Annotated in this window: 48 protein-coding genes (1 of these 48 running past the window's edge); 25 read left to right on the top strand and 23 right to left on the bottom strand. The window is 69.3% G+C overall.

The window, feature by feature from the left end:
- The 7 genes from fxsT to PUR53_RS10330 form a co-directional block, all read left to right on the top strand.
- Positions 1–3,359, top strand: the 3' portion of a protein-coding gene (fxsT, locus tag PUR53_RS10365) for an FxSxx-COOH system tetratricopeptide repeat protein (RefSeq protein WP_329908083.1). It extends 613 nt beyond the left edge of the window; 3,359 of the gene's 3,972 nt are visible here — the last part of the coding sequence; its start codon lies beyond the left edge, outside the window; its stop codon occupies positions 3,357–3,359.
- Positions 3,360–3,450: 91 nt separating this feature from the next.
- Entirely contained in the window at positions 3,451–4,713 is a 1,263-nt protein-coding gene (locus tag PUR53_RS10360; RefSeq protein ID WP_443080281.1) for an FxsB family cyclophane-forming radical SAM/SPASM peptide maturase, read from the top strand.
- The gene (locus PUR53_RS10355; RefSeq protein WP_329908080.1) at positions 4,710–5,870 is read left to right on the top strand and encodes an aKG-HExxH-type peptide beta-hydroxylase; all 1,161 of its coding nucleotides are present in this window, start codon (positions 4,710–4,712) and stop codon (positions 5,868–5,870) included. The genes PUR53_RS10360 and PUR53_RS10355 overlap by 4 nt, the downstream gene beginning before the upstream one ends.
- Positions 5,855–6,568: an AAC(3) family N-acetyltransferase gene (locus PUR53_RS48120; RefSeq protein ID WP_443080280.1), complete on the top strand. Its 714-nt coding sequence runs from the start codon at positions 5,855–5,857 to the stop codon at positions 6,566–6,568. The genes PUR53_RS10355 and PUR53_RS48120 overlap by 16 nt, the downstream gene beginning before the upstream one ends.
- Positions 6,569–6,577: 9 nt before the next feature.
- Positions 6,578–7,159, top strand: coding sequence for a Uma2 family endonuclease (locus PUR53_RS10340; RefSeq protein ID WP_329908079.1), 582 nt, complete (start codon positions 6,578–6,580; stop codon positions 7,157–7,159).
- A 313-nt stretch (positions 7,160–7,472) separates the two neighbouring features.
- On the top strand, positions 7,473–7,748 hold the full coding sequence (locus PUR53_RS10335; protein WP_329908077.1) for a hypothetical protein: 276 nt from the start codon (positions 7,473–7,475) through the stop codon (positions 7,746–7,748).
- On the top strand, positions 7,745–8,152 hold the full coding sequence (locus PUR53_RS10330) for a PIN domain-containing protein (RefSeq protein WP_329908075.1): 408 nt from the start codon (positions 7,745–7,747) through the stop codon (positions 8,150–8,152). Before PUR53_RS10335 ends, PUR53_RS10330 begins: the two co-directional genes overlap by 4 nt.
- Before the next feature lie 319 nt (positions 8,153–8,471).
- Here PUR53_RS10330 and PUR53_RS10325 read toward each other — a convergent pair whose 3' ends face one another.
- The 6 genes from PUR53_RS10325 to ychF form a co-directional block, all read right to left on the bottom strand.
- Complete coding sequence (locus PUR53_RS10325; RefSeq protein ID WP_329908073.1) at positions 8,472–9,500, bottom strand: hypothetical protein; 1,029 nt, start codon at positions 9,498–9,500, stop codon at positions 8,472–8,474.
- On the bottom strand, positions 9,497–10,777 hold the full coding sequence (locus PUR53_RS10320) for a CHAT domain-containing protein (protein ID WP_329908072.1): 1,281 nt from the start codon (positions 10,775–10,777) through the stop codon (positions 9,497–9,499). The genes PUR53_RS10325 and PUR53_RS10320 overlap by 4 nt, the downstream gene beginning before the upstream one ends.
- Positions 10,778–10,780: 3 nt before the next feature.
- Positions 10,781–14,353 (bottom strand): type I restriction endonuclease subunit R, encoded by a 3,573-nt coding sequence (locus PUR53_RS10315; protein ID WP_329908071.1) that lies wholly within the window; start codon positions 14,351–14,353, stop codon positions 10,781–10,783.
- A complete protein-coding gene (locus tag PUR53_RS10310; RefSeq protein ID WP_329908070.1) occupies positions 14,353–15,597 on the bottom strand; it encodes a hypothetical protein in 1,245 nt (414 codons plus the stop codon). The genes PUR53_RS10315 and PUR53_RS10310 overlap by 1 nt, the downstream gene beginning before the upstream one ends.
- Complete coding sequence (locus tag PUR53_RS10305; protein WP_329908069.1) at positions 15,594–17,339, bottom strand: type I restriction-modification system subunit M; 1,746 nt, start codon at positions 17,337–17,339, stop codon at positions 15,594–15,596. Before PUR53_RS10305 ends, PUR53_RS10310 begins: the two co-directional genes overlap by 4 nt.
- A 288-nt stretch (positions 17,340–17,627) precedes the next feature.
- Positions 17,628–18,716 carry a redox-regulated ATPase YchF gene (gene ychF / locus PUR53_RS10300; protein ID WP_329898204.1) on the bottom strand — a complete coding sequence of 363 codons (1,089 nt, stop codon included), beginning with the start codon at positions 18,714–18,716 and terminating at the stop codon, positions 17,628–17,630.
- A 403-nt stretch (positions 18,717–19,119) separates the two neighbouring features.
- On the opposite strand from ychF, the gene PUR53_RS10295 reads away from it, so the two are divergent.
- Positions 19,120–19,752, top strand: coding sequence for a DUF6542 domain-containing protein (locus tag PUR53_RS10295; protein WP_329898203.1), 633 nt, complete (start codon positions 19,120–19,122; stop codon positions 19,750–19,752).
- 233 nt (positions 19,753–19,985) lie between these two features.
- Here PUR53_RS10295 and ppgK read toward each other — a convergent pair whose 3' ends face one another.
- Entirely contained in the window at positions 19,986–20,732 is a 747-nt protein-coding gene (gene ppgK, locus PUR53_RS10290; protein ID WP_329898202.1) for a polyphosphate--glucose phosphotransferase, read from the bottom strand.
- Between the two features lie 141 nt (positions 20,733–20,873).
- The gene (locus tag PUR53_RS10285; protein ID WP_329898201.1) at positions 20,874–21,884 is read right to left on the bottom strand and encodes a 4-hydroxy-3-methylbut-2-enyl diphosphate reductase; all 1,011 of its coding nucleotides are present in this window, start codon (positions 21,882–21,884) and stop codon (positions 20,874–20,876) included.
- Positions 21,885–22,210: 326 nt separating this feature from the next.
- Here PUR53_RS10285 and xseA point away from each other — a divergent pair, with 326 nt between their 5' ends.
- From xseA to PUR53_RS10270, 3 genes are all read left to right on the top strand, one after another.
- Positions 22,211–23,461, top strand: coding sequence for an exodeoxyribonuclease VII large subunit (xseA, locus tag PUR53_RS10280; RefSeq protein ID WP_329898200.1), 1,251 nt, complete (start codon positions 22,211–22,213; stop codon positions 23,459–23,461).
- A gap of 10 nt (positions 23,462–23,471) precedes the next feature.
- Positions 23,472–23,747: an exodeoxyribonuclease VII small subunit gene (locus tag PUR53_RS10275; protein ID WP_329898199.1), complete on the top strand. Its 276-nt coding sequence runs from the start codon at positions 23,472–23,474 to the stop codon at positions 23,745–23,747.
- 172 nt (positions 23,748–23,919) lie between these two features.
- On the top strand, positions 23,920–24,510 hold the full coding sequence (locus PUR53_RS10270; protein WP_329898198.1) for a malonic semialdehyde reductase: 591 nt from the start codon (positions 23,920–23,922) through the stop codon (positions 24,508–24,510).
- 73 nt (positions 24,511–24,583) lie between these two features.
- Here PUR53_RS10270 and PUR53_RS10265 read toward each other — a convergent pair whose 3' ends face one another.
- Complete coding sequence (locus PUR53_RS10265) at positions 24,584–25,102, bottom strand: DUF4245 domain-containing protein (protein WP_329898197.1); 519 nt, start codon at positions 25,100–25,102, stop codon at positions 24,584–24,586.
- A gap of 125 nt (positions 25,103–25,227) precedes the next feature.
- On the opposite strand from PUR53_RS10265, the gene glpX reads away from it, so the two are divergent.
- Positions 25,228–26,262 (top strand): class II fructose-bisphosphatase, encoded by a 1,035-nt coding sequence (gene glpX / locus PUR53_RS10260; RefSeq protein WP_329898196.1) that lies wholly within the window; start codon positions 25,228–25,230, stop codon positions 26,260–26,262.
- 73 nt (positions 26,263–26,335) lie between these two features.
- On the opposite strand, the gene PUR53_RS10255 is transcribed toward glpX, so the two are convergent.
- Positions 26,336–26,713, bottom strand: coding sequence for a WhiB family transcriptional regulator (locus PUR53_RS10255; protein WP_086758788.1), 378 nt, complete (start codon positions 26,711–26,713; stop codon positions 26,336–26,338).
- Positions 26,714–26,887: 174 nt separating this feature from the next.
- The gene (locus PUR53_RS10250) at positions 26,888–27,610 is read right to left on the bottom strand and encodes a DUF1707 SHOCT-like domain-containing protein (RefSeq protein WP_239757000.1); all 723 of its coding nucleotides are present in this window, start codon (positions 27,608–27,610) and stop codon (positions 26,888–26,890) included.
- Positions 27,611–27,792: 182 nt separating this feature from the next.
- Here PUR53_RS10250 and PUR53_RS10245 point away from each other — a divergent pair, with 182 nt between their 5' ends.
- The 4 genes from PUR53_RS10245 to PUR53_RS10230 all read left to right on the top strand — a co-directional run bounded on the left by PUR53_RS10245 (position 27,793) and on the right by PUR53_RS10230 (position 34,253).
- Positions 27,793–29,460 carry a fumarate hydratase gene (locus tag PUR53_RS10245; protein WP_329898195.1) on the top strand — a complete coding sequence of 556 codons (1,668 nt, stop codon included), beginning with the start codon at positions 27,793–27,795 and terminating at the stop codon, positions 29,458–29,460.
- Positions 29,461–29,587: 127 nt separating this feature from the next.
- The gene (locus PUR53_RS10240; RefSeq protein WP_329908068.1) at positions 29,588–30,973 is read left to right on the top strand and encodes a class II fumarate hydratase; all 1,386 of its coding nucleotides are present in this window, start codon (positions 29,588–29,590) and stop codon (positions 30,971–30,973) included.
- 114 nt (positions 30,974–31,087) lie between these two features.
- Positions 31,088–31,780, top strand: a complete 693-nt coding sequence (gene fomD, locus PUR53_RS10235; protein WP_329898193.1) for a cytidylyl-2-hydroxypropylphosphonate hydrolase — start codon at positions 31,088–31,090, stop codon at positions 31,778–31,780.
- A 343-nt stretch (positions 31,781–32,123) separates the two neighbouring features.
- Positions 32,124–34,253: an ATP-binding SpoIIE family protein phosphatase gene (locus tag PUR53_RS10230; protein ID WP_329908066.1), complete on the top strand. Its 2,130-nt coding sequence runs from the start codon at positions 32,124–32,126 to the stop codon at positions 34,251–34,253.
- A gap of 195 nt (positions 34,254–34,448) precedes the next feature.
- Here PUR53_RS10230 and PUR53_RS10225 read toward each other — a convergent pair whose 3' ends face one another.
- Positions 34,449–36,827, bottom strand: a complete 2,379-nt coding sequence (locus PUR53_RS10225) for a transglycosylase domain-containing protein (RefSeq protein WP_329898467.1) — start codon at positions 36,825–36,827, stop codon at positions 34,449–34,451.
- A 334-nt stretch (positions 36,828–37,161) separates the two neighbouring features.
- On the opposite strand from PUR53_RS10225, the gene PUR53_RS10220 reads away from it, so the two are divergent.
- From PUR53_RS10220 to PUR53_RS10180, 9 genes are all read left to right on the top strand, one after another.
- A complete protein-coding gene (locus tag PUR53_RS10220; RefSeq protein ID WP_329898191.1) occupies positions 37,162–37,686 on the top strand; it encodes a PadR family transcriptional regulator in 525 nt (174 codons plus the stop codon).
- Between the two features lie 5 nt (positions 37,687–37,691).
- On the top strand, positions 37,692–38,396 hold the full coding sequence (locus tag PUR53_RS10215; RefSeq protein WP_239760517.1) for an ABC transporter ATP-binding protein: 705 nt from the start codon (positions 37,692–37,694) through the stop codon (positions 38,394–38,396).
- Positions 38,393–40,744 carry an ABC transporter permease gene (locus PUR53_RS10210; RefSeq protein WP_329908065.1) on the top strand — a complete coding sequence of 784 codons (2,352 nt, stop codon included), beginning with the start codon at positions 38,393–38,395 and terminating at the stop codon, positions 40,742–40,744. The genes PUR53_RS10215 and PUR53_RS10210 overlap by 4 nt, the downstream gene beginning before the upstream one ends.
- 74 nt (positions 40,745–40,818) lie before the next feature.
- Complete coding sequence (locus tag PUR53_RS10205) at positions 40,819–41,361, top strand: carboxymuconolactone decarboxylase family protein (RefSeq protein WP_329898189.1); 543 nt, start codon at positions 40,819–40,821, stop codon at positions 41,359–41,361.
- Between the two features lie 186 nt (positions 41,362–41,547).
- Positions 41,548–42,342 carry a class I SAM-dependent methyltransferase gene (locus PUR53_RS10200; RefSeq protein WP_329908063.1) on the top strand — a complete coding sequence of 265 codons (795 nt, stop codon included), beginning with the start codon at positions 41,548–41,550 and terminating at the stop codon, positions 42,340–42,342.
- Between the two features lie 615 nt (positions 42,343–42,957).
- Entirely contained in the window at positions 42,958–43,731 is a 774-nt protein-coding gene (locus tag PUR53_RS10195) for an isoprenyl transferase (protein WP_329898187.1), read from the top strand.
- Between the two features lie 326 nt (positions 43,732–44,057).
- On the top strand, positions 44,058–45,383 hold the full coding sequence (locus PUR53_RS10190) for a PhoH family protein (protein WP_329898186.1): 1,326 nt from the start codon (positions 44,058–44,060) through the stop codon (positions 45,381–45,383).
- A gap of 395 nt (positions 45,384–45,778) precedes the next feature.
- Positions 45,779–46,504: a transglycosylase SLT domain-containing protein gene (locus tag PUR53_RS10185; RefSeq protein WP_329898185.1), complete on the top strand. Its 726-nt coding sequence runs from the start codon at positions 45,779–45,781 to the stop codon at positions 46,502–46,504.
- Between the two features lie 165 nt (positions 46,505–46,669).
- Entirely contained in the window at positions 46,670–48,055 is a 1,386-nt protein-coding gene (locus PUR53_RS10180) for an AI-2E family transporter (RefSeq protein ID WP_329908127.1), read from the top strand.
- On the opposite strand, the gene PUR53_RS10175 is transcribed toward PUR53_RS10180, so the two are convergent.
- From PUR53_RS10175 to PUR53_RS48115, 11 genes are all read right to left on the bottom strand, one after another.
- Positions 48,052–48,621: a dihydrofolate reductase family protein gene (locus tag PUR53_RS10175; RefSeq protein ID WP_329898183.1), complete on the bottom strand. Its 570-nt coding sequence runs from the start codon at positions 48,619–48,621 to the stop codon at positions 48,052–48,054. The two genes, PUR53_RS10180 and PUR53_RS10175, sit on opposite strands and share 4 nt — an antisense overlap.
- A gap of 719 nt (positions 48,622–49,340) precedes the next feature.
- Entirely contained in the window at positions 49,341–50,006 is a 666-nt protein-coding gene (locus PUR53_RS10170) for an OmpA family protein (protein ID WP_329908062.1), read from the bottom strand.
- A 2-nt stretch (positions 50,007–50,008) separates the two neighbouring features.
- A complete protein-coding gene (locus PUR53_RS10165) occupies positions 50,009–50,602 on the bottom strand; it encodes a hypothetical protein (RefSeq protein ID WP_329908060.1) in 594 nt (197 codons plus the stop codon).
- 15 nt (positions 50,603–50,617) lie between these two features.
- Entirely contained in the window at positions 50,618–51,235 is a 618-nt protein-coding gene (locus tag PUR53_RS10160; RefSeq protein WP_329908126.1) for a pilus assembly protein TadG-related protein, read from the bottom strand.
- Positions 51,232–51,441, bottom strand: a complete 210-nt coding sequence (locus PUR53_RS10155; RefSeq protein WP_093791705.1) for a hypothetical protein — start codon at positions 51,439–51,441, stop codon at positions 51,232–51,234. Before PUR53_RS10155 ends, PUR53_RS10160 begins: the two co-directional genes overlap by 4 nt.
- A gap of 105 nt (positions 51,442–51,546) precedes the next feature.
- Positions 51,547–52,317, bottom strand: coding sequence for a response regulator transcription factor (locus PUR53_RS10150; RefSeq protein ID WP_329898180.1), 771 nt, complete (start codon positions 52,315–52,317; stop codon positions 51,547–51,549).
- On the bottom strand, positions 52,310–53,689 hold the full coding sequence (locus PUR53_RS10145) for a sensor histidine kinase (protein WP_329908059.1): 1,380 nt from the start codon (positions 53,687–53,689) through the stop codon (positions 52,310–52,312). The genes PUR53_RS10150 and PUR53_RS10145 overlap by 8 nt, the downstream gene beginning before the upstream one ends.
- On the bottom strand, positions 53,689–54,618 hold the full coding sequence (locus PUR53_RS10140; protein ID WP_443078178.1) for a DUF5936 domain-containing protein: 930 nt from the start codon (positions 54,616–54,618) through the stop codon (positions 53,689–53,691). Before PUR53_RS10140 ends, PUR53_RS10145 begins: the two co-directional genes overlap by 1 nt.
- Positions 54,619–54,712: 94 nt before the next feature.
- On the bottom strand, positions 54,713–55,669 hold the full coding sequence (locus tag PUR53_RS10135; protein ID WP_329898177.1) for a type II secretion system F family protein: 957 nt from the start codon (positions 55,667–55,669) through the stop codon (positions 54,713–54,715).
- Between the two features lie 29 nt (positions 55,670–55,698).
- Positions 55,699–57,039, bottom strand: a complete 1,341-nt coding sequence (locus PUR53_RS10130) for a CpaF family protein (protein ID WP_329898176.1) — start codon at positions 57,037–57,039, stop codon at positions 55,699–55,701.
- Positions 57,040–57,126: 87 nt separating this feature from the next.
- Positions 57,127–57,671: TadE family protein (locus PUR53_RS48115; RefSeq protein WP_443080279.1), on the bottom strand; the 545-nt coding region annotated here is incomplete at its 5' end.

Below are 57,671 nucleotides of genomic sequence, written 5' to 3'. Positions count from 1 at the left end.
TGCTGAACCACCAGAGCATCGAAGGCGGCCTGGACGTCGCGCAGTCGGTGGCCTCGGAGGTGCGCCACCCCGTTCGCATCCTGCCCGTCCCCATGCGTGTCGAGGACGGCGAACAGGAACTGCTCGAATGGGGCCGCGACCTGGCCCGAGCCGAGTTCGGACCGTTCCTCTCCTGGCTGGGCGAATCGGAGCAGGACCAGTACTGGGGAGAGGTCGAGGTCCCCTACAAGAAGTACTACGCCTACGCCGAGATCCCGGCCACGGTCCGGGACCGGCCCTCCCAGCCGGGAAACCTGCTCGCGGCGTTCGAGCGGCTCACCTCGTGGATCACCGACGGCCGGGTGCGATCCCTCGCCCCCCATCCGGAGGACGAGCGGCAGCGGATGCGTGCCGCCTACCTCGACCCCAGGACGTCGTGGCCGCGCATCCACGTCAGCTACGCCTCGGCCGACCGGATGTGGGCGGAATGGATCGCGGCCAGGCTGGAGGTCATCGGATACCAGGTCTCGCTGCACAGCACCGCCGAACCGGACGCCGGGACGCTGCCCGAGGTCGCCCCCGTCCTGAAGGGGCGCGGACGGCTGCTCGCCCTGCTCTCCCCGGAGTACATGGCGCAGCGGCGTGCCCAGGAGGTCTGGAAGCAGTTGCGAGGTCTTGAGAGCGCCGACAGAGCACTGCTGGCGGTACGCGTCCAGGAGTTCGAGACCACTGCTCGGGCCCCCTTCCGGGGACGGTTCGCCGCCGACCTCACCCACCGCACCCCCGAGGAGGCGGAGGCCCAACTGCTGTCGGTCGTCGGCCCGGTCCGCCGCGCCCGCGTCCCGGGCAGCGTCGCGCCGGCTCCCGACGCACCCGCCCCGCCGTTTCCCGGTACCTCCCCCTCGGTACAGCGAGTTCCATCCAGGAACGTGTCCTTCACCGGCCGGGGCTTCTTGCTGGAGCGGCTGCGCAACGGCTTCACCTCCGGCAGCACGACACAGGTCCTCTACGGGCTCGGTGGAGTGGGAAAGACGCAGATCGCCCAAGAGTACGCACACCGGTTCAAAGCGGCCTATGACGTGGTCTGGTGGGTCCCCGCCGCGCAACCTGGTCTGATCCGCCCGGCCCTCGCCGATCTCGCCCCCCGTCTCGGCCTGGAGGTCGGCGAGGACGTGGGGAGCACAGCGGAGTCGGTGCTGCGGGCGTTACGACGGGGAGAGCCTTTCGACCGCTGGCTTCTGGTCTACGACAACGCCGGACGCCCCGAACAACTCGCGGCGTTCCTCCCGACGGGGCCGCCCGGTGGGCATGTCCTTCTCACATCCCGCGACCGGACCTGGGTGAACGACGCGGGACTGGTCGAGGTCGAGGTGTTCCAGCGTCAGGAGAGCACCGACCTGTTGCACCGCCTCAACACCGGACTCACGGCCTCCGACGCCGAGGAGGTGGCCAGGGAACTGGGCGACCTGCCGCTGGCCGTCGCCCAGGCCGCGGTCTGGCTCAGCGAGAGCAGTATGCCGGTGGCCACCTATCTGGCGCTGCTCAAGGACCGCCTCACCGAGGTGCTGCAGACGACCCAGTTACCGGAGCGGGACTACCCCCACTCGGCCGCGGCGACCTGGAACCTGGCGGTGGACGAACTGCGTCGGGTCAATCAGGCCGCGGCCGAGATGCTGGAGATCTGTTCCTTCTTCGGGCCCGACCCCATTCCGTTGCGGCTCCTCTACAGCAAAGCCGTCACCAAGGCGTTGACCCTGCCGTCGGGTGAGCCACGCGACGAGATGGCCGTCGCCCAACTGGTGCGTACGATCAATCGTTTCGGTCTGGCCAAGAGCGATCAGAGCAGCGCGACGCTCACGGTGCACCGGCTGGTGCAGGCGGTCATCCGCGACCAGGTCGACGACGCACGCAAACCGCAGGCACGCGGTGTGGTGCACGCCGCGCTGGTGGACGCCGACCCGGGTGACCCCGACGTCCCCGCGGACTGGGACCGCTACGCGGAACTGCTGCCCCATCTGCGGCCCAGCCTGGCCGCCGAGAGCCCGGATCCCGAAGTGCGCAAGTGGGTCACCGATTCCGTGCGTTACCTGTGGAAACGCGGCCTGCGGGCAGACGGCCAGGAGCTCGCGGAACGCACACTGGCCCGCTGGAAGACGTGCGGCATCGGGCACCCCGACGACCCACAGACCCTGATGCTCCGCATCCAGCTCGGCAACGTGCTGCGCTCCAGGGGGCGGCTGGAGAAGGCGTACGAGATCGACCGGGACACCTTCGAGCGGTTCCACCGCACCAAGGGCCCGGACTACGCGCACACGCTCGCGGCCGCCGGGAACGTCGCCGCCGACCTGCGCGCGCTGGGCCGCTACGTGGAGGCCCGGGAACTCGACCGCAAGACCCTCGACGGAGCCCTGCGGACGCTGGGGGACGACCACCCGCGCACTCTCATGTACACCAGCAACCTCGGTATGTCGGAGTACCTCGCGGGTGATCGCCGGGCGGCCCTCGATCTCCACGAACTCGCCTACCGGCAGCAGAGCGAGGCGCGCGGCCGGGACAACTTCTACTCCCTGCTGTTCGCCAGCAACTACGCCCGGGATCTGCGTGAGACGGGGAGTCTGAGGGAGGCCCTGGACCTGCTGCGCACCACCGTCCAGTGGTACGAGCAGACCCTCGGCGACAGCCACCCGGAGACGCTGAGGACCCGCCGCAACCTCGCCGTCGCCCTGCGCCGGGCCGGTGACTACGAGCAGGCGAAGAAGATCGACGAGGACATCCACTCCCGGTACGTCGAGGCGCACGGCACGGAGCACACGGACACGCTCGCCGCGGCCTGCGGTCTCGCCTGCGACCTTGCGGCGCTCGGGGAGCCACAGCGAGCACGGCAGCTGGCCGAACGGGCCATGGACCGCTACGGCGCCTACCTGGGCGCGGAACATCCCGTCACGCTGGCCTGCGCCACCAACCTCTCGGTGTACCAGCGGTTGACGGGCAGTACGGACTCCGCGCGCGAGCTGTCCCACAAGGCACTGCACCAGATGTCACGGATCGTCGGGGAGAGTCACCCGTACAGCCTCAGCTGCATGATCAATCACGCGAACGACCTCGCTCTGGCCGGCGACCTGGAAGCAGCCGTCGAGTGGGACCGGCGCGCGCGACGGTACTTCCTCGACATCCTGGGGCCCGACCACTACGACGCCATCAGCATCACCTCCAACCTGGGCCTGAGCCTGCGGGCGACCGGCCGTACCGAGGAGGCGGCGCGGTTGGCGGCGGAGGCGGCGCGAAGGGCCCAGGACAAGCTGGGCGAGACACACCCCACGACGCGGACGATACTGGCCGGAAAACGGCTCGACTCGGACATCGAACCACCGACTACCTGATCCAGTTGACCTCATCCGCCCCAAGAGCCACACGGCGCCCACGGGGTACCTATGATGGCCTCTTTCCTCCGCCGCCGTACCAGAGCGATCGATGCCGATGTCCGCCACCCACGCCCCGCCCGCCGCACCGGACAGCGGGACGGAGTCCGTGCCCTTCCGGCAGTTCCTGCTGAAGATCCACAGCCGGTGCAACCTGGCTTGTACGTACTGCTACATGTACGAGGCGGCCGACCAGAGTTGGCGGGAACGGCCCAGGAGCATGGCTCCGGCGACGGTGCGGCGGGCGGCGCGGCTGATGGCCGAACACGCCACGGAGCACGGGCTGTCCGAGGTGCATGTGGTGCTGCACGGCGGCGAGCCCCTGCTCGTCGGGGCGGAGTACCTGCAAGCGCTCCTCGGGACGGTCACGGACGCCCTGGACGGGATCGCCACGCCGCGCTTCGCCCTGCAGACCAACGGCATCCGGCTCGCCGAGGACCCGCGGCTGCTCCCCGTTCTCGACCGTCACGGGGTCCGGATCGGGGTGAGCCTGGACGGCACCCCGGCCGGGCACGACCGGCACCGACGGCGGGCCGACGGGAGAGGCAGCCACGCCGCCACCGCCCGCGCCCTCGAACTGCTGACGAGCCCTGACCACCGGCACCTGTTCGCCGGTCTGCTGTGCGTGATCGACCCCACCGCCGACCCGCTGGAGACGTACGACGCGCTCCTGCGGTTCGCTCCGCCCCGGCTGGACCTCTTACTCCCGCACGGGACCTGGCAGGCTCCGCCGCCCGGGCTCGCCGCACGGACCTCGCCGCCCTCGGCCCCACCCGCACCGGGCGCGACCCTGCGGGCCGCCCCGTACGCCGACTGGCTGTGCGCGGTCTTCGACCGCTGGTACGGCGCCCCCAGCCGGGAGACCGGCATCCGGCTGTTCGAGGAGATCATGGTGCTGCTGCTCGGCGGTGCCGCCCGCAGCGAGGTGGTCGGTCTCACCCCCATCGACCTCGTCGTCGTGGAGACCGACGGGGCGATCGAGCAGGCCGACTCGCTGAAGGTGAGCTATCCCGGGGCACCCGAGACCGGGTTGCACGTGTTCCGCGACACCTTCGCCGACGCCGCCGCGCACCCCGCCTTCCGCGCCCGGCAGCGCGGGTTGAGCGGGCTCGGCCCGGTCTGCCGCTCCTGCGCCCGCTCCCGTGTGTGCGGCGGCGGCCTGTACGCCCACAGGTACTCCCCCGAAGCCACCCCTGTCTTCTCGGCTCCCTCCGTGTACTGCGACGACCTGGCGGTACTGGTCGACCACATCGGCGCCCGGCTGCGCCGGGACGTCGCCGCACTGACCGTGCCCCGGCGGAAGGCGTCCCGATGACAGCAGCGACGGGGCAGGGGGCCGGTGTCGCACCACGCCCCGGTCAGGATCTCGTCCCGCACACCGTCCCCGCCCCCGTCTTCCGCGCCCTGGCCCGCGCCCGCGGCGGCGCGACCGCCGTGGACCTGCTGCGGAGCGGGCAACTGAGCAAACGCATGCTGATGATGCGGGCCCTGCGCCAAGCGGCGCACGGGCATCCGGAGGAGAGCGCCGCGCAAGCGGCGTACCGCCGCCTGGTGGAACTGAACCGGCGGGACCGCGTGGCCTGGCGCGAGGTCATGCTGCACCCCTACCTGGACGAGGGCCTGACCCGGTCCCTCACCTCGCTGGAGCGCGGACTGCCCACCGATCTGCGGTGGTTGGAACAACTGGCGGCGGACCCGGGCCGGCGGGCGTGGCACCGCGTCGACGCCGTCAGCGACGGCATGACACTCGAACTGCGGCTCGCCGACCGCGGCCCGTTCCGTGAGGCACACGGTCACGAACTCACCGAACCGCTCACCGCCGGGCAGGCACAGGAGTGGACACGAACGCTGCGTGCCGCCTGGGCCGTGCTCGTGCGGCGGCATCCCTGGCACGCACAGACCATCGCCGCCGGCCTGACCACCGTGGTGCCGCTGCGTCCCGAACCCGATGGCACCGAGGTGAGTTCGGCGGCCCGGCGCGCATTCGGAGCCGTCGCCGCCTCCCTGCCCGAGGACCCGGTGCTCCTCGCACTGACCCTCGTGCACGAGTTCCTGCACGTCCAACTCGGCGCGCTGCTCGACCTGTTGCCGCTGCACGGCCCTCCGACGGAGGCGCGCTACCACGCCCCGTGGCGGCCCGACCCGCGGCCCGCCGGGGCACTGCTCCAGGGGACGTACGCGCATCTGGGTGTGACGGACTTCTGGCGCGCCGAACTGGCCTCCGGGACGGGAGGCGAGCGTGCGCGACGCGAGTACGACACCTGGCGCGAGCACACCGACGCCGCCGCCGGCACGCTGCTCGACTGCGGCGAACTGCTGCCCGCGGGCGAGCGGTTCGTGACGGAGCTGCGCGAGGCCGTGCGTCGTCGGCCCGGGCCCGCGGGGGCGCTGCGCGGCAGAGCGGACCTCGTCGATGGCCTTCGCGACGGGGGCTCCGGGCCGGAGACACCGTCCTCGTGCACTCCGCCCTGAGTACCGTCGGGCCCGTCTCCAACGGCGCGCAGACCATGGTGAGCGCGCTGTCGGACGTCCTCGGGCCCAGCAGGACGCTCGTGATGTACACCCCGGCGCCTGAGGAGGCCCCCGGCCGGACGCCCGCGTCCGCCCCGTACACCGCGCCGGGCTCCGGCGTCGGCGTCGGCGTCGGTGTCCTGGCCGAGACGGTACGGGGCCGGCCCGCCGCCCTGCGCAGCGCTCATCCGCGGAGTGCCTTCACGGCGCTGGGCGCCCTGGCGGACCACATCACCTCCGGCCACTCCCCCGACTGCTCCCTGGGCGAGGAGTCCCCGCTGGGCAGACTGGAGAAGCTCGGCGCCCGGGTGCTGTTGATGGGCGTCGGTTTCGAGGCGTGCACCGCGTTCCCTGGCGAAGCACCGCGTCCCGAGCCGCTCCGCGGGCCCGCACGCGGACACCGACGTGCGGCTGGACTCCTCGCCGTTCGCAGCGGTGGGAGCCGCCTACGAGGCGACCGGGGCGGTGCGCTCCGGCCGGGTCGGTCACGCCCACTGCCGCCTGTTCGACCTCGCCGACGCGGTCGCGTTCGCCCTGGTCCTTCCCTGCCGGCGACCACGGCAGGGAAGGACCAGGGGCCCGATCCCGAAGAGCCAGGGGTAGGAGCCGCACCGCTGGATCACCAGCGCGACGCCCCTCCCGTCGGCATCAATCGCTAGGGTTGGCTCATGACCGCTCTGCCCGACTGGATGCGCCCTACGCGCGCGGAGGGCTGGTCCGCGGAGGACCTGGACCGTCTCCCCGAGGCGCCCCGCCACACCGAGCTCATCGACGGAGCACTCGTCTTCATGGTGGCGCCTCGGCGGTCCTGGCACGGCCGCCTCGTCACCGCCCTGACGACCACGCTCATGGCGCAGGCTCCCACCGGCTTCGAGGTCGAGCGTGAGATGACGATCCGCCTCGATGCCCGCAACCGCCCGGAGCCGGACCTCCTGCTGACGGACCTGCCCTACGACCCCGACCGCACCTGGTACGCCCCGGAGAACGTGAAGCTCGTCGTCGAGGCCGGGTCACCGGAATCCGCCCACCGCGACCGCACCGTGAAGCTTCGCAAGTACGCGGAGGCCGGCATCCCGCACTACTGGTGCGTCGAAGACGAGGACGGGGCACCTGTCGTCCATGTCTACGAGCTGGACGAACCGACCGGTGCCTACGCGCCCGCCGGCATCTTCCGGGGCACCCTCCAGCGCCCGGTGCCCTTCGACATCAGCCTCGACCTGGACAGGCTCACGCCGCCCCGAAGCGGATGAGAAGTCGGCTCGCAGCGTCTGCACGGGAATGAGAAGGGGCCGGACTCGTCCGAGTCCGACCCCTTCCGCCTTGCGCGCTTGCCGAAACCATCTGACGTGCGGTAACGGACTGGTCAGACGTTGAAGCGGAACTCCACCACAACCACTCTGACCTGCGGTTATGTGGGCGCATCCCAGCACCATCCCAGCACGGGATTCACTGCAAAGTACAAAAAGATCTCGAAGCGCCAAGACTACGCATCACCGCCCGCCTCGGGTACAGATCGCGCAGCGCTCCAGACGCTGTAATAGTTTCTGTACTAGACTTGTGGTCATGAAGTCACCCCGCCCCGGCGGCACGGAGAACATCTCCGTCTCGATGCCCTCGGAACTCCTCGGCGCTCTGCGCACACGTACCGGCAAGCGCGGCGTGTCCGCGTACGTGACGGCGGCCGTCCGGCATCAGCTCGCCATGGACGGCCTCGCCGAAATCGTGGCCGCCTACGAAGCCGAGCACGAGCCTCTGAACGACGCCGAAGTCCAGGCCGCGCAGAGCGAACTGTTTGGTGACGCACCGGCGCCCTACGCGTCGAACGACAGCGCCGCATGAAGGAGCCCACGGCCAGGTCCCTGGTGCTCGACTCCCAGGCGCTCTCGCTGCTGCTGCGCAACGACCGCCAGATGATCACCCGGATCGAGGCCGCTCGGCGTGTAGGCGTGCCCGTCCTCGTGTCGGCCCTGACGGTGGTGGAGGCCGTCTACGGGAAGACAGACACCGCCCGGCTGCACTGGGTGCTCTCCCGCCTTCAGGTCCAGAACGTCACCCAGGCGGACAGCCTCACCGCGGTGCAGTTGCTGAGCGACGCCGGTGGCTTGCACGGTCACAAGTACGCCATCGACGCCCTCGTCGCCGCGATGGTGCTCCGCTCGCCAGCGCCCGTCCTGGTGCTGACCTCGGACCGCGACGACTGGTCGAAACTGTGCGGCGACGGAGTACAGATCAAGGATGTCTGACCTCGGCGTTCACTCAGCTTGAATTCACCTGCTGATTGTGACTGGATCACGACATCTGGACGACGACCTTGCCCTTGGCGTGACCCTGTTCCAGGTAGGCAAGGGCGTCGGCGATCAGCTCGAATACGAGCGCTGTCTCGCCGACCCCGCGGCTGGGCCCAACGAACCCCGTGGGGTCATTTTGAAGGGCCCGGGAGGGTCAAGGTTGAGTGAGCGGTTCCACGGTCGGCTGCGCGAGGCATAGCGGATGAGCGGTGCCGGCGTACACGAGATGCGCGACGGTGCAGTCCTCTGGCGATGGGGACCTTGGACCGTCTCCTCAGCGCGAGTAGTCCGCGAGGGTGAGTAGCAGGTGTGCCGACTCAGCGCGCACGTGATCGGAATGGGCACCTGCCGGATTGAGGTGGCGCCCGCGAACATACACGTCGGAGGCGTCGATGTTGACGAAACGATGGTCGAGCGCGGAGTGCGGATACCGCTCGTCGAGTGGCAACAGGGGGGTGGTGAACATGGGCGCTGGGGCCGGGCCAATTCCGGAGTGTCCGATGCCAGGTTGCTGCTCGGCCCGCAGGTGCCAGAACCCCGTCGCCCGGTCGTGACGGGAGTAAGTGGCGACGACGGGGCCCCTCAGCGGAGCGCCGTCATGCGCCTCGCTCGGCAGGATGTTCGGAAAGAGCGAGAGGAACGCGTCCCGGCTTGCGGCCATCTGGAACAGCAGCATGCTGTCGGCGGTGAACGGGCGGGATGGTGAGTGGTCCGTCACGCTCCAGCCGAGTGTGTCATCAAGGCGGGCCTCTGCCGACCATTGGACCGCCTCGCACAGGAAGCGGCAGCCGAAGGAGTGCCCGACGAGGTGGAGGTACTGACCGTCTCGGTTAGCGAGCACGGGCGCTGCCTCAGGGTCGGCGCGCTCGGCGTCCAGATAGCCGAGGAGCCGACCCAGGATGTGGGCGGCGTGGCCTCCTCCGTCGCGTGCGCCCATAGCGTGCGCCCGGTCCCGGATCCTGCGGTAGCCGGCGGGGGTGACCAGGCTGGATGATGGCCAGCGCACGACGACACACCATGGGCTGAAGCCCTTGACTGCTAGGGCCGGATAACGGGCCGGGGCTGTCACAAAGACGTCGTGCATCAGAGCCAACAGTCGCTCGGCGGTGCGGTAGGCGGAGTCAGGCGAGGTCTGCCAACCGTGGACATAGACGAGGATGTCCGTCGCCCAGACAGGCGGGGCGAGACGCTCCGCGAAGTAATGGCGCAGCCAGGCCTCGGGCACAGGCTCACCCGTGTCAGCGTCGAGCAGCCAGCCCGTCGCATCCAGGTCAACGACCTCCACCGTGCCGACACGGTTCACGCCTCGCCTCCACTTGTCCGCTCCAGACGAGCATCCATGCCGCAGTGCAGACCGTAGGCGAACCCCAGGGGATTTCGGTATCGGGCGGCGAAGTCCCGGGCCAACTCATGAGTGATCTGGCCAGCGGTCGCCTCCCCGCGCAAGTAGCGGGTGACGAACTCGAGCGCATACTCGGCGGCAAACGCCTGTGGCATCGCGATCAGCGGCCCGAGCACGCCCTGCGCGCCGTGCTCGATGAGCATGCTCCCAAGGAACGCTCGGTCCGCACTCGCCGCGGACACCCCGGTGTAGCAGGCATTGAGTACGACAAGCGGTCGGAAACAACTGTGCCGGTGGTTTGCCCTTAGCTCACGTACGGTGTGGCCGTCGAAGGGGGTGTCGTCGGTGAGCCTGACGACCAGGGTCGGGGGTTCGGGCTGGTTCCCGACGAACTCTCCGTGGCACCAGAAGTACATCAACTGCTCGTCCAGCTCGGGCTTCCCCAGATCGCGGACGAGTTCCTCATAAGTCGTTCGCACGGTGTACTCCGTACCCGCCGCCAGTGCCTTCGCGACTTCATCCGCACGGGTGGCGCTGCCCACGCGGACGTCGTGGTTCAGGCTGACCGGGGTCCGCTCGTGGGCTGCTCCGGGCGGCCCGATCCACGCGTAAGCATCACCGGTGTGCTCGATCTGATGCCGATGACCGAGGAAGCGAGTGAAGAGAACCTCCAAGGTTGCAGGCACGGTGGAATCTTCGGTTGTACACAGCAATGGCCAGGGCAGATGTAGATCGGAGTCGAACCGTACCCGCAGCCCCTCCTGGGACAAGGCCGAACGCAGTGAGGTGCGGAACATCCTGGTCGGTTCGTCGTCACCGCGCAGCAGAGTGCTAAACAGCAGTGTTTCCCCGCTTCGAGCTAGATCGGCCACTATCCGGCGCAGCTCCTCCTCAGGTTCGGCACTGAGGTCCGCGGACGTTGCGTACGGGCGCCGTCTACTCTGTAGAGACCGACCCAGGTCGTCGACCGGCTGGAAATCAACGAACTCCGATTTCCATCGGGCACGGAGCCGGGCCGCCGCCCCATGGACCTCATCGGGCCGGGCAAGCAGGTCAACCTTATGCTCGGTGCCATGGAGTGCCGGAACGGCCGAGCCTGACATCCGCGCCCGGATCCGGCCTTCGCCGAGGACGTCGAAGCTGACGCGGAGGTCGGGCGCCTCCGTCATCAGGTGCGGCAGGAAGCGGAAGCCGTCGCTGGGGTCCTGAACAATGCAGGTGGTCAATTCACGGGGCATCGGTCAGGCCCTCCCCGTGCGTGGCCGCAGCTGTCTATTCCCCGAACCGCTGGGCTTCGTCTCCGTGATGGACAGATCGGACTCCACCTGCTGCAAGACGGTGCCTGTGTCGTGATGTACCAGGGTGAACCGGATCCGGTGTGTGCCGGGCTCCAGGGCCGTGAAGCGGAACTGTCCGGATTCGGCGTCTCCAGGGTGGTACGCCATCGTGGCTGGTGCAACCTCCGCGCCGCTCAACGGCACGGCCACGATGTCCAGCGCAGGCCGCTCACCCGGGCGGGCCCATGGATGCTGGGGCTCAGCGATCAGCTTCAGTGTCACGTGTACTGGAGTCCCCACACTGGGGTTGTCGTCCAAGAGCCTCAGATGCACTCGGCAGCGTGGCGGTGCCGAAAGCGCCGGAGCTACCACGTCAACATCAACCACGCTGCCGGCGACTGCGTAGCGGGCGACCGCTGCTTCGTAGAAGGCATCCGCGAGGGCCACGATGATCGAGTTGATCGCTGGCCCGTCGGTGAAGAAGTAGTCAGCCATCGTGTTGTGAGCGTCCTGGTTGTCTGCGACTGCCTCCGTGACGGCGGCTTGGAAGTCCTGTGACTCCAGGAACTGCTTCTTAGAGTTCACCTTGGTTTGCTGGACCAGGTTCGGGTCGGCGAGCAGCAGTTGCAAGAGGCCCTGTACAAACTCCCTGATCTGGGAAGCAGCGAACGTTTCGGCGCCGAAGAGGTCGTTCATCTTGTCTATGACGACCTGAAGCGCGACGTACTTCGGATCCTTCTTCGCTCCCGTACCGGCGGCGCTGATGCCCTTCAGCTGCCCGTCACCCACGAGTGAGATGTCGACCGGGATCGCCTTGCTGTGCTTGACCCCGACCAGCACCACGTCGGAGAGGTCTACGTCGGCCGCCCAAGCGGACTCGGCAATCACCTTCTCCAGCAGGCGCAGGAAGATCGAGAGCATCTCCATGTAGGGATCGCCGTAGTCGACGATCTGGGACATGAAGTCGTAGAGCCGTACGTAGGTGGAGACGTCCTTGCGGAACAGGTCGAGCTCCTGGAGCTTGACCTTGTCCTCCTCTTCGATGGCCCGCGCGTAGCGGCGCCGGAAGTCCTGCTGCGCCGGGCTGATTGCAGCCGAGAGAGCGTTGTTGCCCTTCCGCGTCACCCACAGTTCGGCGACCTTGCGGACATTGTCCTCGGTGTAGATCCCGGCCTGGGCAAGCTTGTTGGCCAGGTGCACGACGACATACGGGTCGGTCTCGGTCTCCAGAGTCGCGTTCTTGAAGTACGGCTCGAAGGCCGTCTTGATGTCCTCAGGCTTGTTGGCGAAGTCGATGACGAACGTCTTGCGCTTCTGCTCACCACCAGCGGTGCGGTGGGTGCGGTTGAGGCGCGAGAGCGTCTGTACCGCGGTGACCCCGGACAACCTCTTGTCGACGTACATCGCCGAGAGCAGGGGCTGGTCGAAGCCTGTCTGGAACTTATTGGCGACCAGCATGATCTTGTATGTGTCGCCCTTGAACGCGGCCGCCAGGTCAGCCCCGGCGCCAGGGTTCATGTTGGCCTCGGTGAACTCGTCGTCCTTCGACGGCTGCGGGCCCCAGTCGCTGTGCCAGGTCTCGCCCTCGGGCATGGTCACCCCGCCCGAAAAGGCGACCAGGGTTCGGTAGTTGTACGAGGCGTCCTCGGCGCGGCGCTTAGCGATGTAGGCGTCTATCGCCAGCTTGTACTTCACCGCGGACTTGCGGGAGTCGGTCACCACCATGGCCTTCGCCTTGCCTTCGAGGAGGTAGGCGACGTTGGCGTGGAAGTGCTCGACGATGATCTGCACCTTCTGGCTGACGTTCGTCGGGTGGAGCTGCACCCACCGCATCAGCCCCTTGCGGGCGGCTGCCTCCTCGACCTCGCCTCCGTCACCGGCCTCGGCCTTGCCGGCGATCTGCAGCGCGGTGTCGTAGGACTGGTAGCCCTTGAGGACGTCGAGGATGTATCCCTCCTCGATCGCCTGCTTCATCGAGTACAGGTGGAACTCGCGCGGCTTGCCGTCGGCCCCCTTGCGGCCGAACAGTTCGAGGGTCTTGTTCTTCGGCGTCGCGGTGAAGGCGAAGTAAGAGATGTTCTCCGATTCGGCACGCTCGGTCATCTCCGAGGCAAGCACCGACTCCACATCGACCTCGGCGCCCTCCTCGATCTCCTTGAGCTCCTCGGCTGTCAGTACCTGCTTCAGCTTCGAGGAGATCTGCCCTGACTGTGAGGAGTGCGCCTCATCGGCAATAACGGCGAATCGCTTGCCCTTCAGGCTGGCGTCGGTCCGGATCTCTTCCAGTGCGTACGGGAAGGTCTGCACAGTCACCGCGATGATGAGCTCGCCGCTCTTCAACGCCTGCGCCAGCAAACCCGACTTCGACTTCGCGCCGGCCTTGCGGACGTCCTCGGGACTGATCGTCGCAACAATCTTCTTGTTCCCGTCGATCTGCCGGATCGCATCCTGCAGCTGGGAGTCGAGCACGGTACGGTCCACGACGACGATGACGGAGTCGAAGACTTTCTTGTCGTCGGCATCATGCAGTCGGGCCAGCCCGTGGGCGGTCCAGGCGATGGTGTTCGTCTTTCCTGAGCCAGCCGAGTGCTCGATCAAATACCGGTGCCCGACACCCTCCTCCTTGACTGCGGCGACGATGCTCGTGACGGCCTCCCACTGGTGGAAGCGCGGGAAGAGCATGCTCGTACGCCGCACCGAGGTGCCGGTGGTGACGTCCCACTCCTCCTTGGTCTGCACGATCGTCAGCCGCCCGATGACGTTCAGCCAAGCGTGCTTCTCCCAGACGCGTTCCCATAGGTACGCCGTCGCCGACCTGTTGTCCGCGCCGGGCGGGTTGCCGGCGCCACTGTCGAAGCCGATGTTGAACGGAAGGAAGTGGGTCTCATCCCCCTCCAGCTTCGTGGTCATGGCCGCCAGGCCGTTGGAGACCGCGAAGTGCACCAGCGCCCTGTGACCGAACGACAGCAGCGGCTCTGGGCGCCCGTTCGTCAGCGGGTTGCGGTCGTGCTTGTACTGGTTGATCGCCTCGTCCAGCGACTGGGTGAAGTCGGTCTTCAGCTCCACTGTGGCCACCGGGAGCCCGTTGACGAAGAACACCAGGTCGATGGTGCGCTGGTCAGCGGTCGAGAAGTGCACCTGCCGCACCACCCGCACCCGCATCGCCTCGTAATGCGACACGGTGGTTGCATTGAGAGAGGTTTCGGGGCGGAACTGCGCCATCTTCAAGCGGCCGCCACCGATGTACTGAACTCCGTTGCGCAGGATGTTCAGCGTCCCGCCGCCGTGCTCAAGCGGCTTGTCCAACGCTGCGGTCAGCACGTCAAGGAACTTCGCCTGCGACCCCGCCGCCTTCAGCGCCTTCTCGTACGCCGTCTTCTGCGTCGCCTCCAGCCAGGCGAACAGATCCGCCGGGAACAGCGCCCGCTCACGGTCGTACTCGCCACCGTCGTGGTCATTCACCGAGTACAGCCAGCCGCGTGCCTCGAGGTACTCGCAGATCTCCTTCTCGAAGACCGCCTCGTTGTGGTCGGCCATCACGGCACCTCGTGTACGTCGATCTGCCCAGTCACCGCAGCCGTGATCAACGCCGACCGGCGCTCCTTGGAGAACTCAATGAACCGCCCGGTCTCCTCAATGAGTGTGTCGATCTTCGCGGTCGCATGACCGACCTCCGCCACGAGCGCACGTTGCTTCTCAAGCGAAGGAACCGGAATGCGCAGGGAGCCAATAATGTCGGAGTTCAAGTTGTCCATCGTCGATCCAACGGAGGCCAATGCGAGTGCATCGCGGTTGCGCCGGCTGCTGAACACGACTGCTCCGAACGCTGGCTCGATGAAGGCCCGATTGAATCGGACTAGCGCCGAGCCCGTCCCGCAGAGGAAACCCACTGCAGGTGCCTCTACGACCGCACAGCGTCCAAGCTCTCCTCGACGGGCAGCGATCAAATCGCCTTCTTCGAGAGCATGGCGCGCAAGCTGTGCAGCCTTGTCAGCACCGACCGCAACTCGCGGATCGGGGACGACCTCACCTGCGACGATATGGGATGGGTTGATGATCGGCACGCCGCCATCCTCATACTCATCGGACTTCAACTGGCTGCCGAACGGGCCCGTCTGAATCAAGGCGGTAACTGCCTTCAACGGCGTGTTCCAGTCAAGGAGCGCCACACTTCGCTCTACAACCGACCACCGCCGCTCGCGGAGCATCTCGATTAGCCGCTGCTGCTCCTCAATGAGTGTGTCAATGCGGGCCGTTTCGCGGTCGAGGTAGTCGGCGATGGCGCGCTGTTCTTCCAGCGGCGGCACTGGGATCGCCATGCTCAGGAAGACGTCGGGGTAGATCCGAAGGCGCGACGACCAGATGCCGCGGGAGAGGCGAGTCATCTCCATCACATACGGGGTCGATCGGTAGAGGTAGTCGTAAAACCCCGGACAGAAGGCTGCGTTCGGACGCGGCCTGTACACACCGTACGCAGGGCTCACGATGCCAGCCTGCTTCGAGACGCCGAGCGCCCCCATCCACGCCCACATCGTATTAATGACGAGATCGCCCGCCTCCACGAGGCGGTAGCCATCGAGGCTCTCCGCTGCAGTCATCGTCACGGTCTTCTCTGACCTCGGGGTGATCCCGGTCAAATGCGACACGCTGAGGAGTTCCTCTGTACCTTCGGGTGAGACAGACAGCGACTCTGCCAGAAGTTCTTTGTTTCTGCTCCAGCGCCAGCGGGATGGGACGTTACCGGCCCACGCCTGCTCAAGATCAAACTGGGCTTGTGTCATCCCTCAACCTCCCGCAGCAGATCGAGGATCTTGGCAACCTGCTTCTCCAGGTCGGCGTCGATCTCCGCGAGCGGACGAGGTGGAACGTACTTGTAGAAGTGCCGCGTGAAGGGGATCTCGTAACCCGTCTTGGTCTTGGCCCAGTCGATCCAGGCGTCGGGAACGTGCGGCTTCACCTCCGCATCGAAGTACGCCTGGATGACTTCGCGCTCCGCCGTCGCGCCGGCGGTCGAGCCGCCGTAGGTGAAGGGCACGTTCTCCGTGTCGCGCTTCTTCGAATCGGGCTTCGGTTCGCCCTTGCGGTTGACGACAGGGTTCCCGCCCTCGTCCAGCAGGGGGCGCTCGACGGTGACCGTCCAGTAGCCGAACTCGTCGTTGCGCAGCACCTTGGAGAGCTCGGGATCGGCGTCCTCGAAGTCGTCGTACAGCCGCAGGACCTCGGCGCGGTCGGCATCGCTGATCTCGCGTCCCTTGGCACCGAGGTTCTTGCGCATCTTGGTCCAGAACGACGTGCCGTCGATCAGCTGCACCTTGCCCTGGCGGTCGGCGTGCTTGGTGTTGTCCAGAATCCAGATGTAGGTGGCGATGCCGGTGTTGAAGAACATGTTGGTCGGCAGGGCCACGATCGCCTCGACCAGGTCGTTCTCCAGCAGCCACCGGCGGATGTTGGAAGGGCCGGATTCAGCTCCGCCGTTGAAGAGCGGAGAGCCGTTCATGACGATGCCGACGCGGCCGCCGCCGTCCTCGGGTGCGCGCATCTTGTGGGCTAGGTGAAGCAGGAAGAGCATCTGCCCGTCGGAAGTCGCGGGGAGGCCCGGTGCGAAGCGGCCGTAGGGGCCGGCGGAGTCTCGCTCCTCCTTGACCGCCTTGGCGTACTGCTTCCAGTCCACGCCGTAGGGCGGATTGGACATGCAGTAGTCGAACTGGCGGCCTTTGAAGGCGTCGTCGGTGAGCGTGTTACCGAAGGCAATGTTGGTCGCGTCGTGGCCCTTGGCGAGCAGGTCGGACTTGCAGATGGCGTACGACTGCGGGTTGTACTCCTGGCCGTACAGGCCCAGCTTCGCGTCGGGGTTCTCGGCGAGCAGGTGCTCCTCTGCCAGGGAGAGCATGCCGCCGGTGCCGGCGGTGGGGTCGTACAGCGATCGGATGATGCCGCCCTCGGTGAGGTCGACGTCCTGCTCTGCGAAGAGCAAGTCGACCAGCAGCCGGATCGCGTCGCGCGGCGTGTAGTGGTCGCCAGAGGTCTCGTTCGCTGCCTCGTTGAACTTGCGGATGATGTATTCGAAAGCGTCGCCCATGTCGGAGTTCGACACCACATCAGGGTGGAGGTCGACCTTGCCGAAGGACTTGACGATCTCGCGTAGAAGCCCGGCCTTTTCCAGAGCCAGGATCTCCTTCTTGAAGTCGAAGTACTCGAACACGTCCACGTCGCCGGAGAACCTGTCGATGTAGTCGGCCAGGTTGTCCGCCAGTCCGTCCGCGTCGGCCAGCAAGTTCGCGAACGAGTAGTTGGAGGTGTTGTAGAAGGTCCGGCCTGTGGCCTTCTTAACCTCGACCTTGAGCCGGTTCGGGTTCTCGAACTTCGCTGCCAGCTCTCGCACCGTCGCCTGATCGGGCTCAAGGATGCAGTCGAGCCGCCGCAGGATCGTGAACGGGAGGACCACAGTCCCGTACTGGTTGGGGCGATAGGGGCCCCGAAGTTGGTCAGCGATAGACCAGATGAAGCTACCGAGCGCGCTCACAAGTTCCTCACGAGAATCGTCTAGCAGTGCCGATCACTTTGCCAGAGCCAGCAGTCGCCGTCCCACGGTTCGGCCACTCGCCAGAGCAGAACCCAGCACCTGCGCCGCATCCACGTCCCAGCACAATCCCAGCACGGTACGGATGACCAGGGATGACGACAGGTGACGAGGGGTCAGGTATCCCAGCACCATCCCAGCACGGGAAAAACAAAGGGCCCGACCCCAAAGAGCCGGACCCTACCTGACCTGCACGTTTGCCAGATCAGCAACGTGGTGGTATGTCACCCCCTACACGTTGAAGCGGAACTCGACGACGTCCCCGTCCTGCATCACGTAGTCCTTGCCCTCCATGCGGGCCTTGCCCTTGGCGCGGGCCTCGGCCACCGAGCCGGTTTCCACCAGGTCGGCGAAGGAGATGACCTCGGCCTTGATGAAGCCCTTCTGGAAGTCGGTGTGGATCACGCCGGCCGCCTCGGGGGCCGTCGCGCCCTTCTTGATGGTCCAGGCGCGGGATTCCTTGGGGCCGGCCGTGAGGTAGGTCTGCAGGCCCAGGGTGTCGAAGCCGACCCGGGCGAGGGTGGCGAGGCCCGGCTCCTCCGCGCCGACCGACTCCAGCAGCTCCATCGCGTCCGCCTCGTCCAGCTCGGCGAGGTCCGCCTCCAGCTTGGCGTTGAGGAAGATCGCCTCGGCGGGAGCGACCAGGGCGCGCTGCTCGTTCTTGAAGTCCTCGTCGGTCAGCTCGTCCTCGTCGACGTTGAAGACGTACAGGAACGGCTTGGTGGTGAGCAGGTGCAGGTCGTGGAGGAGTTCCTCGTTGCCGGAGCCCTGCACGATGCCCTGCGAGAAGAGGGTGTCGCCCTTCTCCAGGATCTCCTTGGCGGCCTCGACGGCGGCGACCTTCGGCGCGATGTCCTTCTTGATGCGCGACTCCTTCTGGAGGCGCGGCAGGACCTTCTCGATGGTCTGCAGATCGGCGAGGATCAGCTCGGTGTTGATCGTCTCGATGTCGTCCTTGGGCGAGACCTTGCCGTCGACGTGGACGACGTTCTCGTCCTGGAAGGCACGGATGACCTGGCAGATCGCGTCCGACTCGCGGATGTTCGCGAGGAACTTGTTGCCGAGGCCCTCGCCCTCGCTGGCGCCGCGCACGATGCCCGCGATGTCCACGAAGTCGACGGTCGCCGGGAGGACGCGCTGCGAGCTGAAGATCTCGGCGAGCTTGGTCAGGCGCTCGTCCGGGACGCCCACCACACCGACGTTCGGCTCGATCGTGGCGAACGGGTAGTTGGCCGCCAGCACGTCGTTCTTGGTCAGGGCGTTGAACAGGGTCGACTTGCCGACGTTGGGCAGACCGACGATTCCGATCGTGAGCGACACGTTTGCGACTTCCCGTACGTAGGAGGGCCAGGCGGCCGGGGCTGGAGCGGCTGGGCCTGGGGCCGGCCCGGAGCCTGTCCGGCGGATCGTGCCCCAGCGGCCGGAAGGCCGGCCGATCCCCCAGTTTACGGCGTACCGGCACCCGCCCCGGCGAGGTATCGAACGCTTGGCCAAGGTCCACTCGACGGCGTGTCTGTGAACCCATTCGGCACATTAACCGACCTAAGTTGGACGAGTGGAGCAGCAGCAAAGGACGTACCCCCCGCATCCCGCTCGTACCGGGCCGCAGCGCGGCGCCTCGCCCCTTCCGCCGCAGGCGGGCAGAGGGGGGCGGGTTCCCGGCGCGGGTGTGCCGCGTCGTGCTCCGGTCGCGCGCGGGCCCGTACCGCCTCCGGTCCGAGCCGTGCGGAGCATCGCGCGAGCGGTGCGCCGGATGCCGGATCCGCGCCTCACCGGCCTTGGCTGCGGGGTCTTCTGCGGGGCGTCGATGTTCGTGCTCGCCGGCCTCGACCGGCTGCTGTTCGGCGCCTCCCCCGCCCTGTACGGGGTGCTGTTCCTGCTGGTCAGCGCGTTGAGCGCGGTGTGGGTGCGCAGCGGTGACCTGGCGAGCGCGCCCGTCGTCGTACCGATCGCCTTCGCGATCGGGCTGCCGCTGCTCGCCGCGGGCGAGGGCGGACTCGGCGGGCATCTGATGGCCCTGGTCACCGCCCTCGCCATGCAGGCCGGCTGGCTCTACGGCGGCACCCTCGTCGCCGGCGTCATCGTGACCGTGCGCAAGCTGCGGCTGATGGCCCGACGGGTCGCCGAGGGGGAGCTGGACAGGGGCAGGGAGAGGGCGAGCGAGGGGGATCCGGGTGGTCCGGGCCGGGCGGGGCGGGCTCGGGTCGGTGGGCAGGGTGGCCAGAGCCGGGACAGCGGGCAGGAGCGGGGAGCAGCGCCTGGTGCGCGGGGACCGGAATCGTACGACCGTCGGCCCGTCGGGCCCCGGGCGCCACGGCCTCCGGCCCAGCCACGCCGTACCGTGCCCCGGGGGTAGCGGGCGCTCGCGCGAAGGGTCGCGTGAGGCCGTCGTGCGGGTGCGGGTGCGGGTGCGTGGGGGCTGGTCGCGCAGTTCCCCGCGCCCCTGAAAAGCAGGGGCTACGCCCCGTGCTTTTCAGGCCCGCATGGCCGTGGTCTTTCAGGCCCGCAGGGGCCTGATGCTTTTAGGGGCGCGGGGAACCGCGCGAGAAGCCCCACCGGGGCCGCACCCGACAACGCACCCGAACCCGCCTAGCCGGCCTTCGCCGCCCTCATCGCCGCGCCCACGATGCCCGCGTTGTTCTGCAGCTGGGCCGGGACGATCTCCGCTCTGATGCCCTCGATGAGGTGGAGGAACTTCGCGGACTTGCGGCTGACGCCGCCGCCGATGATGAACAGCTCGGGCGAGAAGAGCATCTCTACGTGCGCGAGGTACTTGGTCACGCGCTTGGCCCAGTGCTCCCAGGTCAGCTCGTGGTCCTCCTTGGCCTTGGTGGAGGCGCGGGTCTCGGCGTCGTGGCCGTGCAGCTCCAGGTGGCCCAGCTCCGTGTTGGGGACGAGGACGCCGTCGGAGAAGACGGCGCTGCCGATGCCCGTGCCGAAGGTGAGCAGGATGACCGTGCCCCGACGGTCGCGCCCGGCGCCGAACTGGACCTCGGCGACACCGGCCGCGTCCGCGTCGTTCACCACGGTCACCGGCAGGCCGCCGAGCCGGTCGCCGAGCAGAGCGCGCGCGTCGGTGTCGATCCAGCTCTTGTCGACATTGGCCGCCGTACGGATCGTGGCACCGCCCGTGACCACGCCGGGGAAGGTGACGCCGACCGGGCCGGTCCAGCCGAAGTGGTCGACGACCTCCTTGACCCCGTCGGCCACCGCGTCGGGCGTCGCCGGGTGCGGGGTCAGCACCTTGTACCGCTCGTCCGCCAGGTCGCCCAGGTCCAGGTCCACGGGAGCGCCCTTGATCCCGGAACCGCCGATGTCCACGCCGAAGATGTGCATGGCCCTACGTTACGTCGTACGACTGACAGTCACGTTGGCGAGGGGGGCGACCGCCGACGGGGAGCCGGGATCCTCACGACACCGAACGGGGACGGCCCCGGAACCTTCACGTTCCGGGGCCGTACGCGCGGGTTCGGAGGGTCAGGCGCCCTGGCCCGTGCGCTCGGCGACCAGGGAGGCCGCCTCCTCGCGCAGGTCGCGGCGGAGTTCCTTGGGCAGGGAGAAGGTGATCGACTCCTCGGCGGCCTTCACCAGTTCGACGTCCTCGTAGCCGTGCTGGGACAGCCACTCCAGGACCTCCTCGACGAGGACCTCCGGCACCGAGGCGCCCGAGGTGACGCCGACGGTCTCGACCCCCTCCAGCCAGGCCTCGTCGATCTCGCTGGCGAAGTCCACGAGGTACGCCTCGCGGGAGCCGGCGAGCTTGGCGACCTCGACGAGGCGGACCGAGTTGGAGGAGTTGCGGGAGCCGACCACGATGACCAGCTCCGCCTGGGCGCCCATCTGCTTCACGGCGAGCTGACGGTTCTGTGTGGCGTAGCAGATGTCGTCGCTGGGCGGCGAGACCAGCAGCGGGAACTTCTCCTTGAGCGCGCCGACCGTCTCCATCGTCTCGTCGACGGACAGGGTGGTCTGGGAGAGCCACACGATCTTGGACGGGTCGCGGACCTCGACCTTGGCGACGTCCTCGGGGCCGTCGACCAGCTGGATGTGGTCCGGTGCCTCGCCCGAGGTGCCGATGACCTCTTCGTGACCCTCGTGCCCGATCAGGAGGATGTCGAAGTCCTCGCTGGCGTACCGGATCGCTTCCTTGTGGACCTTGGTGACCAGCGGGCAGGTCGCGTCGATGGTGGCGAGCTTGCCGCGGGCGGCCTCTTCGTGGACGGTCGGGGCGACGCCGTGCGCCGAGAACATGACGATGTTGCCCTCGGGGACCTCCTCCGTCTGCTCGACGAAGATGGCGCCCTTCTTCTCCAGGGTCTGCACGACGTACTTGTTGTGGACGATCTCGTGGCGGACGTAGATCGGGGCCCCGTACTGCTCCAGGGCCTTCTCGACGGCGATCACCGCGCGGTCGACACCCGCGCAGTAGCCGCGCGGGGCGGCGAGGAGGACACGGCGGCGGCCAGGCGAAGCGGTCATGTCTTCCATCGTAGGGGGTTCCCGGGCGGGGCCTTCGCCGATGGGGGCGCGGCCCGGGGTGGGGGTTCGGATGCGTCGGCGGGTGCGGGTGGTTCGTGGTTGCCCGCGCAGTTCCCCGCGCCCCTGAAAAGCAGGGGCTGCGCCCCGTGCTTTTCAGGCCCGCAGCCCCGTCGCCTTCAGACCCGCAGGGCCGTGGTCTTTCAGGCCCGCAGGGCCTGGCTTTCAGGGGCGCGGGGAACTGCGCGAGAAGCCCCACGCACCCGCACCCGCCGACGAAACCCGAACCCCCGAGCCATGAGGCGGCCTTGTCGGCGCCCCCCACTACGCTCGGCCGCATGGCTCTGAACACATCCGCCGAATCCCCCCTCCCCGTCGGCGAGGTCTCCCGCCTCATCGGCGGCTGGATCGACCGGCTCGGCGCGGTATGGGTCGAGGGGCAGATCACCCAGCTGTCGCGGCGCCCGGGCGCGGGCGTCGTGTTCCTGACGCTGCGGGACCCGTCGCACGACATCTCCGTGGGCGTGACCTGCTACCGCCAGGTGTTCGACTCGGTGGCCGACGTGGTGAGCGAGGGCGCCCGGGTCGTCGTCCTGGCGAAGCCCGAGTGGTACGCGCCGCGCGGGCAGCTGTCGCTGCGGGCCACCGAGATAAAGCCGGTCGGGGTCGGTGAACTGCTCGCCCGGCTGGAACAGTTGAAGAAGTCGCTGGCGAGCGAGGGGCTGTTCGCGCCCGAGCGGAAGAAGCCGCTGCCCTTCCTGCCGCAGCTGATCGGGCTCGTCTGCGGCCGGGCCTCCGCGGCCGAGCGGGACGTGCTGGAGAACGCGCGGCACCGCTGGCCGGCCGTCCGCTTCGAGGTGCGCAACGTCGCCGTGCAGGGCGTGCACGCCGTGCCGCAGGTGGTGCAGGCGGTGAAGGAGCTGGACGCACTGGCGGGCGTGGACGTCATCGTGGTGGCGCGCGGCGGCGGCAGCGTGGAGGACCTGCTGCCGTTCTCCGACGAGCAGCTCGTACGGGCGGTCGCGGCCTGTCGTACGCCGGTGGTGTCAGCGATCGGGCACGAGCCGGACACCCCGTTGCTGGACTATGTGGCCGACCTGCGCGCGTCCACGCCGACCGACGCGGCCAAGAAGGTCGTACCGGACGTGGGCGAGGAGTACGAGCGGGTGCGGTGGCTGCGGGACCGGGCGCGACGGTGTGTGCGGGCGTTCGTGGAGCGGGAGGAGCGGGGGTTGGCGCACGCGTTGGCGCGCCCCTCGATGGAGGACCCGCACCGCATGATCGACGAGCGGGCCGACCAGGTGGCCTCGCTGCTCGACCGGGGGCGCCGCTGCCTCGGGCACCATCTGGACCGCGCCTCCTCGGAGTTGACGCACACGCACGCACGCGTGGTGGCCCTCTCCCCCGCCGCGACGCTCCAGCGGGGGTACGCGGTGCTGCAGAAGACGGACGGGCATGTGGTGCGCGCCCCTGGTGAGGTCGGGCCGGAGGAGCCGTTGCGGGCGCGGGTGGCCGAGGGTGAGTTCGTCGTCCGGGTCGACGGAGCAGGGGCCGTGGACGAGACCGGGACTGTCGGAGGGGACGCATAAGGTGGGCCGCATGACCAGCAACGTGAGTGAGGCCGAGGGGACGAGCGGGGCCGCCGGGGTCTCGGAGGCCGACCGCGCCCTCGGGTACGAGCAGGCGCGGGACGAGCTGATCGAGGTCGTCCGACGTCTGGAGGCGGGCGGTACGACGCTGGAGGAGTCCCTCGCCCTCTGGGAGCGCGGCGAGGAGCTCGCCAAGGTCTGCCGGCGCTGGCTGGAGGGGGCACGGGCGCGGCTGGACGCGGCGCTGGCGGAGGACGAGGAGGGGGAGGGCGGGGCCGAGTCCTGACCCGCTCGGTCGAGGCCCTGTTCGCCCGCGCCGCCGGCCTCCACGGTCCGGCTGACACGCCCAGGACACTGTGAAGCGGATCACCGCACTCGGCCTTTTGTTGAAGGTTGAACTTCATTGGCGTACGGTCGGGGACGTACACCCCACATCGTCCTCGCACGAAGGTTGTTCCATGTCGCTCGTTCTCGACCCCGCCGCCCAGGACCTGCTGTTCCGCGAGGCCCACACCGCGAACTCGTTCACCGACGAGCCGGTGACCGAGGAGCAGGTGCAGGCGATCTACGACCTGGTCAAGTACGGCCCGACGGCCTTCAACCAGACCCCGCTGCGCATCGTCCTGGTCCGCTCCGCCGAGGCCCGTGAGCGCCTGGTGCCGCACATGGCCGAGGGCAACCAGGCCAAGACGGCCGCCGCCCCGCTGGTCGCGATCCTCGCCGCGGACAACGAGTTCCACGAGGAACTGCCGACCCTGTTCCCGGCGTTCCCGCAGGCCAAGGACGTCTTCTTCGCCGAGCGCGCGGCCCGCGAGTCCGCCGCCGGGATGAACGCCGCCCTCCAGGCCGCGTACTTCATCATCGGTGTCCGCGCCGCGGGCCTGGCCGCCGGTCCGATGACCGGCTTCGACTTCGCCGGTGTCCAGAAGGAGTTCCTGGACGACGACCACACCCCGCTGATGGTCGTCAACATCGGCCGGCCGGGCGAGGACGCGGCCCACCCGCGCTCCCCGCGCCTGGACTTCGACCACGTCGTCACCACGGTCTGAGCCCCACCGCAGCCACGACGAAGGGCCCCGGCGCACCGCCGGGGCCCTTCGCGCGTCTCGTCCCGCCGTGCGGTCACTCCGTCCGGAGCGCCTCGGCCATCTTCGTCAGCTGCGCGAAGGACGCGGAGCCGGTGACCACGGTGGTGGAGTTCTCGCCCTGGAGGACGAGGGCGTCGTAGCGGTCGCCCTCGTACCGGTCCCAGGTCTGGTCGCCGATCTCCTGCGTGGTCCCGGTCTTCTTCGCGTCCTGGGTGGCGTCCGGGATGAACCGGGACGGCTGCTCGGCGGACTGCTCGATCCCCACGTACTGCCCGTCGGGGTCGTGGAACCCGAGGTGCCAGTGATCGGACTCGTCGCCCTGGAAGCGGACGGAGGTCGCCTTCCAGGCGGCGGGCAGACCCTCGGGCGCGGCCACCGGGTAGGAAGCCGCGCGACGTGCCGTCAGCAGTTCGACGCGGTAGTCGACGCGCTTGGGCTCCCGCTCGGTCTCGTCGTGCGGGATGAAGAGATAGATGACCCACGCCGCCAGCACGATGAGCCCCAGGGAGAGGACCATGTCGCGAACGGTCTGCTTGCCTTTCGTACCTGCCACGTCCTCATCGTCGCAGGTACCCCGGTCTGCTCATCCGTGGGGTCCCCTGCTCATTCTGTCGAACTGACGATAGAGTCGAGCGGAACCCTCATCCGGCCGTCGTCGTATCAGAAAGGTGCGCTCCGATGACCGAGAACCATCATCTGCCGTCCGAGCTCGAAGTCCCCTCCGAGGCCCCCGACCGCAACCTCGCCCTGGAGCTTGTACGGGTGACCGAGGCGGCCGCGATGGCCGCGGGCCGCTGGGTCGGCCGCGGGGACAAGAACGGGGCGGACGGAGCGGCCGTGCGCGCCATGCGGACCCTCGTCTCCACCGTGTCGATGAACGGTGTCGTCGTGATCGGGGAGGGCGAGAAGGACGAGGCCCCGATGCTCTTCAACGGCGAGCGCGTCGGTGACGGCACCGGGCCGGAGTGCGACATCGCCGTGGACCCGATCGACGGTACGACGCTGACGGCCAAGGGCATGACCAACGCCATCGCCGTGCTGGCGGCGGCCGACCGGGGCACGATGTTCGACCCGTCGGCCGTCTTCTACATGGACAAGCTGGTCACCGGGCCCGAGGCGGCCGACTTCGTCGACATCGACGCGCCCATCTCCGTGAACATCCGCCGGGTCGCCAAGGCCAAGCGGTCCGCGCCGGACGATGTGACCGTGGTCATCCTCGACCGGCCGCGGCACGAGGGCATCATCCAGGAGATCCGGGAGGCCGGGGCGCGGATCAAGCTGATCTCCGACGGCGATGTCGCGGGCTCGATCCTGGCGCTGCGCGAGGGCACCGGCGTCGATCTGCTGCTCGGGGTGGGCGGTACGCCCGAGGGCATCATCTCGGCCTGCGCGGTGAAGTGTCTCGGCGGCACGATCCAGGGCAAGTTGTGGCCCAAGGACGACGCGGAGCGGCAACGGGCGATCGACGCGGGGCACGACCTCGACCGGGTGCTGATGACCGACGACCTGGTCTCCGGGGAGAACGTGTTCTTCGTGGCCACGGGCATCACCGACGGCGAGTTGCTGCGGGGGGTGCGATACCGGTCGGAGACCGCGACCACCGACTCGATCGTGATGCGGTCGAAGTCGGGGACGGTGCGGCGGATCGACTCGACGCATCGGTTGAGCAAGCTGCGGGCCTACAGCTCCATCGACTTCGAGAAGGCCAAGTAGCTCCGCCGGTCGCGCCGAAGCCGGCAGGGCGCCCTCTTGTGCGGAGAGGGCGCCCTGTTGGTGAGGGTGCGGGCTAACCCGCCGCCGCTATCGTCCCGTTGGCCCGCGCGGCCTTCTTCAGTTCGAGGTCCCGGCGGCGCCTGCGGGCCAGCACCACGCGGCGTTCGGCGGCGGTGAGGCCGCCCCAGACGCCGTAGGGCTCGGGTTGCAGGAGTGCGTGTTCCCGGCACTCGACCATGACGGGACAGCGGGCGCAGACGCGCTTGGCGGCCTCCTCGCGGGAGAGCCGGGACGCGGTGGGTTCCTTGGAGGGGGCGAAGAACAGCCCGGCCTCGTCACGCCGGCACACGGCCTCCGTGTGCCACGGGGCGTCCTGGTCCCTGTCTCGCACTGGCACCCGCTGGGGCGGAACAGCAGCGACCTGCAGGGACGAATGCGGCGGATGCAGCACGGTCTACTCCTGACGACGGCTTCGCGAGCGAGAGACGATGCAGCAAGGCCTACCCGCTGTGCGCGGGCCTATGCACTGAGTCCCGAACCGCTGGAATTCGTTGTCAACACCGTGTGGTCACAAGCGGATCAGATCCCTTCGGGAGCTGTCCGAGAGTGGTCGAATTCACAACCGTCAACGGTCCAGATGTTTGCGCAAATGATCGTCGACCTTGCGGGCGACATGGTCGGAGACCCGGCCGAGGAGATCGGCGATCACCTTGCCCCGCTTGGGTTTCGCCTCGACGCTCCCGAGGACGGCCAGGCCGTCGACATAGACCACGGGGGCGTCGGTCTCGGCCGAGTCCAGCGCGTCCACCGCGAAGTCACCGAGGACACCGCCGCCGCTGCCGCGCAGCGAGACGTTCTCCGGGACCCGGATCTCGACGCTGCCGAAGACCGCGAACACCTTGATCATCACCTGGCGGTGCTCGAAGAGCGCCTCGCTCAGGTCCAGCTCGACGCTGCCGAATATCGCGTAGGCGTGGATACGGCGGCCGGGCCGCCAACGGCCCTTGCGCGTGGAGGCGCTGAAGACGGCGACCAGCCGGTCGTCGGGGTCGATCGGGATGGCGCCGGGCGTCGGCCGGTTGGGCACGGAGGAGACGGGCGGCACATACACCGGCCCCGCCTTGCGGGCCTGGCCGGCCGGCAGGTCCCGTACGAAGACGTCCAGCTCGCCCACCGTCTTCGCGGCGAGCACGCCCTCGACGCGCTCGGCGTGCTCCTCCGCGGTGAGGCGGCCCTCGGCGAGGGCGTCGCGCAGGAGGTCGGCGATCCGGTCGCGGTCGGCGTCGGAGGCGCGCAGCTCGGCGGCGGACAACGGCGGTTCCTGGGTGGGGCGCTTCTGAAGGTCCACGGCAGCAGCGTACCCACTCGCGATAGATCGCGACCAGGGGTGTGGACAACTCGGGGCCGACGAACTGAGCCTTACCTCACAAGCCCGGCTCCCGAGGCAGGTTCTACGCTGGTGGACGCTGCCGATGGAGGCCAGCCGCGCCGTTGTGTCGAGCGCCGAGCGCCGAGTGAGGAATGGGCGACATGCCTGAGTTCGAGTACACCGATCTGCTCCCCATGGGAGAGGACACCACCCCGTACCGGCTGGTGACCTCCGAGGGTGTCTCCACCTTCGAGGCCGACGGGCGGACGTTCCTCAAGGTGGAGCCGGAGGCGCTGCGCAAGCTGGCCGCCGAGGCGATCCACGACATCCAGCACTATCTGCGTCCGGCGCACCTCGCGCAGCTCCGCCGGATCATCGACGACCCCGAGGCGTCGAGCAACGACAAGTTCGTCGCGCTCGACCTGCTGAAGAACGCGAACATCGCGGCCGCCGGTGTCCTGCCCATGTGCCAGGACACCGGTACGGCGATCGTGATGGGCAAGCGCGGGCAGAACGTGCTCACCGAGGGCGGCGACGAGAGGGCCCTGTCCCAGGGCATCTACGACGCGTACCTGAACCTGAACCTGCGCTACTCGCAGATGGCTCCGCTCACCATGTGGGAGGAGAAGAACACCGGGTCGAACCTGCCGGCGCAGATCGAGCTGTACGCCACCGACGGCGGCGCGTACAAGTTCCTGTTCATGGCCAAGGGCGGCGGCAGCGCCAACAAGAGCTTCCTGTACCAGGAGACGAAGGCCGTCCTCAACGAGGCGTCCATGATGAAGTTCCTGGAGGAGAAGATCCGTTCGCTGGGTACGGCCGCCTGTCCGCCGTACCACCTCGCGATCGTGGTGGGCGGCACGAGCGCCGAGTACGCGCTGAAGACCGCGAAGTACGCCTCCGCGCACTACCTGGACGAGATCCCGGCCGAGGGGTCGCCGCTCGGGCACGGGTTCCGGGACAAGGAGCTGGAGGAGAAGGTCTTCGAGCTGACGCAGAAGATCGGGATCGGCGCGCAGTTCGGCGGCAAGTACTTCTGCCACGACGTGCGGGTCGTCCGGCTGCCGCGGCACGGCGCCTCCTGCCCTGTCGCGATCGCCGTGTCCTGCTCGGCCGACCGCCAGGCCGTCGCGAAGATCACCGCCGAGGGCGTCTTCCTGGAGCAGCTGGAGACGGACCCGGCGCGGTTCCTGCCGGAGACCACGGACGAGCACCTTCAGGCCGACGGCGACGTGGTCGAGATCGACCTCAACCAGCCGATGGACGACATCCTCGCCGAGCTGACCAAGTACCCGGTGAAGACGCGGCTCTCGCTCTCCGGGCCGCTGGTCGTGGCGCGTGACATCGCGCACGCCAAGATCAAGGAGCGGCTCGACGCGGGCGAGGAGATGCCGCAGTACCTGAAGGACCACCCCGTGTACTACGCGGGACCGGCGAAGACCCCTGAGGGGTACGCGTCGGGCTCGTTCGGGCCGACCACGGCCGGCCGGATGGACTCCTACGTGGAGCAGTTCCAGGCGGCGGGCGGCTCCAAGGTGATGCTGGCGAAGGGCAACCGGTCGCAGCAGGTCACGGACGCGTGCGGCGCGCACGGCGGGTTCTACCTCGGCTCCATCGGCGGCCCCGCCGCCCGCCTCGCGCAGGACTGCATCAAGAAGGTCGAGGTCGTCGAGTACGAGGAGCTCGGCATGGAGGCCGTCTGGAAGATCGAGGTCGAGGACTTCCCGGCGTTCATCGTCGTCGACGACAAGGGCAACGACTTCTTCAAGGACCCGGCCCCGGCGCCCACGTTCACGTCGATCCCGGTGCGCGGGCCCGGACTGGCGTAACGCATCCGGCGCCCGAGGAGGCGTGACGGCGGCCGGGCCCGGTCTCGGGCCCGGCCGCCGTATGTCGTGCTCACCCTCACGGGGGACGGCTGGGAACATCACGGCCGGCCGGGACGCTGTACCGGACATGAGTGACTACCGCGTCGAACACGACTCCATGGGCGAGGTCCGCGTGCCGGCGGACGCCAAGTGGCGGGCCCAGACCCAGCGGGCGGTCGAGAACTTCCCGGTCTCCGGGCAGCACATCGAGCGCGCCCACATCGAGGCCCTGGCCCGGATCAAGGGCGCCGCCGCGAAGGTCAACGCCGAACTGGGCGTGCTCGACAAGGACATCGCCGAGGCGATCCGGGAGGCGGCCGAGGAGGTCGCGGAGGGCCGCTGGGACGCGCACTTCCCGGTGGACGTGTTCCAGACCGGGTCCGGGACGTCGTCGAACATGAACACCAACGAGGTCGTCGCCACCCTGGCGAGCGAGCGGCTCGGTCGGGACGTCCATCCGAACGACCACGTCAACGCCTCGCAGTCGTCCAATGACGTCTTCCCCTCCTCCATCCACATCGCCGCCACCGCCGCCGTGACCCGTGATCTGATCCCGGCCCTGGAGCACCTGGCCGAGGCGCTGGAGCGGAAGGCGGCGGAGTTCGCGGACGTCGTGAAGTCCGGTCGTACACATCTCATGGACGCCACACCGGTCACTCTCGGCCAGGAGTTCGGCGGATACGCGGCCCAGGTGCGCTACGGCGTCGAGCGGCTCACCGCCTCGCTCCCCCGCCTCGCCGAACTCCCCCTGGGCGGCACGGCGGTGGGCACGGGCATCAACACGCCGCCCGGTTTCTCCGCCGCCGTCATCGCGGAGGTCGCGCGGGCCACCGGGCTGCCGCTGACCGAGGCGCGTGACCACTTCGAGGCGCAGGGCGCGCGGGACGGGATCGTCGAGACGTCCGGCCAGCTCCGTACGATCGCCGTCTCCCTCACCAAGATCGCCAACGATCTGCGGTGGATGGCGTCGGGGCCGCGGACCGGTCTCGCGGAGATCTCCCTGCCCGACCTCCAGCCCGGCTCCTCGATCATGCCCGGCAAGGTCAATCCGGTGATCCCGGAGGCCGTGCTGATGGTCGCCGCGCAGGTCACGGGCAACGACGTGACGGTCACCACGGCGGGCGCCTCCGGCAACTTCGAGCTCAACGTCATGCTGCCGGTCATCGCCAAGAACGTCCTGGAGTCCGTCCGGCTGCTGGCGAACGTCTCGCGGCTGCTCGCCGACCGGACCGTGGACGGGATCGTCGCGAACCGGGAACGGGCCCGTGAGTACGCCGAGTCGTCCCCGTCCGTGGTCACCCCGCTCAACAAGTACATCGGATACGAGGAGGCCGCGAAGGTCGCCAAGAAGGCGCTCGCGGAACGCAGGACCATCCGCGAGGTCGTCCTGGACAGCGGTTACGTGGAGCGCGGCGATCTGACGCTGGAACAGCTCGACGAGGCGCTGGATGTCCTGCGGATGACACGGCCGTGACCGGAGGGCGAGTTCCGGCCTTCGCGGGTGTCCCCCGGGTAACCGATTCCCGCCAAGGCGTGAACCGTGACCGGTACCGCAGCGTCATATGCGCATGACACCTAATATCTGCGCATGGGAGACGACGGAGTGGTGAGACGAGTGGAAGCGGACGGGTCGACGGCGCTCTGGGAGCCGGGGAGTCAGATCCTGTGGCGTTACCGGGAGAACGGCGGCGAACGCTTCCATATCGCGCGTCCCGTCACGGTGGTGCGCGACGACGCGGAGCTGCTGGCGGTGTGGTTGGCGCCCGGCACCGAGTGCGTACGACCCGCGCTGGCGGACGGAGCCTCGCTCAACTCGGTACCGCTGGCCTCCCGCTACAAGGAGCCGCGGAGCGTGCGGCTCGGCCGCTGGTCCGGCACCGGAGTGCTGAAGCTGGCACGGCCGGGCGAACCGTGGTCGGTGTGGCTGTTCTGGGAGCAGGGTTGGCGATTCAAGAACTGGTACGTCAACCTGGAGACGCCGCTGGCTCGTTGGGACGGCGGTGTGGACTCCGAGGACCACTTCCTGGACATCTGCGTGTATCCGGACCGATCGTGGAACTGGCTCGACGAGGACGAGTTCGCGCAGGCCCAGCAGGACGGTCTGATGGACGCTTCGGCGGCCGAGCGGGTCCGGGAGGCGGGGCGGTCGGCGGTGGAGGTGATCCGCGCGTGGGGCCCGCCGTTCTCGGACGGTTGGCAGCACTGGCGCCCGAATCCGGCATGGGGAGTACCGTCTCTCCCGGACGACTGGGACCGTACGCCCGCGCACTTGTCCTCATGAGACCCTTGATGCGCCCCCGGTCCGCAACCGTAGGATCGTCCTCCGCAAGAGTTCACAGGGGCAACTCCCGCAGTTCGGGCAGGGCTTGACCGTACGTCACCGAGGGGCGGCAAGACGTGATCAAGGGGTACGAGGGTTACACCGGGACGAGCCGGAGACGGCCCGACGGACGGGCAGTACTGTCGTTCGGCGAGCCCGCCGGTACCGTGTGTGCCACAGGAACTGCCTCTGACCACGCGGGAATTCCGTTCCCAGGACACGTAATCCGGGTATCGGCCTTTCTGCGGGACGAAGTATCGGGTTTGCGGGACGCACTGCGCTCACGACGCGCAGTCCCGGACGGATGGATTCGACACGCGTGACGGAGCACCCCACCTCCCACGAGCGCCCTCAGGGTGGCGCAGGCCCCACGGACCCCCGCGGGGCGCTTCTGCGTACCCAGGAGCCGACGCGCACCGCGCCCGCCACGGCCTTACCCGCTCAGGCACGCATGGGTGACGCACCGGCCGAGCCGGGCGCCGCGGCCCCGTGCGCGAAGAGCGAGGCGCTCTCGGAGCACGCCCAGCCGGCGCTCTCCGAGCACTCTCAGCCCGCGGCCACCGAGCCCGACCCGCACCGCCCGAGGCCCGCGCCGGAGACCATCCCGGCGCAGCCCGGCGGTGAGCCGGACCGGTCGGGCGGCGGCAGCGGCGGCAACAGCGGCAGCGGCGGCCTGGAGCGTCGCGGCGGGCAGGGAGTGCCGCCCGGCGCCCCCATGCCCATGCGGCGCGACGGCGACCGGCTGCGCTTCGTGGGCGCCGCGACCCGGCGGATCGCTCGGGGCATCGACCTGGACGAGATCGTGATGGGTCTGTGCCGGGCCACCGTGCCGACGTTCTCGGACGCGATCCTCGTGTATCTGCGCGAGCCGCTGCCGGTCGGTGACGAGCGGCCCACCGGGCCCATGGTGCTGCGGCTGCGCCGCACCGACCGGATCCCCGAGGAGCGGGACACCGAGGGCGGTTTCATGCCGTCCGCGCTCCAGCAGCCGGAGCCGGTCGACCTCGCGGTCGTCACCGCCGAGCAGTGCGAGGTACGGCCCGGCGGGGCGCTCGCCGAGGTGCTGCGGGGGGTGCGCCCGGTCTTCGCGGACGCGCCCGCCGCGCACGACGCGCTGCCCGAACTGCTGGGCCCGGACGCCGAACTGACCGTGCCGACCGGCCAGCGGGCGATCCTCGCGCCGCTGCGCGGGCGGCGCCGCGTGATCGGCGCGGCCGTCTTCCTGCGCCGCCCGGAGCGGATGGCGTTCGAGCAGGACGACCTGCTGGTCGCCGCCCAGCTCGCCACGCACAGCGCGCTCGGCATCGACAAGGCGGTGCTCTACGGCCGCGAGGCGTACATCGCCGACGAGTTGCAGCGCACGATGCTGCCGGAGGCGCTGCCGAAGTGCACCGGCGTGCGGCTCGCGCACCGGTATCTGCCGGCCGCCGAGACCGCGCGGGTCGGCGGTGACTGGTACGACGCGATCCCCCTGCCGGGGAGCCGGGTCGCGCTGGTCGTGGGCGATGTGATGGGTCATTCGATGACCTCGGCCGCGATCATGGGGCAGCTGCGGACCACCGCGCAGACCCTGGCGGGGCTGGACCTGCCGCCGCAGGAAGTGCTGCACCACCTCGACGAGCAGGCCCAGCGGCTCGGTACGGATCGCATGGCGACCTGTCTGTACGCCGTGTACGACCCGGTCTCGCACCGGATCACCATCGCCAACGCCGGGCATCCGCCGCCGGTGCTGCTGCATCTCGGCGGGCGCGCCGAGGTGCTGCGGGTGCCGCCGGGCGCGCCGATCGGTGTGGGCGGGGTGGACTTCGAGGCGGTAGAGCTGGACGCGCCGGCCGGTGGCACGCTGCTGCTGTACACCGACGGGCTCGTGGAGTCCCGGCTGCGGGACGTGTGGACCGGGATAGAGCAGTTGCGGGAGAAGCTGGCCGCGACCGCGCAGTTGACCGGGCCGGACCATCCGCCGCCGCTGGAAGCGCTGTGCGACGAGGTGCTGGACATGCTTGGCCCGGGTGACCGGGACGACGACATCGCGCTGCTCGCCGCGCGGTTCGATGGGATCGCTCCCAGCGACGTCGCGTACTGGTTCCTGGAGCCGGAGGAGATGGCTCCGGGGCGGGCGCGTCGGCTGGCCCGGCATGCGCTGTCCCGCTGGGGTCTGGAGGAACTGACCGACTCGGTCGAGCTGTTGATCAGCGAGGTGGTCACCAACGCGGTGCGGTATGCGACGCGGCCGGTCACCCTGCGGTTGCTGCGGACCGATGTGCTGCGGTGCGAGGTGACCGACGACGTGCCGCAGCTGCCGCGGCTTCGGCAGGCCCGGGCGACGGACGAGGGGGGCCGTGGGCTCTACCTGGTCAATCGGCTGGCGAAGCGGTGGGGGGCGACGCGGTTGAGCGCGGGGAAGGTCGTCTGGTTCGAGCTCAACCAGGCGTGAGGGATTTCGCGGGAGCGCCGTAGGGCTTCCGTGAGTTCGGGGGGTGCGGGTCCGGTGGGGCTTCTCGCGCCCACGCGGCGGAGCCGCAAATCGGCACAGCCCCGCGCCCCTGGAGGGCCTGCGGCCCTCAGACGCGCAAAGGGCGCCCGGTGATTCACCGGGCGCCCTACGCTTTTCTCGATCGCTAGTCGTCCGCTAGTCGTCCACCTGGGGATCGTTGGGGTTCGTCGGGAACTCGATGCCGCCGGCGTCGCCCGACGGGGTCTCCTCCGGGGTGGTCGAGGGGGTTTCCTCGGGGGTCGTCTCCGGGGTGGTCTCCGGGGTCGTCTCCGGGGTCGTCGCGGGCTCGCTGCTCGGCTCGTCCGTGGTGGGCGTCTCCGAGGGGGTCTCGGACGGCTTCACGGACGGGGTCGGGGACAGCGTGGGCGCGACCGCGGCACCCTGCTTGGTCTCCAGCTCGAACTTGGCGGTCTTGCCCATCACGCCGAAGGTGTACGTGGCCCAGATCTGGGCGGGGAAGCCACCGCCGTTGACCCGGGGGACGCCGAGGGCGTTGTACATCGAGACGTGCTTGCCGTTCTTGCTCATGTCCTCGCCGAAGAGGCCGACGGAGGTCACGAGGTTCGGCGTGTAGCCGGTGAACCAGGCGGAGCGGTTCTCGTCGGACGTACCCGTCTTGCCGGCGACCTGCTGGCCGTCGCGGGCCGGGTTGTCGCGGACGGACACCTTGGCCGTACCGTCGTCGACCACGCCGGTGAGGACCGAGGTGACCGTGTCGGCCGCCTCGCGGGTGATGACCTGCTCGCCGATCGGGTCGTCGAACTCGACCTTGTCGTCCCGGCGTTTGGCCTCGGCGATGATGGTCGGGGTGACCTTCTTGCCGTGGTTGTCGAGGGTGGCGTAGATGCCGGCCATCTCCAGCGGACTGGCACCCATGGAGCCCAGGGTCTGGGCGGGCACGGCCTCCATGCCCTCGGTGTCCATGCCGAGCTTCCCGGCGACCTCCATGACCTTCTCCATGCCCACGTCGACGCCCATCTGGGCGAAGACGGAGTTGATGGACTTGTTCATGGCGGTCTGTACGGTGACGTCGTCGTAGTCGACGTTGTCCTCGTTGGGCGGGGCGAAGCCGACCGCGGTGCCGTCGTCCGTGACCTTGTGCCGGCTGTCACCGTCGTAGATCGTGTTGGCGGTGATCGGGTCGCCGTCCTGCGTCTCGGCGTCCTCGTCGACGGCCGCGGCGAGGATCACGGGCTTGAAGGTGGAGGCGGGCTGGTAGTCCCGGCGGGTGGCGTTGTTGGTGAAGTGCTCCACGTAGTCGACGCCGCCGTACATCGCGACGACCTTGCCCGTCTTCGGGTCGACGGAGACGGCGCCGGCCTGGATGTGTTTGTCGACCTTGCGCTTCTTCGGGTCGAGCTTGCTGGTGAGGCGTTCCTTGACGGCCTTCTCCAGCGCGGCCTGCTTCTTCGGGTCGATGTTCAGCGTGATCGTCCAGCCGCGCAGGTCGATGAGCGCCTTGGCGTCCTCGGTGTCGTCCGCCTTGCCCGAGGCCACGAGCTGCTTGGCCAGCTGGTTGTTGGCGGCCTCGACCAGATAGCCGTTCTGGCCGGCCATGCCGGCGGCGGCCTGGGGGGCCTTCGGCTTGGGAAGTGTCATGTCCGCCCGCTTCGAGGCGGTCAGCTGCTTCATCTCGACCATGTTGTCCAGCACGTAGTTCCAGCGCGCCGTGACCAGCTTCTTGCCGGTCGGGGTCGCCGTGGCCAGGTCGTACTGGCTGGGGGCCTGGAGCAGCGCGGCGAGGTAGGCGCCCTCCGGGACGGTGAGCTTGTTGGCGTCCTTGCGGTAGTACGCCTGGGCGGCGGCCTGGATGCCCCAGGCGCTGCGGCCGTAGAAGCTGGTGTTGATGTAGCCCGCGAGGATGTAGTCCTTGGACTCCTCGCGTTCCAGCTTCAGGGAGATGACCAGTTCGTTGAGCTTGCGGGTCACCGTCTGGTCGGACGTCAGGTAGTAGTTCTTGACGTACTGCTGGGTGATGGTCGAGCCACCCTGCTTGCCCTTGCCGGAGAGGGTGTTGATGACACCGCGCGCCATGCCCTTGAAGTCGACGCCGGGGTCGTTGAAGAAGGTCTTGTTCTCAGCGGCGACGAACGCCATCTGGACCGGCTTGGGGACCTTGTCGAGTTCGACGATCTCGCGGTTGGTGTCGCCGGTGCGGGCGAAGATCTTGCCGTTGGAGAACTTGTAGACGTTGCTCTCCTGGGTCGCCTCGGGGTTCCCCTTGGGGATGTCGATCATCAGGTAGAGGACGATGAAGGCGCCCATGCCGAGCAGACAGACACCGAAGAAGGTGCCGAGGATCTTCTTCCAGGTGAAGAGGCGGCGCAGGAAGCTCTTCTGGCTCTTCTGCTGCTTCTTGCCGCCGGCCTTGGCCGCGGCCCTGGCAGCCGCCCGGCCGCCGCCCTCGGGCGGGGTTATGACGGCCGTCGCCCCCGCATCGCCTCCGGAGGAGCGCTGGGGCGCCGCGCGGCGACCGCCGCGCTGCCGCGCTCGTCTTTCTTCCGCTCGTCCCATGGCTCCGGTCCGCTCCGACTTCTGCTCGGTCTCATACGTCACTCGGGTCTTGTCAGCTCAGCAAGCTAACACCGAGGACTATGACAAGAGGGAGTCGGTCCGCTCTGTGACGACGTGACAAAGCGCACGCGCGAGGCGCGGTCACAGACCTCATCCCACCGGAACGGACGTTCCAACAGGGGCGATGGTTGCCCCACCCGACCCATGAGTTCCTGACGGTCTCGGTGACAGAACCGTGACAATCGGCCCTGACCTGCGCCCCCTTCGTATCCGCCGGAGGTCTATACACGGTAGGTATACGTGCGGTGTATACCTCGTGTGTACAGTCGTGCTCATGTCCATCGGTCACACCCTCCTGGGACTCCTGGAGTCCGGGCCCCGACACGGTTACGACCTGAAGCGGGCCTTCGACGAGAAGTTCGGTCACGACCGGCCCCTGCACTACGGCCAGGTCTACTCGACGATGTCGCGGCTGCTGAAGAACGGCCTCGTCGAGGTCGACGGCATCGAGCCCGGCGACGGACCCGAGCGCAAGCGGTACGCGATCACCGAGGCCGGCATCACGGATGTCCAGCGGTGGCTCGCGACACCCGAGAAGCCCGAGCCGTATCTGCAGTCGACCCTCTACACGAAGGTCGTCCTCGCCCTGCTCACCGACCGGAACGCGGCCGACATCCTCGACACCCAGCGTTCCGAACACCTGCGCATGATGCGCATCCTCACCGACCGCAAGCGCAAGGGCGACCTGGCCGACCAGTTGATCTGCGACCACGCCCTGTTCCATCTGGAGGCCGATCTGCGATGGCTGGAGCTGACCGCCGCCCGACTGGGCAAGCTGGCCGAGGCGGTGACCCGGTGAGCCCCGTGAACGCGGCCTTCTCCCCGGCCCCCGCCGGTTCCCTGCTCGTCGCGACCGATCTGCGCAAGGCCTACGGGCCGACCACCGCGCTGGACGGCGCCGAGTTCTCCATCCACCCCGGCGAGGTCGTCGCCGTGATGGGCCCCTCCGGCTCCGGCAAGTCGACCCTGCTGCACTGTCTCGCCGGGATCGTGCCGCCCGACTCGGGCTCGATCACGTACAACGGCCGCGAGATGGCCTCCATGAACGACTCCCAGCGCAGCGCGCTCAGGCGCAGCGAGTTCGGGTTCGTCTTCCAGTTCGGCCAGCTCGTGCCGGAGCTGACCTGTGTGGAGAACGTGGCCCTGCCGCTCCGGCTGAACGGCGCCTCCCGCAAGGAGTCCGAGCGGACCGCCCTCGGCTGGATGGAACGCCTGGAGGTCGACGACCTCGCCCGCAAGCGTCCCGGTGAGGTCTCCGGTGGCCAGGGCCAGCGGGTCGCCGTCTCGCGGGCGCTGGTCACCGGCCCCCGGGTGCTGTTCGCGGACGAGCCCACCGGCGCGCTCGACTCCCTCAACGGCGAGCGGGTGATGGAGCTGCTCACCGAGGCCGCCCGGTCCACCAACGCCGCCGTCGTCCTGGTCACGCACGAGGCACGGGTGGCCGCGTACTCCGACCGCGAGATCGTCGTACGGGACGGGAAGTCCCGGGACATGGAGCGCGTCGTATGAGTGCCGCCGTGTTCCGCCAGTGGTACCGGGACCTGGCGATGGGGGTGCGGTTCGCCTTCACCGGGGGCCGTGAGGGGTGGGTGCGGGCCCTGCTCACCGCCGTCGGGGTGGGTCTCGGGGTGGCGCTGCTGCTGCTCACCGCGGCGGTGCCGAGCGTGCTGTCCGCGCGGGAGACCCGCGAGGAGGCCCGGCAGGACCGGGGGATCGGCTACCTCGAGCCCCAGTCCAAGCCGACCGACAAGAGTCTGGTCATCGCCGACACCGACACCGAGTACCGGCAGGAGGAGATCCGGGGGCGGCTCCTCGAACCCGAGGGCGCGGGCGCGCCGCTGCCGCCCGGGGTCGCCGAGTTCCCCGCGCCGGGCGAGATGGTCGTCTCCCCCGCCCTGTCCGACCTGCTGAAGTCCGACGCCGGGAAGCTCCTGCGCGAGCGCCTGCCGTACGACACGGTGGGCACCGTCGGGCAGGCCGGACTCATCGGTTCGACCGACCTCGTCTACTACGCGGGCGCCAAGGGGATCGCCGACCGGGTCGACGGCTCGGTGGTGGCGCGGATCGACGCGTTCGGGACGGACACCGCCGACACGCCCGAGGAGGAGGTCGACCCGATCCTGCTGCTGCTCACCCTGGTCGTCTTCGTGGTGCTGCTGATGCCGGTCGCCGTCTTCATCGCCACGGCCGTACGGTTCGGCGGCGAGCGGCGCGACCGCAGGCTGGCGGCGCTGCGGCTGGTCGGCTCCGACGGGCGGATGACCCGTCGGATCGCGGCGGGCGAGGCGTTCGCGGGCTCCCTGCTGGGGCTGGTCTTCGGTGCGGGCTTCTTCCTGCTCGGCAGGGAGGTGGCGGGCTCCGTCGAGGTGTTCGACATCAGCGTGTTCCCGAGCGACCTCAACCCCTCCCCCGGTCTGGCCCTCCTGGTCGCGCTCGTGGTGCCGGCCGCCGCCGTCCTCGTCACCCTGTTCGCGCTGCGCGGCGTCGTCATCGAGCCCCTCGGCGTGGTCCGCGCGGCCAAACCGCCGCGCCGCAGGCTCTGGTGGCGGCTGCTGCCGCCGCTCGCCGGTCTCGCCCTGCTCTACCCGATGATCGGCCAGGGCGGAGAGAACGGAAAGTTCAACGAGTACATGGTGATCGGCGGTGTCGTTCTGCTCCTGATCGGCATCACCGCGCTGCTGCCCTGGGCCGTCGAGGCGTTCGTCGCCCGGCTGGGCTCGGGCGCCGTCTCCTGGCAACTGGCCGTCCGCAGACTGCAGTTGAGCAGTGGGATGGCGGCCCGCATGGTCAACGGCGTCGCGGTGGCGGTGGCCGGTGCGATCGCCCTGCAGATGCTGTTCTCCGGCATCCAGTCCCGGTTCGAGGCACCGACCGGGCTGGACACCTCGCGGGCGCAGTTGGAGCTCGTGCTGCCGGACGACGCCCGGGTGGACGTCGTCGGCGAGAAGCTGAAGCGGGCCAGAGGCGCGCAGACCACCGCGGCACTGTCCAACGCGACCGTCTCCACCAAGGCCAAGGACCCCGAGGACTTCACCGAACTGACCGTCGGCGACTGCGCCGCGCTGCGCGAACTGGCGAGGATCTCCTCCTGCCGCGACGGCGACGTCTTCCGGATGGAGACCCCGGAGGACCCGACCGTGACGGACGTCGCCACCCCCGGGAACACGCTCTACTTCGACCCGACCTACACCGGCGACGAGCAGGGCGCCGAGATCGCCTGGAAGCTGCCGGCCGAGGTCCGCGCGGTGCCGGAGCGCGCCGACACCCTGCGGAACGGGACGGCGGGGCTGCTGGCCACCCCGGGCGCCCTGCCGGCGAAGACCACGACGGAGCTCTACGGCACGATCTACGTACGCACCGACCCCAAGGTGCCGGACGCGCTCGACGAGGTGCGCAACGCGGCCGTGGCGATCGATCCGCTGATCAGGACCTGGGAGTGGGAGACGACGAGGCGGGTGGACCAGTTCGCGGATATCCGCACCGGGCTGCTGGTCGGTGCCGCCGCCGTGCTCACCCTCATCGGCGCGAGCCTGCTCGTCTCCCAGCTGGAGCAGTTGCGCGAACGCAGGAAGTTGCTGTCGGCGCTGGTCGCCTTCGGCACCCGGCGTCGCACACTGGGCCTGTCCGTGCTGTGGCAGACGGCGATCCCGATCACCCTCGGCCTGGTCCTCGCCTCGACGGTCGGCGTGACCCTCGGCGCGGTCCTGCTGCGGATGACGAACGTGCCGGTGTCCCTCGACTGGTCCAGTGTGCTGTCCATGACGGGCATCGGCGCGGGCGTCGTCGTCCTGGTCACGGCGCTGAGCATGCCGCCGCTGATGAGGATGATGCGGCCGGAGGGGCTGCGTACGGAGTAGGCCGGTGCCGCCGCGTCCGCGCGGCGGCGTCACACTGGACCCCCGCCCACCGCTCGCCCCGGAGTGAGGACGTCATGTCGCTCGACACCCTGAGGTCCCTGATTCCGGACTACGCCAAGGACCTCCGCCGGAACCTCGACGCCGTCCTCGGTGACTCGGAGCTGTCGGCGCAGCGGTTGTGGGGCACGGTGCTGGCCACGGCGATCGCCTCGCGTTCGGCGATCGTGCTGCGCGAGCTGGCGCCGGAGGCGAGGGCGCGGCTGTCGCCCGAGGCGTACACCGCGGCGAAGTCCGCGGCTGCGGCGATGGCGTTGAGCAACGTCTTCTTCCGTACGCGGCATCTGCTCTCCGACCACGAGTACGGCGCTCTGCGGACGGGGCTGCGGATGAACGTCCTCGGCGATCCGGGCGTGGACAAGGTCGACTACGAGGTGTGGGCGCTCGCCGTGTCCGCGATCAATGGGTGCGGGGCGTGTCTGGACTCGCACGAGCGGGTGCTGCGCGGGGCCGGCGTGAGCCGGGAGATTGTGCAGGAGGCGTTCCGGGTCGCTTCGGTGGTGCAGGCGGTGGGGGTCACGGTGGAGGCGGAGGCGGTTCTCTCCGAGTCGGGCGCGTGACGCCTCGCGGCGGGTGGCCGGGAATCGCCTGAGAGCTCGGGGGGTGGGGTCGTGGGGCGGCTGCGGGTCGGAGGGGGCTGGTCGCGCAGTTCCCCGCGCCCCTGAAGGGCAGGGGCTTCGCCCACTGCCCTTCAGCGCCGGAAAACCAGTCGCCGATCGCTTCGTCGCTGGGGAAAATCAGCTCCCATGGCTTCCCTCCCCTCCCCCGCCTTCGCGCCCCGGACCTTCGAAGAACTCGTCGCCGAGGGCGATGCCGTGCCCACCGAGGGGTGGGACTTCTCGTGGTTCGAGGGGCGGGCCACGGAGGCCCGGCCGTCCTGGGGGTACGCGCGGGGGATGGCCGAGCGGCTCGGGCGGGCCTCGGCGGCGCTGGACATCCAGACCGGGGGCGGTGAGGTGCTCGCTTCCGCTCCCCGGTTTCCGCCGGTGACCGTGGCCACGGAAGGGTGGCCGCCGAACGTCGCGAAGGCGACCGCGCTGCTGCACCCCCGGGGCGCGGTGGTCGTGGCCTGTGACCAGGACGCGCCGCTGCCGTTCGCCGACGAGGCGTTCGACCTGGTCACCAGCAGGCACCCGGTGCGTGCGCACTGGTCGGAGATCGCGCGGGTGCTGCGGCCCGGCGGCACGTACTTCGCGCAGCACGTGGGGCCGAGCAGCGTCTTCGAGCTGGTCGAGCACTTCACCGGCCCGCTGCCCAAGGAGAACCGGAACGCCCGCCACCCGGACCGGGAACGCGCCGACGCCGAGGCGGCCGGCCTGGAGATCGTGGAGCGGCGGGCCGAGCGGCTGCGGATGGAGTTCCACGACATCGGCGCGGTCGTGCACTTCCTGAAGAAGGTCGTCTGGATGGTGCCCGGCTTCACCGTCGAGGCATACCTCCCCCAGCTCCGTTCCCTGCACGAGCGGATCGAGGCCGAGGGCCGCTTCGTCGCGTACAGCGCCCGCCAGCTGTTCGAGGCCCGCAGGCCGGTGACCGGCTGAGCCGGTTGTCCACATCGTTATCGCACGCGGCTTGGCTTATCCGGGTCTACTCGCGTAGGTTCAGACCAAGGTAATTCGCGTGAGCAAAGCTGCGCGGCACGGCCTCGCGCAGTGGAGGGGGCTGCGCGAAGCCGGGCACCTCGCCACCGACGTCAAGCGCGCGTTCCACCGGCGCTTCACCCGTACGGGGGCCTCGGGGCCCTTCTCCCCGGAAGTCGCACAACGGTGCGCAAACCCCACATTCCCCTCGGGATTTCTTCATTCTTCCTTGGAATCCGCCAGGATTCGGCCATGATCACCCCTCGATCACACCCTGAATGAACGGTTCCGCACTCACCCGCGCGCTGTCGTCCGACTCCGGAGAGTAGTTGTGGCACGCCGATGCACGCAGCATCACTCACGAAGGGTTATGGTGGAAACCCCCCCTCGGGCCGGTCCGTCTCCCCCCCACGGACCGGCCCGTTTTTTCTGCCCGGAAGGCGGCCCTCCGAAGAGGCCGCCGCCAGGGCCCCGGGCGGGGCCCGACCCCGCACGCCCCTTGGCGTAGTTGGCCTCCAGCCCCGGTAGGCTCTGCCAACCTAGGGGACTGCCACCGCACCGGAGGGGCTGGAAGACGTGAACCTGCGCGACACACTGCGCGGCCTGCTGGTCAGGGTCTATGCACGCAGGGTCGAGGGCCACCTCGACCACGCCCAGGTGCCCGAGCACATCGGCGTGATCGTGGACGGCAGCCGCCGCTGGGCGAAGGCCGCGGGCTCCACCACGGTGCAGGGCCACCAGGCGGGGGCCGACAAGATCGAGGAGTTCCTCGGCTGGTGCACCGAGACGGATGTGAAGGTCGTCACTCTCTGGCTGCTCTCCACCGACAACTTCAACCGGCCGAAGGAAGAGCTCGTCCCGCTGCTCGGGATCATCGAGGACACCGTCCGCTCCCTCGCCGCCGACGGCCGCTGGCGCGTGCACCACGTCGGGGCACTGGATCTGCTCTCCCCCGGGATGCAGCGCGCGCTCAAGGAGGCCGAGGAGGCCACTGCGGACGTCGACGGGATACTGGTCAACGTGGCCATCGGGTACGGCGGGCGCCAGGAGATCGCCGACGCCGTGCGGTCGATGATCCAGGACGCGCAGGACCGGGGCACCTCGATGGAGGAGCTCGCCGAGAAGGTCTCCGTGGACCTGATCGGCAGCCATCTCTACACCGTCGACCAGCCCGACCCGGATCTGGTGATCCGTACCAGCGGCGAGCAGCGGCTGTCCGGATTCATGCTCTGGCAGACCGCCCATTCCGAGTACTACTTCTGCGACGTCTTCTGGCCGGCCTTCCGGAAGGTGGACTTCCTGCGCGCCCTGCGGGACTACGCGGCGCGACACCGCCGCTACGGAGGCTGAGACTCCGCCGTTCGAGTGAGGTGCGTACCACCCTCACCGGGACAGAAGTAACGAGGAGTTCATCGGGACGCCGCCGTACCGCTTGGCATGGCGGCGCATGTTCGAGGGCATAAGCCAGTCAGGTCGACACCCGAACCACGGGTGTCGGATCTCAGCGGGCGGCTCGGGGCCGTCCGCCCGGGAGGCCCTTTGCACCAGCCCGATCGTGCGGTCACAGCACGGACGAAGCAGCGGAGGGCCGGTCACCGGCCCGTGCAACGGGGCCAACGACCGGCCCAGTTCGTTCTCGTCGCTCCCCGACCTCATCCGAGGGGGTACGTCCTTCCGTGGTGACCAGCACAAAGCGCCGTATGCCAGACCGGCGCACCTACGTTCTCGACACCAGCGTCCTGCTGGCCGACCCGAATGCTTTGAACCGCTTCGACGAGCACGAAGTCGTGCTGCCGATCGTGGTGGTCACGGAGCTGGAGGCGAAGAGGCACCATCCCGAACTCGGCTACTTCGCCCGGCAGGCCCTGCGGCTGCTCGACGAGTTCCGGGTCCGGTACGGCCGCCTGGACGCCCCCATCCCGATCGGGGACCTCGGCGGCACCGTACGGGTCGAGCTCAACCACTCGGATCCCAGCGTGCTGCCGAGCGGCTACCGCCTGGGGGACAACGACTCCCGGATCCTCGCGGTCGCCCGCAACCTGCAGGCCGAGGGCTTCGACGTCACGGTGGTGTCGAAGGACCTCCCCCTGAGGATCAAGGCGTCCTCCGTGGGCCTCCTCGCCGAGGAGTACCGCGCGGAGCTGGCCATCACGGACGCCTCCGGCTGGACCGGGATGTCCGAGCTGACCCTGTCAGGCGAACAGGTCGACATCCTCTTCGAGGAAGGCTCGATCCACGTCCCCGAGGCGAGCACGCTCCCCGTCCACACCGGTCTGACGATCCAGTCGGAGCGCGGCAAGGCGCTCGGCCGGGTGACGCCCGACGGCAACGTCCGTCTGGTGCGCGGCGACCGGGAGGCGTTCGGCATCAAGGGGCGCAGCGCCGAGCAGCGCATCGCGCTGGATCTGCTGCTCGACCCGGACGTGGGCATCCTGTCGATGGGCGGCCGGGCCGGCACCGGCAAGTCGGCGCTCGCGCTGTGCGCGGGTCTGGAAGCCGTGCTCGAACGGCGCCAGCACCAGAAGGTGATGGTCTTCCGGCCGCTGTACGCGGTGGGCGGGCAGGAGCTCGGCTATCTGCCCGGTTCCGAGTCCGAGAAGATGAGCCCCTGGGCGCAGGCGGTCTTCGACACCCTCTCCGCGGTCACCAGCCGCGAGGTCATCGAGGAGGTCACCGCCCGCGGCATGCTGGAGGTTCTGCCGCTGACGCACATCCGCGGCCGTTCCCTGCACGACGCGTTCGTGATCGTGGACGAGGCACAGTCCCTGGAGCGGAACGTCCTGTTGACCGTTCTGTCCCGGATCGGGGCGAATTCGCGGGTCGTTCTGACGCATGATGTCGCCCAGCGTGACAACCTGCGCGTCGGTCGCTACGACGGTGTCGTCGCCGTGGTGGAGAAGCTGAAGGGTCATCCTCTCTTCGCCCACGTCACGTTGACGAGGTCCGAACGGTCCCAGATCGCGGCCCTTGTGACCGAAATGCTGGAGGACGGGCAGATTTAACCCCGACACCATGGGTTCGGCCCCAATTCCCGGGCGCCGTCCGGCAAAAGGCTCAGCAGCCTAGCCGGGCGGCGCCTCGGCGTGTGGGCGTTTCCTGGAATCTCCAGCGTCAAACGAGGTGTGAGCTTTCACACTCACCACTGAATTGCCTCCCGGTGTCGGGTTACGGCAGAGTCTCATTCCTGTCAGGCCCCGCATACGACACACCTGTACCCCCAGCGGTACGGAACAACAGCACCACCAGGTCAACTCCACAGCGTCGTCGTATGCCGCCCGAGCACCACGCGGCGCTCCCGCAAGGGAGTTGCCCACCGGGCCCGCGCCTCCGTGACCCCGCAGTTGGGAGGCCAGCGTCAGGGGCACGATTGCGTCCGCCAGGGTCACCGAGGCGGGCGATGCTGGAAGGAAACCGTGTGAGCCGGATTTCGGTCCGGGGATTCGCAGTGGCCTCGGCCACCGCGGTCACCGCAGTCGGCAGTGTCGTCGGAGTTGCCTCGGGCAGCACCGCCCAGACGACCATTGACGACGCCGAGGCGGTCGCGAACGACACCACGTTGCTCGCCGACATACCCGTGGGCCAGCAGGCCCAGGTACAGACCGCGTCCCTGACTGCTCAGGCCGACGCCCAGGCCATCGCCGCCGACGCGAGCGCCCGCAAGGACGCCGAGGAGACCGCCCGTAAGAAGGCGGCCCAGGACGCGATCGACAAGCAGAAGGCGGCGGAGAAGGCCGAGCAGGAGCGCAAGGCGAAGGAAGCGGCGGCGGCAGAGGCCGAGTCGAAGTCCGCCGCCGCCGGCTCGCTCGGTGACATCCCCGCGCAGAGCTCGTACACCGTCGCCGAGATCCAGGCGATGGCGAAGGCGGTCGTGGCCAGCGACCAGTGGACGTGCTTCAGCAACATCGTGAACCACGAGTCCACCTGGAACTACAAGGCCGTCAACCCCTCCTCGGGTGCCTACGGTCTCTTCCAGGCGCTGCCCGGCTCCAAGATGTCGTCCGCCGGTTCCGACTGGCAGACCAACCCGGCCACGCAGATCAAGTGGGGCCTGAACTACATGGAATCGCGCTACGGCAGCCCGTGCGAGGCCTGGTCGTTCTGGCAGGCCAACCACTGGTACTAGGCCGATCGGCGACGGGATGACGACCACTCGCCGCTCAACCCTGCGAAGCCCTCCACCGTCCTTTGGTGGGGGGCTTCGGGCATGTACGGTCGAAGCCCCCGAGAGGAATCGCGGCCTCCGGGAGGAGTGGTGACCCACAGGAGCGACGGGGGAAGAGGACGGATGATGTCGCGAGTTCCAGGGTGGCTCGGCCGGCTCGGCGCCGGACTGAGCGGGTGGGGCGAGCGGTTGGAGCGACGCCGGGCGGAGATGGAGGCGGAGTCGACGTCGGAGCCGGGGTCGCGGTCGGAGTCTGGGTCGCGGTCGGAGTCGGGGGCGAAGGGCTCGTCCGGCCCGGGTGCCTCCGAGGAGCGCCAGGGGGATTTGCCCGCCGGGGCGGGCGGCTCTTCGGGTTCCGAGGGATCTGCGGGCTCTGCGGGATCTGCCGGTTCTCAGAGTCGGGCGGCCGCTCCCGTTCTCTACAGCCGTCCGGATCCCGCGTCGGCGGTGCCCTGGGGGATGCGGGTGGCGGCCGAGGCCGGATGGCGGCTGCTCGTGCTCGCGGGCACCGTCTGGGTGTTGATGCGGGTCATCAGCTCGGTACGGCTGCTGGTGCTGTCGTTCACCGCCGCGCTGCTCGTCACCGCCGTGCTCCAGCCGACCGTGGCACGGCTGACCCGGCTCGGCGTACCGCGCGGCCTCGCCACGGCGCTGACCGCCGCCCTCGGCTTCATCGTCATGGGACTGATCGGCTGGTTCGTCACCTGGCAGGTCATGGAGAACATCGACGACCTCTCCGACCAGATCCAGGACGGCATCGACGAGTTGCAGCGCTGGCTGCTCGCCAGCCCGTTCCACGTCACCGAGAACCAGATCAACGACATCGCCAAGAACCTCCGCGAGGCGATCAGCGACAACACGGACACGATCACCTCGGCGGGACTGGAGGGCGTGACCGTCATCGTCGAGGCGCTCACCGGCATCCTCCTGACGATGTTCTCCACGCTGTTCCTCCTGTACGACGGCAAGAAAATCTGGCAGTGGGCCCTGAAACTGGTGCCCACGGCGGCCCGGCCGGGTGTCGCCGACGCGGGGCCGCGCGCCTGGCGGACCTTGACGGCGTACGTGCGCGGCACGGTGGTCGTGGCGCTGATCGACGCGATCTTCATCGGCCTGGGGATCTACTTCCTGGACGTGCCGATGGCGGTCCCGCTGGCCGTGTTCATCTTCCTGTTCTCCTTCATCCCGCTGGTCGGTGCGGTCGTCTCCGGCGCGCTGGCGGTGGTGGTGGCCCTGGTGACCCAGGGCGTGTTCACGGCCGTCATGACCTTGGTCGTGGTGCTCGCCGTGCAGCAGATCGAGGGGCACATCCTCCAGCCGTTCATCCTCGGCCGGGCCGTCCGGGTGCATCCCCTGGCCGTGGTGCTGGCGGTCGCCGCCGGTGGCATGGTCGCGGGGATCGGGGGCGCGGTGGTGGCCGTGCCCCTGGTCGCGGTCACCAACACGGTGGTGGGGTCGCTACGGGCGTACGCGGACGAGCACGGGCGGGGCGGCGTGCACGACAGCGCCTAGCGGGTGCGTTCGTGGCGGAGGAGGACCACTCCGTTGCCGAAGGTGCGGGTCTCGACCAGGCGCAGGGCGGTTGGGGCCGCCGTGTCGGCCGCCGGGAAGAGTCGCTTGCCGGCTCCCAGGAGCACGGGGTGGACGTAGACGCGGTACTCGTCGACCAGGTCGTGGCGCATGAACTCGGCCGCCAGTTCGGCGCCGCCCACGACCAGGTCACCGCCCTCCTGTGCCTTGAGCGCCTCGATGTCCCGTGCGACGACCTCCCTGACGATCGTCGTGTGCCGGTCCCCGTGGCGCAGGGTGCGGGAGTAGACCAGCTTCGGCTTGTTGCGCCAGATCTCGGCGAAGTCGGCGACAGGGCGCGGGGTGTCGGGGTCCCGGTCGGCCGTGGGCCAGTAGGCGTCCATCAGCTCGTAGGTGACGCGGCCTTCGAGGAAGACGCCCATGTCCCTGAGGACGTCGTTGAAGTGCGTGTGCAGTTCGTCGTCGACCAGGTGCCAGTCGATCTCGCGGTTCGGGCCCTCCATGTAGCCGTCGAGGGACACGGACATCATCAGGACGAGCTTGCGCATGGGGGCCTCTCGGGTGTCGGGGCTGTCTCGGGTGTCTCGGCTTGTGAGGGAGAGGATCGCTCGTGCGGGGGCGGGTCGCACGGACGTGGGTCCCGGCGGGGAAACCGGTCGCCCGTGTCGGCGTACCAGCCTAGGGCGCTTCGGACGGGCGTTCGAGTGAGCCGAGAGTGGGGGAATCGGGCTCAAAGCCACTGGGGCGGGCCGCGCGGGACGACGACGAGGCTGCGGTCCGGGCCCTTCTCGGCGGCGGAGCACGGCCGTAGCGCGCTCGACTTCGCGGAGGAGGGTGCCGAGCGGCACCCGGACCACGCGGATGGCGGTGGAGGAGCATCCGGCCGTCCTCGGGCTCGTCGTCCGGGGGCTGGTGCGGCAGGTCGGCTTCGCCGACGGTGCCCGGGGCATCCTGCGGTACGCCGTTCGTCCGCACCCCGACGTCCGCACGGCGGTCGCCTACGCCGTGGAGGTCTCCCCGGCCCGGAGGACCGCGAGGCCGCCCGTACGGCCCTGGAGGCCCTGGAGGCCCTGGAGGCCCTGGAGGCCCTGGGGGTGCTGGGGGTGCTGGGGGTGCTGCTCGCCCTGGCTCGCGACCCGTACGTTGCCCTTCCGCGCCGAGCAGGTCCTCGTACGGCGGTATCTCGACGAGCCGGGTGAGACCCGGTTCCACGCGCGTGCGTACGGGATTCGTTGCCGGAGTGAGTGCGGTGGCGGGTCGCGTCGGGTCAGCTCTCGTCGCCGGTGTCCGTGCTGGTGTCCGATGCGGTCTCGGGGTCGGCTGTGGTGCGGGGGAAGGAGACCTCGACGCGGCGGTTCTTCTTACGGCCCTCCTCCGAGGAGTTGTCGGCGATCGGGTAGTCCTCGCTGTAGCCGCGTACCTCGAAGGTGACGTTGCCGCCCAGGTCGGCCGCGAGGAGGTCGTGGACGGCCTCGGCGCGTTTCTTGGAGAGGGTCAGGCCGTGGGCGTACGAGCCGAGGTTGTCCGTGAAGCCGAAGACGCGGACCGTGCCCGCGCTCTGCTTCTTGATCTCCTCCGCGATCGTCTGGATGCGGGAGCGGGCCTGCGGGTTGAGTTTCGCGCTGTCCTTCGGGAAGAGGACCTCCGCCTGGAGTGCGAACGTCACGTTCTCGTTGGTGTCCTCGCGGCGTTCCTCGCCGCCGAGGTCCTCCACGACCGACTTGATGTCCAGGACCTTGGCGGGGGCGAGCGTGGCCCCCTGGGCGAGCTTGAGGCCCGGGCTGTTCGCGTCGACCTCCGGGGGTGGGGACGTGGTGACGGTGCCGGGGGGTTCGCTGGGGTCGTCGGCGACGGCGGTCTGGGAGGGCACCGCGAGGGTGAGGGCGGCCAGGACCGCCAGGGCCGCGGTGAGCCGTGGGGTGAGGACGGTCATGGTCACTCGTCCCCGGAGAGTTCGATGGTGGCGGGGGGCATGGCGCCGACCTGGAAGTCTACGGAGGTGGTGCCTTCGGGAGGGGCGGGGAACTGGGCGAACCAGTCGGTGGTCGCGCCGGTCCCGACGCCGCCGGTGAACCTCGTGCACAGGCAACGCCCTTCCGTGTCACGGAGGACGAGGTACTTCTTCTTGCCGGTCTGGTCGACCAGGTTCGCGCCCGCGATCGAGCCGCCGTTCTTGACCAGTTCGCTCTCGTCGCCGCGCCACTCCGCGCCGACCCATGGCTTGCCGGTGCCGTTGGTGACTGTGCCCTCGACCGTGACGAAACCACCACCGTCACGCACGGCCGAAGTGACCTTGAGCGTCAGGCCGCCGGCCTTGACCTCGGCCAGGACCGACTCCGTGGTGGGGGCATCGGACTCCTTCTCGTCGTCCTGTCCACTGTCCTTGGACGGCGTCGACGATGACTTCGTGTCAGACGCCTTGTCGTCGTCCCCGCCTCCACCACAGCCGGCCACCGTGAGAACCAGCCCGGCGGCGATCGTCACCGTGGACAGAGCCGTGCGGCCCTTCATGGTGTACCGGAACTTCATGAACACAGCTTCCTCTCACTGGGCCAGACGCACAGAGAACATCACAGACGCGTCGGGAAGGTCGTCCGGATCGAAATCTCCGGGGTCGATGTCCACGGGTACGCCGTCACAGTCCAGCGTGACGGGCTTGGTGGGGTTGGCGCTCACGTCGAAGTCGCAGCGCGGTTGGATGACAGCGACCGCCCGCGCCGTGGCCGTCATGTCCTCGGTACCGGGAATGATCGAATCGCCCACGGTGTAGTCCGTCACCACGTCGACCTGGAATCCTGGGTCGCCGCCCACTTCAGTGGGCTGGGCTCCGCCTTGGAGTGTCGAGTCGTTCTGCGCGGCCAGTTCCGCCGCCGCGGTGGTGGCATCTCCCCCGTTGGGGAGGCCTCCGGACAGGTCGATCCAGTCCAACCAGTCGACATCGCCCGCGCCGATGGCGTCCCCCAGGTCCAGCAACAGTTCGTCTCGCGCCTGCTGTGCCGCTGCCAACGCCGCAGCGTCCGCCGCAGACTGGGCACCGCTGCGGGCGGACGCGGCTTGAGCAAACGCGAAGAAGGCCAACGCCGTGAAGAGCAGGATGGCCGTCAGCCAGATGTAGAGGGGAAGGGTGGACCCACGGTCGTCGAACCGCCGTGGGGGGTTCAGCCGCCGATGACGTTGCTCACGGCCGCCAGGATGGCGCCTGAGATCAACCCGTCCAGCCCCAGGCCGTCGATCATCACGAAGATTCCCGCGACGATGATCATGATGCCCGCGTACTCCACGAATCCCGCGCCCGCGTCCCGGTCTTTGCCTCGCATGCGGGTGGTGACCGTGGTCCACCAGGTCTCGAAACGGTGTTTCACCTTCATGGCGGTTGCCTTCCCGCGCGATACCGACACCAACCGGATCACCGTACGTGAGACGGCACGTACGGGGGGTGGGTCCGGGGGCCCAACTTTTGTCGGGGGGTGGGGTCATCGGGGCCACCCGCCCAGGGTGGTGCCCAGCCAGTGGGCTATCGCTTCGCTGCGGGTCGAGCTGTGCAGTTTCGCGAAGATGCGGTTGATGTGGTTCTTGACCGTCTTCTCGCTGATGAAGCAGGCGGCGGCGATCTGACGGTTGTTCATGCCGGACGCGATGAGGTCCATCACCTCCACCTCCCTTGAACTCAGGCCGAAGGACGGGCGGTTGACACGGTCGAAGGCGGGGCGGTGCAGAGTGGTCGCGCGGGTCGGGCCAGGCTTTGACGACTGTGCCACAGATGGTTGCAGGTGCGAAGTGTGATCGTGACTTTCGTGTGAAGGTTCGTAGGAAACGCCGAGTGAAGTTGAGACAGTCGCAGAGATGGCCGGGCGCCCCTCCCGCACACCCCGTACCGCCGTGATGAGTTCGGGAGCCGTGAACTCGCCGTGGACCAGGTAGCCGGAGGCGCCACGGCGCAGGGCCTCGGTCACCACCTCGGGCTCCGTGCTGTAGGTCAGCATCATCACGGGGCAGAGGGCGGCCAGTTCGGGGAGCGCGGTGAGGCCGTCCGTGCCCGGCATGCGGACGTCGAGGAGGGCGACGTCCGGGCGGTGCCGGCGTGCTTCGCGCACCGCCTCCTCGCCGTTCGTGGCCTGGGCCACCACCGTGATGTCGGGATGCGCGCCCAGCAGGGCCGTGAGGCCGGCGCGGACCACGGGGTTGTCGTCCGCGACGAGTACGCGGAGGGGTGGGCCGGGGCGTGCCTGCGGTTGGTCAGGCATGTGCGGCCTCCTGTCGGGGGGTGAGGGGCGGGGGGTCGCAGGCGGGCAGCGGGAGGGTCAGCGTTACCTCCGTGCCCGGGGCCGTCGTGCGGAGGTGGAGCGTCGCGTTCGTGCGGGCCGCTCGTTCTGCCATGCCCAGGAGACCGAAGTGGCCGGATCTTTGCGCTTCTTCGAGGGTGAACGTGGGCGGCAGGCCCACGCCGTCGTCCTTGATCGTGAGGTGGAGCGTGTCCGGTGTGGTCGTCAGGGAGACCTCCGCCGTGGTCGCATGGGCGTGGCGGTGGATGTTCTCCAGGGCCTCCGAGGTGATCGCGAGGAGGTGGTGGGTCGTTTCGGGTGGGAGGGGTGGGGGTTCCTCGCCGGGGTGGGTCACGTGGGTGGGGATCGAGGTGCGGGACTCGAAGTCCTTCGCCCTCGCCGTCAGTTCGGCCGTGAGGTCGGTGGGTGGGGCGTGCGCCGTCAGGTCGGTGTGGCGGCGTAGGTCCGTGAGGAGGTCGCGGGATTCGGCGGCGGCTCGGCGGGCCGCCGACGCGACGAGGCCGGCCTGTTGTCTGAGGTGGGCCGGGTCCGGGGTGGGGTGGTCCGCCGAGGTCGCCAGGGCGTCGGCGGCTAGGGCGAGGCCGTGGAGGGTCTTGGCCACCGAATCGTGGAGGTCGCGGGCCAGGCGGGCGCGCTCGGACTCCACGGCCTCCGCGACGGCCAGGCGGGAGGTGGCTTCGGAGAGCGCCTGGGTGGCCGTACCGAAGCGGAACATCAGGTTGCGGAGGGTGACGCCGATGATGCCGGCGGCGACGCAGACGCCGGCGATGAGGAGGGTGTTGGCGCCCGCGCCGGGGCGGTGTTCCCAAGCGCGGTGGACGGTGAGGAGGACGGCGAGCTGGAGGCCGGTGAGGACGCCGGCGCCGCGCCAGCCGTAGAGGAGGCCGGAGAGGAGGGGGGTGCAGACCGTGGCGTAGGCGAGGGGGGAGGCCGGGGAGGCGGTGAGCAGGAGGACCGCGCCGAAGAGGAGGTCCAGGGCCATGAGGGTGGGGTGGGCGAGGAGGCGGGGGGCGAAGCGGTACCAGTCCCTGAGCATGGCGTACGAGACGGTGATGCCGAGGACGGCGGCGATGAGTACGGCGTGGGTCGGGGGGCCGTTCGTGGTGTTGGCCATGGCGAACGGGGTGCCGATGGTGAGGGTGGTGAGGCGGACGGCGAAGGTTTGGCGGGCGAGGGCCTGGAGGGCGTTGAGTTGCAGGCGGAGGGTGGCGGGGGGTGTGGCGTCGTCCGCGAGGTAGCCGGTGGGGGGTGGGGGGCCGTCGCCGGGGCTGGGCGGGGGTGGGTTCCGCTGCTCGGCGGTGACGAGGCGCCGCCTGGGGTTCAGGGGGTTCATCAGCGGCCCAGGATTTCGCCGAAGTTGGTGCCCGAGCCCAGGAACATGCCCGTGGCGATGAGGATCATCGTGGCCGGGAGCATGAAGACGAGGGTGACGAGGGTGGCCTTGGGGATGGTGCGGGCGGCTCGGCGGCGGGCGTTCTGCGCGTCGGTGCGGCGCATGTCGGCGGCCAGTTGGATCAGGGTCTCGGCGATGGGAGAGCCGAGTTCCTCACCCTGTTGGAGCGCCGAGACGAACTGGGCCACCTGTTCGGAGGAGTTGCGCCTGCGGAGTTCGTCGAAGGCCTGGCGGCGGCTGACGCCCATGTCCATCTGGCGGAGCGTGATGCGCAGTTCGTCGGCCCAGGGGCCCTCGTACTTCTCCGCCACCCGGTCGAGGGCCTGGCGGAACCCCAGGCCCGCCGAGACGACCACGGCCAGGACGTCCAGGAAGTCCGGCAGCGTGCGGTCGATGACGTCCTTGCGCTCGCGGATGGCCTGCCAGATCGCCGCGTCGGCGGCGAGGAGACCGAAGGCGAAGGTGAACGCGGCGAACAGGGGGCGCCCGCTGGTGAGGAAGACGAGGCCCATGAAGGTGCCGAAGAAGCCGTAGACGGCCCGGCGGGCGGCGTAGCGGTTGAGGGTGAGGCCGCCGGGGTTCCCCGCCATGTCGATGCGGTGGCGTTTGGCCTCGACCCGGCGCGGGCCCATGAGGCGCAGGACCAGCGGGGCGAAGCGCATACCCAGGCGGTCGACGGCCGAGCCGGTCTTGGAGACGCGGGTGGCGCCCACCTCCAGGGCGAGAGCCAGGTCGCTCGGGAGTTTCGCGTCGGCGCGGATCATGCGGATGCCGAGGATCACACCCGCCACGGAGATCGCCGTCAGGAGGGCCAGCAGGAGGGGGAGGAAGGGGGGCGTCGCGGTCGTCGCCGCCGCCGAGGTCGTCAACGTCGACGTCGTCCCCGCCGAGGTCGTGAGTGTCGACGTCGTGAGTGTCGACGTCGTCAGCACCGAGATCGTCATGTCGGTCATCAGGGCCTTCTCATACTTCGATCTTGCCGAGGCGGCGGATGACGAAGAAGCCGACCGTGTAGAGGCCGATCGAGATCAGGACCAGGAGCTGGCCGACGGGTGAGCCGGTCACCCGGGCCAGGGCCCCGTCGTTCGAGGAGTTGATCAGGAGGAGGGAGCCGAGGCCGAGGAGGGGGACGGTGAAGGCCGTCGCGTTGACCTCGGAGAGCATCGTGCGGACCTCGCGGCGGGTCTCCTTCCGGTCCTCCAGGGTCTGGGTGAGGTTGCGGAGGGAACTGACCACCGTGCCGCCCGCCTTGTTGGACAGGACGAGGGTGGTGACGAGGACGATCAGTTCGCGGGAGGGGAGGCGTTCGGCGAGCTCGCCGAGGGCGTCGTCCACCGAGCGGCCGAGCGCCAACTGGTCGGCGACGCGGGCCAGTTCCTCCCCGGCGGGGGCCTCCAGTTCCTCCGCCGCCATCGCCAGGGCCGTACGCAGGGCCAGTCCCGCGGCGGTGGCGTTGGCCAGGAGGCGGGCCACGTCGGGGAGTTGATTGATGAAGGCCTCGATGCGTTTCTGGCGCTGCCAGTTGAGGAAGATGGCGGCCGCCCACACGCCCACGGCGCCCGCGATCGGGCCGAAGAAGGGGGCCAGGGTGGCGGCGGCGATCAGCCACAGCGCCACGACGACCAGGGCGACGTAGGTGGCGAACTCCCCCGCCGTGAGGTCCAGTCCGGTCGTGGTCAGCCGGAGGTGGATGGCGCGGCCCAGTCGGGTGCGGCGCAGACGGCGGTCGACGGCCGTGAAGCGCCGTACCCGGCCCGCCGCCGTGCGGAGGGGGCCGCCCTGGTGGCCCGCGAGACGGTCGACGAGGGCCTGCCGCTGGGCGCGGCCGGAGGCGTACGCGTGCGCGCCCGCGACGGCGAGGGTGCCGCCCAGGACGGTGGCGCCGAGGGCCAGCAGGGTGGTGGTGTCGGTGGTCGCCATGGTCGGTCCTACCTCCTCGGGGCTCTCGGCTATCCGATGGCCTGGCGGGTGTTGAGCGGGTCGATGGCCTCGGACACGTTGTACGCGGGGGGCAGCGGCTCGTTGGCCACGTACAGCTTCTCCGCGACGGGGCGGGGTATCGGCAGGTGCTCGAAGCGGCCGTGGACGACCCGGTCGGCGCCGAGGGGGTCCGGGGCGAAGCGGGAGACGGTGGCGATCCGGAACTGTTCGCGGCCGTGCGAGACGAGCAGCGCGATCTCGGTGACCTTGCGGGAGCCGTCGGCGAAGCGGGTGAGCTGGACGACCACGTCCACCGCCGAGTTGATCTGGTCCTTGAGGGCCTCGAAGGGGATGAGGACCTCGGACATCGAGCCGAGGGTCTGGAGCCGCATGAGGGCGTCCTCAGCGGAGTTGGCGTGGACCGTGGCGAGGGAGCCGTCGTGGCCGGTCGACATGGCCTGGAGCATGTCGAGGGTCTCACCGCCGCGGACCTCACCGACGATGATGCGGTCGGGGCGCATCCGGAGGGAGTTGCGGACCAGGTCGCGGATGGTGATCTGGCCCTTGCCCTCGATGTTGGGGGGCCTCGACTCCAGGCGGATGACGTGCTCCTGCTGGAGCTGGAGTTCGGCGGAGTCCTCGATGGTGATGATGCGTTCGCGGGGTGGGATCAGGCCGGAGAGGGCGTTGAGCAGGGTCGTCTTTCCGGTGCCTGTACCGCCGCTGACGATCACGTTGAAGCGGGCCCGGACGAAGGCGGCGAGCAGCATCAGCATCTGCTCGTCGAGGGAGCCCAGGTCGATGAGTTCCGGGAGGGTGTACGCCCTCGGGAAGCGGCGGATCGTGAGGGTCGGGCCGGTGAGGGCGAGCGGGGGGATGATCACGTTGACGCGCTCGCCGGTGGGGAGGCGGGCGTCGACCATGGGGTTCGATTCGTCTACGCGTCGGTTGACCGTGGAGACGATGCGTTCGATCGTCTGCATCAGTTGGTCGGTCGAGGCGAAGCGGAGGGGGAGCTGTTCCACGCGGCCGGCTCGTTCCACGAAGATCGAGTCGGGGCCGTTGACCATGATCTCCGTGATCGAGGCGTCGGCGAGGAGGGGTTCGAGGACGCCGAGGCCCAGGGCCTCGTCGACGACCCTGCGGATGAGCCCGGAGCGTTCGCCCGTGGAGAGGACCGGGCCCTCTCGGCTGATGATGTGGCCGAGTACGCGTTCCAGGCGGGCCCTGCGGTCGGCTGCGGTCAGGGCCGACATCTCGGCGAGGTCGATCTCTTCGAGGAGCTTGGCGCGGTAGACGGCCACGAGGTGTCCGTCCTCGCGTCCGGCTCCCCCCTCGTCGGGGGCGGCGATACGGGATCGCAGGCTCATCTTCTCGTCAACTCCTCTCGGAGGGTGGGGGGTGTGTCTTGGGCCGGGGCGGGTGGGGGTGGGGGTGGGGGTGCGGGTGGGGGTGGGTCAGGGGTCCTGGTCGTTCGGCATGGTGGCCGAGCGTTCCACCGGGACCGGGTCGAAGAGGGGGATCACTGAGGGGACGGTGACGACGACCGTGGCGGTGGTGGTGTCCGTGCCGCCTCCTCCGGGGTCGACCGAGGGGTTCAGCCACGCGCTCGCCGCGGCTGCGCCTGCGGCCGCGCCGGTTCCGGGGTGCAGTGACTCGGCGCGGGCGGCGGCCCGTGCTGCCGAGCCGGCCTGGCTGATGCCGTAGCCGATCAGGCCGAGCTGGATCGCCGCCATGCCGACCAGGAGCAGGATCGGGAGGAAGCCGGCGAACTCCAGGATGGAGGAGCCTCGGTCGTTCCAGCGGTGGGTGGGGCGTCGTTCCGGGGGTGGGGGGTTCGCCCTGGCGCGGTGGGTGGGTCGGGGGCGCGCCGGGGGGTGTCCGTCCTCGGAACGGCGCGGAATCGGTCGGCTGTGAAGTCGGACCTGTTGACGCGCCAACCGCTGCGGGCGGACACCCCCCGACACGCCCCCTTCTCGCCGTACGCGGCTCACCCGACGTC

Source organism: Streptomyces sp. SP18BB07 (assembly GCF_036322545.1).
Classification (GTDB): domain Bacteria; phylum Actinomycetota; class Actinomycetes; order Streptomycetales; family Streptomycetaceae; genus Streptomyces; species Streptomyces deccanensis.
The sequence above is the reverse complement of the archived record's forward strand: the minus strand, read 5'-3'. Positions and strand labels throughout refer to the sequence as shown.

Bases quoted from the DNA above. Each gene is read 5' to 3' on its own strand.
- PUR53_RS10360 (WP_443080281.1), top strand. From the start codon at position 3,451: ATGCCGATGTCCGCCACCCACGCCCCGCCCGCCGCACCGGACAGCGGG.
- PUR53_RS10355 (WP_329908080.1), top strand. From the start codon at position 4,710: ATGACAGCAGCGACGGGGCAGGGGGCCGGTGTCGCACCACGCCCCGGT.
- PUR53_RS10340 (WP_329908079.1), top strand. From the start codon at position 6,578: ATGACCGCTCTGCCCGACTGGATGCGCCCTACGCGCGCGGAGGGCTGG.
- PUR53_RS10335 (WP_329908077.1), top strand. From the start codon at position 7,473: ATGAAGTCACCCCGCCCCGGCGGCACGGAGAACATCTCCGTCTCGATG.
- PUR53_RS10330 (WP_329908075.1), top strand. From the start codon at position 7,745: ATGAAGGAGCCCACGGCCAGGTCCCTGGTGCTCGACTCCCAGGCGCTC.
- PUR53_RS10320 (WP_329908072.1), bottom strand. From the start codon at position 10,777: ATGCCCCGTGAATTGACCACCTGCATTGTTCAGGACCCCAGCGACGGC.
- PUR53_RS10315 (WP_329908071.1), bottom strand. From the start codon at position 14,353: ATGGCCGACCACAACGAGGCGGTCTTCGAGAAGGAGATCTGCGAGTAC.
- PUR53_RS10310 (WP_329908070.1), bottom strand. From the start codon at position 15,597: ATGACACAAGCCCAGTTTGATCTTGAGCAGGCGTGGGCCGGTAACGTC.
- ppgK (WP_329898202.1), bottom strand. From the start codon at position 20,732: ATGCACATCTTCGGCGTGGACATCGGCGGTTCCGGGATCAAGGGCGCT.
- PUR53_RS10285 (WP_329898201.1), bottom strand. From the start codon at position 21,884: ATGGAAGACATGACCGCTTCGCCTGGCCGCCGCCGTGTCCTCCTCGCC.
- xseA (WP_329898200.1), top strand. From the start codon at position 22,211: ATGGCTCTGAACACATCCGCCGAATCCCCCCTCCCCGTCGGCGAGGTC.
- PUR53_RS10275 (WP_329898199.1), top strand. From the start codon at position 23,472: ATGACCAGCAACGTGAGTGAGGCCGAGGGGACGAGCGGGGCCGCCGGG.
- PUR53_RS10270 (WP_329898198.1), top strand. From the start codon at position 23,920: ATGTCGCTCGTTCTCGACCCCGCCGCCCAGGACCTGCTGTTCCGCGAG.
- glpX (WP_329898196.1), top strand. From the start codon at position 25,228: ATGACCGAGAACCATCATCTGCCGTCCGAGCTCGAAGTCCCCTCCGAG.
- PUR53_RS10245 (WP_329898195.1), top strand. From the start codon at position 27,793: ATGCCTGAGTTCGAGTACACCGATCTGCTCCCCATGGGAGAGGACACC.
- PUR53_RS10240 (WP_329908068.1), top strand. From the start codon at position 29,588: ATGAGTGACTACCGCGTCGAACACGACTCCATGGGCGAGGTCCGCGTG.
- fomD (WP_329898193.1), top strand. From the start codon at position 31,088: ATGGGAGACGACGGAGTGGTGAGACGAGTGGAAGCGGACGGGTCGACG.
- PUR53_RS10230 (WP_329908066.1), top strand. From the start codon at position 32,124: ATGGATTCGACACGCGTGACGGAGCACCCCACCTCCCACGAGCGCCCT.
- PUR53_RS10225 (WP_329898467.1), bottom strand. From the start codon at position 36,827: ATGGGACGAGCGGAAGAAAGACGAGCGCGGCAGCGCGGCGGTCGCCGC.
- PUR53_RS10220 (WP_329898191.1), top strand. From the start codon at position 37,162: ATGTCCATCGGTCACACCCTCCTGGGACTCCTGGAGTCCGGGCCCCGA.
- PUR53_RS10210 (WP_329908065.1), top strand. From the start codon at position 38,393: ATGAGTGCCGCCGTGTTCCGCCAGTGGTACCGGGACCTGGCGATGGGG.
- PUR53_RS10205 (WP_329898189.1), top strand. From the start codon at position 40,819: ATGTCGCTCGACACCCTGAGGTCCCTGATTCCGGACTACGCCAAGGAC.
- PUR53_RS10200 (WP_329908063.1), top strand. From the start codon at position 41,548: ATGGCTTCCCTCCCCTCCCCCGCCTTCGCGCCCCGGACCTTCGAAGAA.
- PUR53_RS10185 (WP_329898185.1), top strand. From the start codon at position 45,779: ATGCTGGAAGGAAACCGTGTGAGCCGGATTTCGGTCCGGGGATTCGCA.
- PUR53_RS10180 (WP_329908127.1), top strand. From the start codon at position 46,670: ATGTCGCGAGTTCCAGGGTGGCTCGGCCGGCTCGGCGCCGGACTGAGC.
- PUR53_RS10175 (WP_329898183.1), bottom strand. From the start codon at position 48,621: ATGCGCAAGCTCGTCCTGATGATGTCCGTGTCCCTCGACGGCTACATG.
- PUR53_RS10170 (WP_329908062.1), bottom strand. From the start codon at position 50,006: ATGACCGTCCTCACCCCACGGCTCACCGCGGCCCTGGCGGTCCTGGCC.
- PUR53_RS10165 (WP_329908060.1), bottom strand. From the start codon at position 50,602: ATGAAGTTCCGGTACACCATGAAGGGCCGCACGGCTCTGTCCACGGTG.
- PUR53_RS10155 (WP_093791705.1), bottom strand. From the start codon at position 51,441: ATGAAGGTGAAACACCGTTTCGAGACCTGGTGGACCACGGTCACCACC.
- PUR53_RS10150 (WP_329898180.1), bottom strand. From the start codon at position 52,317: ATGCCTGACCAACCGCAGGCACGCCCCGGCCCACCCCTCCGCGTACTC.
- PUR53_RS10145 (WP_329908059.1), bottom strand. From the start codon at position 53,689: ATGAACCCCCTGAACCCCAGGCGGCGCCTCGTCACCGCCGAGCAGCGG.
- PUR53_RS10135 (WP_329898177.1), bottom strand. From the start codon at position 55,669: ATGGCGACCACCGACACCACCACCCTGCTGGCCCTCGGCGCCACCGTC.
- PUR53_RS10130 (WP_329898176.1), bottom strand. From the start codon at position 57,039: ATGAGCCTGCGATCCCGTATCGCCGCCCCCGACGAGGGGGGAGCCGGA.